Source organism: Silvibacterium sp. (genome assembly GCF_047605705.1).
GTDB lineage: Bacteria > Acidobacteriota > Terriglobia > Terriglobales > Acidobacteriaceae > Silvibacterium.
The window spans coordinates 57,672-113,187 of the sequence record NZ_JASGFD010000009.1; the positions used below are offsets into that span (position 1 = coordinate 57,672).

Sequence of the window (55,516 nt, forward strand, 5' to 3'; positions counted from 1 at the left end):
ACCGTACAGCTCGCTGCGCAGGGCGCGTGACGCCACCAGCGCCAGAGGCACCGTGACGGCAATCGCGATGCCCGCCAGAACCAGCACCTCGCGCAGGATGAGGCCGACGACCGTGGTACGCCGTGCCCCCAGGGCCATGCGGATGCCGATCTCCCGCGTGCGCTGCGCCGTGGTGTAAGCGAGGATGCCGTAGACGCCGATACCCGCCATCACCACAGCAAGGATGCCGAAGGCCGCGGCCAGCAGCGCGATTGCACGCTCGTTCGAGAGGCTGTCATCGATGCGGGTGTCGAGCGTGGCGATGTCCTCGACGATCAGGCGGCTATCGACGCGCCGGACCGCCTCGCGGATCGAGGCGGTCGCGGTGCCGGGGGCCTGCCAGGTGCGGATGTAGACCGTCTGGCTATCCGGCTGGTCGGCCTGCAGGAACGGGCGGTAGGCCGTCACTGTAGCATCATCTCGAACCGTCTGGTGCTTCACATTCCCGACTACGCCTACGATCGTCCATCCAGCGGCCGGATCTTTCGGTTTTCCTGGCCGGGTCATGTGATGGCCCAGGGCGGCCGGCACACTGCCGAAGACTTGTTTCGCAAACTTTTCATTCACGATCACGACATGGTCAGCACTCGCCGTATCTCCGCTGTTGAAGTAACGGCCGGCAAGGAGCGGAACACCCAGTGTCTGCAAATAGGAGTCGCTCACCCAGGGCAGCTCCGCATCGAAACCATCGTTCTTCGGACCGGTGCCCGGCACGGTGACATCCCCGGATGTACCGCTGCCGACCAGATCCGGATCGGCCGTCGCACCGACTGCCTTGACACCCGGCACGGCAGCCAGAGCATCGAGAACCTGCTTTTCGACGATCGGCACCTCCGCCGAGGGATAACCTGCGAATTCCGGTGTCAGGTCGAAGGAAAGCAGGTGGTCGGTTGGGAATCCCGTATTCGTTGCCTTCAGGTTCTGCACCGTACGCACGAACAGGCCCGCTCCGACCAGCAGCAGCAGACTGAAGCCGATCTGCAGCATCACGCAGGTTTTGCGGAAGCGCAGCGCTGCTCCCGTTCCGGTACCAACCTGCTGCTTCAGCGACTCGGCCAGACGCGGGTTCCAGAACTGCAGCGCCGGAGCCAGGCTGAAGGCCAAACCCACCAGGAGGACAGCCGCGCCGGTAAAGCCCATCACCGTCCAGTTCATCTCCGACGTGAACGGCGAGGCCTCCGGCGTCCGTCCCGCCATCCATGCAATCAGCGCGCGCAGCACCTGCGGCGCCAGCAGCAGGCCGACCAGTGCTCCCAGGGCGCTGAGCAGTAATCCTTCGGCCAGCAGCTGCCGCAGCACCTGCACATTGGTTGCGCCCAGCGCGTAGCGCATGGAGAACTCACGCACACGCGTAGCGGCGCGCACCAGCAGCAGGCTGGCCACGTTGATGGCGGCCATCGCTACAACCAGCAGAACCATGGCCATCACAATGGTCAGGGGCGTACGCAGGCTGTCGCGCTGCGGTGAGAAACCTCGCGCCCCGGAATCGACATGCAGGCGGCTCTTCTCGACAAAGCTCTTGCGAGCTGCCGCCGACTGATCGCGGAGATAGCGAAAATCATCAGCACGAATCGCGCGGAAGAGCGGATCCATCGCTGCCTCGGCCTGTGCCGCAGTCACGCCCGGCTTCAGACGGCCGGTCAGGGTCAGCCAATAAGACTTGGGATCGTTCAGCCAGTCATAGTCTGGATCGACCACCTTCTGCATGCTCAACGGCACCCAGATCTCCGGGGTGTCGCCCCAGGTCATGCTGTGGAATCCGGGAGCGGCCACGCCCAGCACCGTGAACGGTTGGCCATTGATCAGCAGGGTCTTGCCAGTTACCGGAGCCTCACCGAGCCGCCGTTTCCAATAATCGAAGCTCAGCACCGCGACCGGATTTGCGCCCGGGGCGGTATCGTCAGCAGGCGCCAGCACCCGTCCCGCGGCAGCCGGTACGCCGAGCATCTGGAAATAGTTTCCGCTCACGATCTCGGCGCGCGCGTTCTCCGCCTGCTCGCCCCACTTGACGCCCAGCGTTAACGGCTCCGCAGCCGCCAGCCCGCTGAGCACCGTGTTCCGGTCGCGCATCTCCTTGTAGTCCGAGTAGGTGAAATAGTGGGTGTGGCCCGGGCTATCACCACCCTCGTTATGCATGTGGCCGTCCACCTCACCGGCGAAGCTCAGGACCACCAGCTTCGATGGCTCCCTGACCGGGAGCGAGCTCAGCAGCGCCTGGTCGAGCAGCGTAAAGATGGCAGTATTGGCGCCGATGGCCAGCCCCAGCGTCAGCACCGCGGTCACGGCAAAGCCGGGAGCCCGGCGAAGCTGGCGCAGCGCAAATCGGATGTCGCTCAGAATGGCGTGCATAGTTCTCCTCAAAACGTGTCGGGAGAGATGTGTGCACCTGTCGTGCCAAACTCCGTCCCTCTAACTCCCTGAAAACACGCGAGGAGGAAACAGATTGCCCGGCGGAGCTGTTCGATTCGCCTGTCCTATGTTCATAACCGGACACTCACGAAACACTCGTAGAGATTGAAAGCTAAACTTCTATTTTTTGCGATAGAATCCAGCCAGAGTCACGAACAATTTTATGGCCGGCAGCCCCGGCGAGGTTCGCATTGCCGCAGCAGCCGGATATCCATGACTGGAAGCCGTCCCATAATCCCTGGGCCGTCGCTCTTACCGTAACGCTCGCCACCTTCATGGAGGTCCTCGACACCTCCATCGCAAACGTCGCCCTCCCGCACATTGCCGGGTCGCTCGGCGCGAGCCAGGAAGAGGCGACCTGGGTTCTGACCAGCTACCTCGTTTCGAGCGCCATCATCCTGCCTATCTCCGGATGGCTGATGGCCAGGTTCGGCCGCAAGCGCTTTTACATGGCGTGCGTGGCGATGTTCACCGTTTGCTCCATGCTGTGTGGGCTAGCGCCGACACTGCCGTTCCTGATCCTCGCCCGCATTCTGCAGGGCGTGGGCGGCGGCGGACTGGCGCCAAGCGAACAGGCGATCCTTGCGGATACCTTCCCTATCGCCAAGCGAGCCCAGGCCTTCGCTGTTTACGGCATGGCAGTCGTCTGCGCCCCGGCCATCGGTCCTACGCTCGGCGGCTACATCACCGACAACTTCAACTGGCACTGGATCTTCTTCATCAACGTGCCGGTCGGCCTGCTCTCGATGTACCTGAGTCATCGCATGGTCGAAGATCCGCCGTACCTCAAGGCCAAGAAGGAGAAGCTTGGCCGCATCGACAGCATGGGTCTTGGCCTGGTCGCGGTCGGCGTCGGCTTCCTCGAGGTCGTGCTCGATAAGGGCCAGGAGAAGGACTGGTTCGGTGATCCGCATATCACGCTCTTCGCGATCCTGGCGGCGGTTACGCTGGTGCTCTTCGTCTGGTGGGAGTGGCGGCATCCCGACCCGATCGTCGACCTGAAGCTGCTCCGCAACCGCAACTTCGGCACGGCTGTCTTCCTGCAATTCGTGCTGGGCATGGTGCTCTTCGGCTCCACGGTTCTGATCCCGCAGTTCCTGCAGGCGCTCATGGGCTACACCGCCGAGCGCGCGGGCATGGCGCTCTCGCCCGGAGCGCTGGTGCTCATGTTCATGATGCCGGTCTCTGGACGCATTGTCGGCAGAGGCAAAATCGATGCCCGCCTGCTCGTCGCTATCGGCTACTTCATCACGGCGGCAGGCCTCTACAACCTCACCCGGCTCGACCTCGATGTCAGCTTCGGCACCATTGTCTTCTGGCGCATGTTGCAGGTGATGGGGCTCTCGTTCGTCTTCATTCCCATCAGCACGCTCAACTACGTGGGTGTGCCGCGAGACAAGAACAACCAGATCTCGAGCCTGTCGAACTTCGCCCGCAACCTTGGCGGATCGGTCGGTACGGCCATGCTCACGACCTTCGTGCAGCGCACGCAGCAGACACACCAGACGAGCCTCATCGCCCGCATCGTCCCCGGCGACCCCGCGTACGCGCATTTCATCGATGCCACAAAGACCGCGCTGATGCACCTGGGGCAAAACGCCGACCAGGCCGCATCGCTGGCAACCGGGCAGGTCTACCAGACTCTCCTGCGGCAGGCCCAGATGCTCAGCTATCAGAATGCCTTCTGGGGACTCAGCATGGCCATCGGCTGCCTGATTCCACTGCCCTTCATCATGCGCAAGCCGCCGAAGCATCCCAGCACGGGCGGTGGAGGCCATTAGGCTGTATCGGCATATTGTGAATGCCTGGATCTTTGGAAGAAGCTTGTCATTCCGACCGAAGCGACCGCAGGGAGCGTAGCGGAGGAACCTGCAGTGAGGCTGCCGGCTTCATAACATCCTCGAACAGGCTGGCCAAAGTGCGGGTTCCTCCACTACGCGAGACAATAAAACTGTCTCGCTTCGGTCGGAATGACAGCTTCGAGGTTAGGAATAGAGGCGCCAAACAACCATGGCGATACCCACTAGCGCTCCAGAAAGATGACTCCCTGCTGATAATCGATCGTGACCCTGGAGAAGCGCGAAAGAAAGTCATTCCCCAGGATTCCGGCCAGGCCTCGGCCCGCTCGCTCCCTTGGCATCCGCCGCGATGGCGGCAGGAACATCGCGAAAGCTCTGGCCGCCGAGGGTGAACTCACTCAGCACGGACGAGGTATAGGTCTGCCTGCCATCGATACCGATCTCGTCCGACGCCTTGGCTGAGATTTCGTCCGGCGATGCGCCAAAGAGATTGGCGTGCCGCTCGACAAACCAGTGATTGACCTCGATTCCGCCGTCGCCGCCTGTATCGATTTCAAATATGCCCTTCGCGGAATGACCATCTTTCGCGATGGTGGCCGATACGAGCGGCAGCTTTTTCTTGTCGAATGCGACCTCCCCGTCTTTTTCCGGAGAGACATGTCCGCATGCTACTTCAAGCGTGTTCGTGCGGTAATCGATCGTCACAACCCTGCCGACGAAAAGCGATGAGCCAATGATGCTGTCGACGGCCATACCGCTTGCCTTCGTGATCCACGAGAGATCGAACACGATCGGCATGCCGGAACTGAGGCTGAGACCTGATGAGCCCATCCCGGATAAAGCAATCACGGCGCCGGGAGCGAAAATTGCCGGCGCTTTCGTGGTGCTGGTCAGCGCGCTGAGTTTCATCTCTCCCTGCTGAAGAGGAAGCGATACCTTCTTCGCAAAGGTTTGATCCACCGCCAGGCCTGTGAAGCCAGTGTCCACGATAAACTGCCCGGCCTGGCCGTTGACCGTGGCCTCGACAACCATCAGCTTGTGCTCGAAGCGAAAAGGAATGCGAATCGGAGCCGGCGCGTTCGGCGTCACCAGTTGCTGGTCACACTGGCTATACGCCTGGCGGCCGAAGCCTCCCAGTATCAGCGAGCACACGAGCGCCCGCAGCATGGCATGCAAACCCGATCTGACCACTGGTCTTCCTTGAATGAGTGAGGGCTTATCCCAGCCGGACAACGCCCTCCGGCGTCACCGCCGTCACCACGACGCCCGAGGTCTCGAGGTGCGTCATCTTATGCCCGTGTATGTGGCCGAGGATGATTGTCTTCTTCAGCATCTGGATCAGCGGCCTCGCCTGATCCTCAAAGAAGCGGTCCACGGCGTGATCCCACTCCGCCGCAACGTTGTAGGTCACATCACACTTGGGACATAAAAGCGGTGGATCGATCCAGCGGTGAAAGGTGCCTCCCGGAAGGCCCCCAACGGGCTCGGTGCCCGAACGTATGGCTGCAAGTTTCAACTTCATCGTTGACAGGCTACCACCCGCGAAGGCCGCCTTCCCTTGCCCGGCCCATCGTGCAGCTTCTCCGATACATTGGTACGCATGGTTTTCCGGCGCCTCTTTGCCCTTGCTGTTCTTTGCCCTGGCCTGATCGCATCTGCTCTTGCCGAACCTGCCCTTGTCGAGCCGACCACATTGACGCAGCCGGCACGCGAGGTGCTGGAGCGCCTGATGCCCGCGCTTGCGCCGCAATTCACGCTGGCGCTCACGCCCGCGCAGCAGGACGGCTTCCACATCACCGGCACCGCGGGGCATATTCGCGTGGAGGCGGCCACCACGCCGACGCTCCTCTATGGCGTGAACTGGTATCTCAAGTACGTCGCACATCTGCAGGTCTCGACCAACGGCCTCCAGCTCGGTGCACCTGGGCTCATTCTTCCCGCGCCGCCCGCGCCGATCGATAAACCTGCGCTCTATCCGTGGCGCTATGCATTAAATGAGAACGTCGACGGCTACTCTGCTCCGTACTGGGATGACGTGCGCTGGCAGCGGGAGATCGACATCCTCGCCATGAGCGGCATCAACGCTGTCCTCATCGAGCGCGGCACCGACCTCGTGCTGTACGAGACATTCCGGGATGCGGGCTATTCGGACGACGAAATCCGCCGCTGGATCACGCAGCCCGCGCACCAAAATTGGCAATTGATGGGCAACATGTGCTGCTTCAACGAGCCGATCTCGCTCGAACTGCTGCACAAGCGTGCCGAATCCGCGAAACACATCATCGCCTCGCTGCGCCGCCTTGGCATCGCCCCGGTGCTGCCCGGCTATTACGGCATCGTGCCTGCGGACTTCGGCACGCGGCATCCGGGCGCGCATGTGATTCCGCAGGGCGAGTGGAATGGATTCACCCGGCCCGGCTGGCTCGATCCTAGAGATTCAGATAAAAAAAATCCGTGGTTCGCCAAGCTGGCGGCCTCGTTCTACCGCCATCAGAGCGAGCTCTTCGGCGCTGCTCCGCTCTACGACATCAACATCTTCCAGGAAGGCGGCACGGCGGGCGACGTTCCTGAAGGCGCGGGCGCAAAGGCAGTGCAGGATGCGCTCGAACGCTCGCATCCGAAGACGAAAACCTACCCCGGCGCAATCTGGTTCATGATGGCCTGGCAGCGCGAACCCTCGGCCGCCTTGCTCTCCGAGCTCGACACGACACGCATCCTCATCGCGGATATCGAACAGGGCCGCACGCCAAGAGAGAATCGCGACGAAGAGTTCCGCCACGCGCCGTGGCTCTTCGGCGGATTGTGGGAATTTGGCGGCCGCACGACGCTTGGCGCGCCGCTCTATGACTACGCGGTGCGGCTGCCCGTGGATGCGGCAAAGCCTGGCAGCGGCATTCGCGGCATCGCCTACTTTACCGAGGGCGTGGACACGAACCCCGCCGCATTCGATCTCTACACGGAGATGGCCTGGCACAAGGAGCCGGTCGACATCGAGCGGTGGTTCGCTGAATACGCGCAGCGGCGATACGGCGCCAATGATCTCCACGCAGTCCGCGCGTGGCAGATCATCCTCCACACCATCTACAGCTATCGCGCCGACGGCGTGAATGGCCAGGGCGAGCGCGACGCCGCTGCCGACTCCATCTTCAACGCGCAGCCTTCGCTCGATGCCCGGCACGCCGCGGGTCCGTCTCCGGAGGAGCTGCGTTATCAGGCCGCCGACCTCACACCCGCGCTTACGGAACTACTGCAGGTCGCGCCGGAACTCCGCTCCACGAGCACCTACCAGTACGATCTTGTGGATATCTCCCGGCAGGTGCTTGTGAACAGCGCTCGCACACTGCTCCCGGAGATCAAGACCGCATATGAGCATAAAGACAAGCCGGCCTTCGACCGCCTTACCGCCGAGTGGCTGCATCGCATGGAGCTCGAAGACGCGCTGCTTGCGACAAACCAGTGGTTCCTCCTCGGACGCTGGCTCTCCTGGGTGCCGCAGTGGGCATCGACACCGGAAGAGCTGGCGCGGCTCCACTTCGATGCGCGGTCGATCCTGACCACCTGGGGCGATCGCAAGGCCAGCGACGAGGGCGGCCTGCACGAGTACGCGGACAAGGATTGGTCCGGGCTCGTCAGCTCTTATTACAGGCCCCGATGGAAGATGTACTTCGACTCACTCGATGCATCGCTCGAAAGCGGCCAGCCTGCAAAGCCGATCGACTGGTTTGCCTTCGGCGAACAATGGAACCACGCGAACGAGTCCTTTCCGGATCAGCCTCATGGCGATGCCTACCAGCAGGCTACGGAAGTGGCACGCACACTGCACCTGCTGCCCTGATTCACTGCCTGTCAGGCGCCTGATACTCTGATTCGCAACAGCTCACGCATCCTCATCAGATCGGATAAAACGACACGCACCCATGGCTACCGTCACCGCTTCTGCTGCCAAGCCGCCCCGCATTGTTTCGATTGACGCTCTTCGCGGACTCACCATCGCCTTCATGATCCTCGTCAACAATAACGGTGACGAAAGCCACGCCTACTGGCCCCTGAAGCACGCCGCATGGAACGGCTTCACCCCGACGGATCTTGTCTTTCCGACATTTCTTTTCCTCGTCGGCGTTTCCACGGTATTCTCCACGCAGGCGCGGCTCGCGCAGGGAGCTTCGCGCGTCTCGCTCTTTTTCCACGCCCTCAAGCGGGCAATCATCCTCTTCGCCTTCGGGCAGGTGGTGAACAACTTTCCGTTCTTCCACCTCGCGACATGGCGCGTGTACGGCGTATTGCCCCGCATTGCCATCTGCTACTTCATCATTTCCGTCTTCTACCTGTTGAGCACGGGCTGGCGCAGCAAGCTGATCACCGCCGTCGGCTGCCTCGTCGGCTACTGGATCCTGATGCGCTTCGTTCCGATACCGGGCTACGGCGTTCCGACGCATGCGATGCCTATCAATGACCCGAACCTGAACCTGGTTGCATGGCTCGACCGCCACATCTTCTCCGCTCCCCATCTTTACGAGCGTGTGCGCGATCCTGAGGGCTTCCTGAGCACGCTGCCTGCCGTGGGCACAGCGCTGATGGGCGTGCTCACCGGCATCTGGCTGCGCACCCATCGCAGCATGGCGGACAAGGCAAAATATATCGGGTACGCAAGCGTAGCCTGCGTCGTCCTTGGATTGCTCTGGAACCCATTCTTCCCCATCAACAAAAAGCTCTGGACCAGCTCCTATGTACTCTTTGCAGGCGGGCTCAGCCTGGCCCTGCTGACGATCAGCATGCTCGTGGTGGAACTGCGGCGTGGGAAGGATGACGCTGCGAACAGGAAGCCGGGGTGGCTGATGCCGTTTCTGGTCTTCGGCAGCAACTCCATCTTTGCGTATGTGCTGTCGGAGCTGCTTGCCGGGGCGATCTACAATCTGCCGCTTCGCCCGGGCGTCACCATCACGGCCATCCCCTACCGGGCGGTGCTGAACGCAATCGGCAATCCGGCATTTGTTTCGCTGCTCTATTCGCTGGCGTTTGTGCTGGTGTGCTGGATTCCGACGTACATCCTTTATCGCCGCCGCATCTTCCTCAAGATCTGAACGGGCTGCAATCCAGTCCTCAAATACAGACCGGCGCGGCCGCTTCCAGCAGCCGCGCCGTTTTCTTTTGCCCGAAAACCTGCCGCTACGCGGTTTCCGGCTTCGATCCAATCTCAAATTCCGGCTCGAACTCCCCTTCTTTTAACCCGGGATCGGCCAGCAGCGCGCGAGCGTCTGCTTCGTCTTCGGCGCTCACCTGCAACTGCAATGGCCCCAGGCCAGGCTCGAGAATGCGGGCATTTTCACCCGAGAGAAAGGTTTCAATCCCGGCTGACTGCAGCCGCAGCCGCGCCATTTCCGCCTCCAGGGGCTCCGTAAAGCTCGCAATTGTAACTACGTCTGACATAAATCTCCCTTCTCAGTTGCTGCCGGTCGAACTGCGCCAAACTCGCGCCTTTCTCTCCCTTGGATGCGCGAACGTTACAATAGAGAGTCCGGCAACATTCCCAAGCCGTAACGGCAACGCTCCCCAGGAGGATTCGCATTGATCGCCCGCTATACCCGGCCCCGCATGGGCCAGATCTGGACCGACGCTAACAAGTACAGCAAGTGGCTCGCAGTAGAGACCACGGCCAGCGAAGTGCTTGCAGAAGCCGGCATCGTTCCGGTAGAAGCCGCCCGCGCCATCCGCGAACGCGGCAGCCAGATTGACCCTGCAAAGCTCGCCGAGCGCGCGCTCGAGATCGAAGCCGAAATCCGCCATGACCTGATCGCCTTCACCACCGCGGTCGCAGAGCACGTAGGCCCCGAGTCGCGCTGGTTCCACTACGGTCTCACGTCGACCGATGTGGTGGACACCGCGCAGGCCCTGCAGCTTAAGGATGCGTCGGCTATCATCCTCGAAGACCTGCACGAGCTGGCCGCCGCGCTCAAGCGGCGCGCCCTCGAGTTCAAGCACACGCCCATCGTCGGACGCACGCACGGCGTTCACGCCGAACCCACGACCTTTGGACTGAAGCTGCTTGGCTGGTATGCCGAGGTCACGCGCAACATCACCCGCTTTGAGGCCGCCGTCGAGCAGATCCGCATCGGCAAGCTCTCGGGCGCGGTAGGCACCTTCGGCCACCTCAAGCCCGAACATGAGGAACGCATCTGCGAACGCCTCGGACTCCAGCCCGCGCCGGTCGCTACGCAGGTGATCCAGCGCGATCGCCATGCGCATTACATCTCGGCGCTCGCCATCATCACCGCGACGCTGGACAAGATCGCCACCGAGGTTCGCCACCTGCAACGCACCGAGGTTCGCGAAGCCGAAGAGTATTTCTCGCCCAAGCAGAAGGGCTCGTCGGCGATGCCGCACAAGCGCAACCCCATCACCTGCGAGCAGATCAGCGGCCTCGCCCGCGTCGTCCGCGCGAACGCGCAGACTGCTTATGAGAACGTGGCCCTGTGGCACGAGCGCGACATCTCGCACTCGTCTGCGGAACGCGTGATCTTCCCCGATTCGACGATCCTGACCGACTACCTGCTGGCCAAGACGACGAACCTCATCGACAAGATGTTCGTGTATCCCGAGCGCATGTTGAAGAACCTCGAATCGACCGGCGGCCTGATCTTCAGCGGTCAGCTGCTGCTCGATCTCGCCGAGTCCGGCATGCTGCGCGAGGATGCGTACCGCCTGGTGCAGAGCCATGCGATGAACGCGTGGCAGAATGACCTGGTATTCAAGGATCTCGTCGCTGCCGATCCGACAATCACCAGCCGCCTCAGCCCTGAGAAGCTGGCTGCGGCCTTCGACTTCAAGCGTCAGCTCTCGAACGTCGATGCGATCTTCGACCGCGTCATCAAGGACTAACCGAGGCCATTCCGCAGCAATAAGAAAAGGCAGCCGACTGGCTGCCTTTTCTTATTGCCCTTCGAGGGAATTGCGCAATCGGAATGCCTTCTCGATCACCTCGACGGTGAAGGAGGCCACGCCTTGCAGCGCGCCACGTGCCGCCCAGCGGACTTCCGCCGCATCGCTGCCCGGCTTCAGCTCTCCACCTGTCACCCGGCAGAGAAAATCGACCAGCACGTAGTGGTATTGAACCTGTCCGGCTGCGTCGTGCGAAATGCGATCGAGCACCTCAACCACGACCAGCGGCTCCACTTCGAGGCCAGTTTCCTCGCGCGCCTCGCGCTGCGCGCCCTGGGCCAGCGTCTCACCTACTTCGAGCGCGCCGCCCGGGAGCGACCACTGCCCCTTCATCGGCTCCTTGGCGCGCCGGATCAATAAGACCCGGTCGCCATCCAGCACCACCGCCCCCACTCCCACGATCGGCGCCTGCGGATATTCCCTGCTCAAATGCCTGACTTCCTCAATCTGCAACCGGAACCGTTACGATCCGAAGTGAAACGGCTTGCCATATTCACCGTCAAAGACCACGCGGCTGCCGTTGAAGCGCCCGCCGTTGAACTTATCGTGGCCACGCAACTTGCCGATGCCCAGCAACGCCACGACGTGGTAGCTGAGCGGCAGCTTCAGCACCTCGATCACCTTCTTCTCTTCGAAGCCTTCCATCGGAGCTGTGTCGTAACCCAGCACTTCGGCGGCCCACATCATCGTGGTAAAGGCCAGCATCACATGCCGCTCCAGCCATGCGATCAGATTCGGGTGCTCGGAGAGATAATTCGGGATATTCTGGCGAGCCTGTTCCGCATAGTTCTCGGTCATCCCACCCTCGCGGCCCAAGCGCAGCATCTCTTCCAGATCGCCATTGCGCCAGCCGTCCGCATCGGCGCAGGCTACGATCACCACCGGCGCCTCTTCGACTTTCGCCTGATTGAAGGCCGCTGCGCGGAGTTTCCGCCGCTGCTCCGGATGACGCACCACGACGAACCGCCACGGCTGCATGTTGTACCCCGAAGGTGCATGCAGGCCCGCATCCAGAATTCGCTGCAGGTCTCCTTCCGGCACCTGCGTGCCGTCAAAACTTGGCGTGGCCCGCCGCTGCGCAACTGCCTGAAAGAAATTCTTCTCCGTCGTCTGGCTCATTCAGCAGGAATTCCTTCCTTCGCTCCCCGGCAGCCAATACTGCCTTTGTTATCGCTTAACCCCGCGATGCGGCGTGTCATACCGCTGGTTAAGATGCAGCAAACGTCTCAGGGGAGGAAACGCTTCCTGTCTTCCTATGAAGTCGCCGCAAGCTTCTGCGGCATCTGCGCTGCCGGTCTATGAAATCTGCTCCATGGGCATCTCGATCGCGAACTGACGCTGCCCTGGAGCCACAGCGTACACCCACAGCCCGTGGAAAGCCTTACGCAACTCCGGATGCACCAGCAGCAGCGCCTTCATCACTTCCAGGATCTCGGTGCGCGTCGCAACCGGATCCGCGACGCTCGCTGCCTTGTAGTTCACCACCAGATCGAGCTGGCCGCTGAAGTTGTCTGTACGAAGCGCGGTGATCTCGAAACTTTTGCCGTCGGCGGCGGCAAGTTTCATCGGGTCCGTACCGGGCAGATCCGCTGGACGGGCCGACTGCGTTTCCTTCTGGAGCTTCTCAAGGTTAGGGCTGGAGATGAAGTCCACCGGAGCCAGCAGGAATGCCGCGGTCTGGTAATAGAAGTACGCAGGCCATTTCTCGCCCTTCTGTCCGTACTGCCGGGCCTGCGTCCAGTACCAGACGCCTTCGCGTCCACCGAGACTCATCGGCCGGACGAAGAAGCCGGCCAGCTTCCAGGCCGACGCGTCCTGCTGCAGAATCATCGAGACCTGCTGCGGATGCTCCACACCCGTGGCGTGCAGCAGTGCGAGCAGGTAGGTTCCTGGCGGAAGCTGTGGGATCGTCACCGTCACCACCAGCGAAGACCCGTTCACCGAGCAGAAGAACTGCGTCTCTTCCTCGCCACCCTTCAGATCCGTGGCATTCAGCAGGTACATGCCGCCGATCGTGAATGCTCCGCCCTGGATCTGCGGACTCAGCGACTCGATACTCTGCCCGATGCCGTCAAAGGATGCCGCGACCGCAGGAATCGTCATCGTCCTGACCGCGGCCGTATTCCCGGCCAGGATAGGCGCCTCGAGCGCGCGCAGGGCCTGCACGTACTGGGCTCTCTGGGCATTGTTCATCTGGCTTTGCGTGGTGCAGCTCACGGCCGAAGCCGGTTTCGCAGCCAACAGCATCACCACCAGAACCAGCAGCCAGCAAGCTGCGCTGGCCACGTGCGGGCATCTCTGCCTCGCTCCCTGCCGCAGAATGGGACAAATCAGGCGCATAATGAATAGGCCCGGTTGGCGACTGTCATGAGCGAACCGGAACCACTGCTAGTCTAGTACAGAGAGGGCCTGGGTGAGTTCGCCTCTGCACGGGTCTCATCCCGCCCGGAAGGCCGGCTAATATTTCCATGATTCGCAAAGACTCCCAGCACCGCCGTCACTCTCCGCGCAAAGCCGCATACCGGCTCGCTCTCGCCTCTGCGCTGCTCCCGGCCAGTGCACTTATGACCCCGCTGCTGCCGGCTCAGGTGATGCAGGCTCCGGGAACCTATCCCCAGCAGGGAGCCATCGCCTTCCGCCAGCAACAGCCTCCAACCCAGCAGGCCTCCCAGCCCGCAGCCTCCGCCACTCCTCAACAGCCCGCGGCCGCCGCGGCGAATGCCACTGCGCCATCGCTCCTGACTCAGCCCTCGCAACCCGCCAAGGTCAACCTGGCCGCCGGCAAGCTGAGTGTCGAGGCAAATAATTCGAGCCTCACCGCCATCCTGCAGCAGGTTGCTTCTTCGAGCGGGATGACCATCAACGGCATGAACAAGGACGAGCGCGTCTTCGGTGTGTACGGTCCGGGCGATCCCCGCGACGTTCTCTCCGAGTTGCTGGAAGGCTCCGGCTACAACATCGTCATGTTCGGCAAGACCTCCGTGGGCACCCCCAGCGAGATCACACTTTCGCCGCGCGGCGCGGCGCCGTCGCCGGCCATGAACGCGCCTCACCCGGTAACAAACGACGCTGCGGACGATGACGACAGCACGCCTCCGCCGCAGCAGGATGACAATCCGCAGCCTCCGCCGCAACCCGCTCCGCAGCAGAACCCCCAGAGCAACGGAAACGGCGCACGCACACCGCAGCAGATGTTCCAGGAGCTGCAGCAGATGCGCCAGCAGCAACAGCAGCAGACGACGACCACCGATCAGCAGCCCCAGTAGCCTGCGCTACGAGGCTTAACGCAAAAAGGGATTGCCTTTCGCTTCGCGCTCGATGGTCGTGGCTCCGCCGTGCCCGGCAATGACTTTCGTCTCCCCTGGCAGCGTCAGGAGGCGATCATGGATCGATGTGAGGATCTGCCTCGTGTTGCCACCAGGCAGGTCTGTCCGCCCGATCGATCCGGCGAAAAGCGTATCTCCCGCAATCAGTAGCTGCTCCGGCACGAAGTGCAGGCAGATTGAGCCCTGCGTATGGCCGGGCGTTGCGATCACCTGCGCCGCGTGGTTGGCGATACCCACAACCATTCCATCTTCCGCACTCACATCCGGCTCGCCGACCTCCGGGGTCTCGACACCCAGCCACGCTGCCTGTTCGTTCATAAAGGCCAGCTGCTCCATGTCGCGCTCATTCATCAGGATCGGCGCGCCAGTCGCACGCTTCAGCTTGATGGCTCCGCCCACGTGATCGATATGGCCGTGCGTCACCACAATCTGCTTGAGGGTGAGGCCGTGATGCGCCAGCCTCGCGAGGATCGTCGGAATATTCTCACCCGGATCGATGACCATCGCCTCACGCGTCGTCTCATCGCCCACGATCGAGCAGTTGCATTGCAGAGGTCCTACCGGAAAGGTCTCGAGAATCATGCCTCCATTCTCACCCATGCCCTTTCCTGTCACCAACATCCGGCTTGCTCGCGGCGGGTTACAATGACACGTCGAACGCATTCGCAAGGAGAGTTTTATGCCCCTCAGAAAAGAATGGACCGAATGGCACCTCACGCCGCGCGGCTGGGAAAGGGGCGCTACGCGCGTCCACGGCCAGGGCAACACATGGGTCGAAGAGCCACTCGACCGGGTGCTGAGTTTCGTCTATCAGGAGCTTGAGACCAGTGACTCACCTGAAGTAAAGAAGTGGAAGGAAGAGACCTGGAGATCGAAGAAAGCGGAAGACGTGACCGCGCTTGAGCAGCAATTCGGGGCCTGCCCGGATTCCCTGTAACGCGAAACGCACTATCGAACCACTGGCCATCCTCTCAGAGGGCCAGCTGCATTCCCCTCGCAGTGTGAAACCTCTGTCGGAGTCGGAACGCATGCATACCCGGTTGCTGCCCTTCACCCTTCTCATTTCCTTTATTGCTGGCCTTTGTCTGCCTGCTGCCGCACTGGCACAGCAATCCTCCTCGGCCTGCTCTCATCTCACCAGCCTGACTCTATCCGGCGCGCAGATCACGGACGCTTCCGTCGTCGCCGCCGGAGCATTTCTTCCTCCGGATCCCACAGGCGCAAAGGTCTCGCCGCAGGATGCAGCCACGTTCAAGGCTGTTCCTTCCTTCTGTCGCGTGCGGATCACCGCCACGCCGACACCCGATTCCGACATCCACATCGAGGTATGGCTGCCCCTCACCCGCTCCGCCTGGAATGGCAAGTTCCGCGGCCAGGGCAACGGAGGCTTTGCAGGGTCGTTCTACTACAGCCTCATGGGACTCTCCGTCGCGCAAGGATACGCCACGGCAGGCACGGATACGGGCCATGCGGCCGAAGGCACCGATGCGTCATGGGCACTTCATCATCCCGAGAAGATTGCAGACTTCGGCTATCGTGCTGTCCACCTCATGACGCTGCGCGCGAAGGATGTCATCGCTGCCTTCTACGGGCAGCAGCCTGCCCATTCCTACTTCGCTTCCTGCTCGGACGGCGGCCGTGAAGCCCTCATGGAGGCCCAGCGCTTCCCTGCCGACTATGACGGCATCCTCGCCGGCGCGCCTGCGTATCTGTGGAGCAATCTCCTGACTGCCGGTATGAGCAAGACGAAGGCGATGCTCCTCGAGCCCGACAGCTACATTCCGCCGGAGAAGATTCCGCTCATCTCCAAGGCAGTCCTGAACGCCTGCGATGCGCACGATGGTCTGAAAGACGGCATACTGAACGACCCTCGCACCTGCCGCTTCGATCCGGAGACGCTGCTGTGTAAAGGGTCTGAAACAAACGCCTGCCTTACCCGGCCACAAGTCTCGGTTCTCAAGACTCTTTATGCACCGACCCTGGATGGCGGAGGAAACCTGATCTATCCGCCGACTATGCCGGGCGGCGAACTCGGCCCCGGCGGCTGGGCCTCATGGATCTACGGCGACAAGCCCGGACACAGCCTCGGCGTCGCCTTCGGCGTGAATTACTTCGCCAACATGGTCTACGACGATCCTCACTGGGACTGGAAGAGCTTCACCCTGGACAAGGCCATCGTCGATGCGACCCGGAAGACAGCTTTAGATCTCAATGCTTCCGATCCCGACCTGCGGCCCTTTGCCGCGCGCGGCGGCAAGCTGATTCTCTATCACGGGTGGAATGACCCGGCGATCTCTCCGCTCAGCACCATCCAGTACTACGAGTCCGTCCGCAAGGTCGATCCGGCCTATGCGTCCTACGTGCGGCTGTTTCTCGTTCCCGGAATGCAGCATTGCATGAACGGTCCGGGACCCAGCAGCTTCGGCCAGTTCGGATGGGCGCCGGGCACCGGCCCGGATGATGCGCAGCACAATCTCTATCGCGCCCTGGAAGACTGGGTGAACCAGGGGCCGGCACCCGATTCGGTCATTGCAGCAAAGATCGATGCCGAAAGCGGCGCAAAGCCCGGCATCACTATGACGCGCCCTCTCTGCGCCTATCCCGAGCAGGCGCATTACAACGGGCACGGAGATCCGGCACAGGCCAGCAGCTTTACCTGCAGGAACCCCGTCTCTCACTGATTCGCACGCAAATGAGATCGGGCCGATGCATGGATTGCATCGGCCCGAGGTCTACATACTGGTTGTTTGTCTTTAGGAAACGGCGCGATTCAGTTTGAGGTTGGCCTCGACAGCGCTCGTCTTGCCATACGGCATGCCTACCCGCGCCAGGAACTTCAGCAACTCCTCCTGAAATGCATCCACACCGAACTTGCAGGCATGAGCGCGCAGTACGGCTGAATCCCAGTTCAGGTGTTCGAAGCGCTCGATGGCGTTCACCAGAGACTCGGAGTCCTGTTCGTCAAAGAAGACGCCGGTGACACCTTCGACGATTGTCTCCAGCGCGCCGCCTGAGCGATAGGCGATGGTCGGGCGTCCGGCCGCCGCAATCTCGAGCGGAGCCATGCCGAAATCCTCTTCGCCGGGGAAGATCAGCGCACGGCAGCGCGAAGCATAGCGTTCCACCTCATCGTCCGGCAGACGGCCGAGAAACTTCACCGTCGGTCCCGCCATCTCTTCGAGACGCTTGCGGTCCGGCCCCTCGCCGATCACCATCAGCTTGCGGCCGAGCTTTGTGCACGCCTCTACGGCGAGATCGATGCGTTTGTAAGAAACCAGTCGCGCCAGGATGAGGTAGTAATCGTCATGCCCGGAGGCCGGCCGGAAGCGGTGGATATCGATGGGCGGATGCAGCACGGCAGCATCGCGGCGATAGATCTTGCGGATCTTGTCGGCGACGTTCTGCGAATTCGCCAGAATGTAAGTCGGCCGCTGCGCAGCTTTGAAATCCCACCAGCGGAGAAGCGAGATTGCGGGCTTGATCAACGCCTGTATCAGCTGGCCATGGCGCTCGCGAGCGGAGTAATTCCCGTATTCCCAGGCCCAGCGCATCGGCGTATGGCAGTAGCACACGTGCACTGCATCCGACCGGAAGTGAACGCCCTTGCCATAGCCCGAGGAGCTCGACACGATCAGGTCATAGTCCTTCAGATCGAGCGATTCGACACCCAGCGGGTAAAAGGCAAAGTACATCCGGTGCAACTGGCGCATAAACGGCAGCCGCTGCATCCATGAGGTAAAAAACTTGCGATTCTTCAGGCGCGGCGGAATTCGCTCTGGCAAGGTCACAGCAGCAAAGACAGGCGCCGAAGGAAAGATACAAGCGATCTCTTCCGCAACGCGCTCGGCGCCACCGGATTGCGTGAAGTAATCGTGAACAACTGCAATTTTCATCGTAAGCTCACCATCGCCAGGAATCTTTGAGCCCGCTTCCACTGCCTGCGGACCGTTCATAGGCGTTTTCCGGCCATACTTGTTTTTTTCGATCACCGGTTTCCTGCATCAGGCGTTAATACTAAGAATCAGGTCACAGCCCCGGAGCAGAAAAGTCCCTTGAAGCTGCGGTGAACAGATCTTTTTCACGTCCTCAAAACTTTTCAGAGAAGGAGAGGCGCTCGCAGCCACGCTACAGAAGATGCCCCTTCCGCCGACGGCACGACACTCACGCCTGCCGGGCAGCGATACCCGTGCGCGGCGATGGCGCATGTCTGGACTGGATAGAGGCGCGCATACCTTTCTGCTCAAAATGCCTGTAGCTACCAAATTCACTCCAACCTGGGACCCTGAGTAATTTGCTTTTCCGACGAATCGGAATTGGAAGGACATCGAATCGGCAGAAACGGGAACGAAGAACAGCTATGCGTTGAAGACTGCACGTGAGTGATAGTTACCGGACAAAGCCCGTTTCGGGAACGAATGGCTTTGCTGCATCTGCGGCGAGCGGATCAAGCTTCTAACTCTGATACGGTTGCACGCTTACTCGGTTGATAGATGAATATCCCGGCTGAGTGAAATGTCGCGTAGGGCCACATTTTCACCATTTGCAAAACCACCACAAACTGTTGTCAGTATAGTCAAAATCCGGAAGTGAGTCGAAACAATTATTTGTCGGCCATAGAGGAATAACGTTGATAAACCGATATATAAGGCCCAATGGTGTCACTCGATCGACGCCGGAAGCGCTTCATCCCGGCTTTGGAATGAAGCGCTTTTGCCAGCTTTATTCCTTGGCCGAAAAGTGCAGGTAACCCCAGCGTTCCGGCACGTGCATGTTGATGACGCCCTGCGGCGACCATACCCAGTTGTCCTCGCGCGGCTTGCCCGGGGTCCATTCAACACGGCTGAAATTGATTCGCCAGGTGGTTCCGGACTGGGGATGCGGCACCGTCTGCCGCGAAGCGAAGGCGCTCAACGGATAGGCAATCTCCACCGTCCAGCCATGATCCTTATCCCGGGAATCGTTCAACGTTCCCTGCACCGCTACGGCCGTCTTCAGGCCTTCGATATCCCAGCTGTTATCCGCACTGCCTCCCTTGTTGTAGGGCTTCGGCAGAAAGAGATCCCACCCGGTATTCAGCGCGTTGATTTCGAATTCGTAGTAGCTTTCGGTCTCAGGCAGCGGCTTCACGAAAACTTCGAAATCGTTGTCGTGAAAAATAACCGAATCGTGCTTGGTGAGAGTCGCCTTTACATCCGGCTCTTCGAGCTCCGCCGCAATGTATAGATACTGATCGTCCCACAGCATCTTCACGCGCGTCCGATACTTCGGCCGAGGCTGCTTGTCGCCTTCAATATCCACGAAGTCCGTCGTCCAGGGCGCCTTCTGCCAGGCAGGATCGTCGAGCTTGCCATCGATATGGATAGGAGACGTTGCCCGCTGGCACTCGTAAGAAAGCGGCGTCTGCGCGTTGCCCGCTATCGAAGACATTGAGACCAGGACAAGGCCCAGCGCACCTGCAAAAAACTTCATCACGAAACCCTCCAGAAAAAAGAATGCCCGTCCCTAATCTACCGGGACGGGCGGAGACAACGTCAAGAATGCCTTAGAAGCTGTACTGCGCAGTCAGCTGCAGAGTGTGAGGATTCCACAGCGAGACATTGCCGTACGTCTTGTTGATGAGCGATCCGAAGTTCGAGTCGGTCACCGTCGAGTCGGGGAAAAGCAGGCTTGTGCTGGAGTGCCACGTGCTGCCGATGTTGAAGTATTCCGCGCGGATCAGCAGGGCCTGACGCTCACCGATGTGGGTCGTCTTGCCGAAGCTGGCGTCGAAGTTGGTGAAGTAAGGCGTCCGTTCCGGGCTCTTGTTGGTATTGCCGTAAGTGCCCAGTTCCGGGGTCGAGTACATCGAGGTGTTGAACTGCTGACCCAGCGTGCTCTTGAAGCTCGACGAGCGAGCATAGGTCGAGTTCGCCAGGAAGCGGCCGGTGTAGGACGACATCTGATCGGAGCTCACGCCGCCGACAATCGAGAACGGGAAGCCGCTCGAAAGCTGATAGATGCCGCTCGTGGTCCAGCCCGCAAACAGCCAGTTCATATGGGCCACGTGAATCAGGTCCTTGGGAACCTCATATGCGTAGGTTGCCACCAGGCGATGCGTTTCATCCGAGCCCGCAAGACCGTACTCCTTGTACGGATGATGCGGGTCCTGAATCTGCGACTCTTCCCCGTTGATCAGGTTAATACCCGAGGTCAGGTCCATCGTCTTCGAGTAGGTGTAGTTCACGTGATAGGTAAGACCGTGAATCATCCGCTCGATGAGCTGCACCTGGAGAGCGTTGTAGGTCGACTGGAAGCCGTTGATGTTCGCATACAGGTACGACGGCATATTGGCATATGGCGTACGCGTATCCTGCGGCTGGAAATTCGGATCGCTGAGGCAGTATGCATCGGTGCCCGTCGCGAGCGACTTGTCATAGAGCGAGTTGCACGAGTCGCCGGCAACCGTCGGCGGCGTGGCAGCGCCGATTACGTCCTGGCTCGGCTGGCGCAGGCCATGATCGCCCACGTAACCGATATCGAGCATCAGCGAAGGAGTGAGCTGGTACTCAGTGTCGAACGACCACTGCTCATCGTACGGAGTGTGGTTCTTCGGCCAGTTGACCTGATTGAACGGGAACTCGTAGGCCGCAGTCTGGAAAAGCTCATCGGCATTGAGAGGAGCCGACCAGAGGTTCTTGACCACCGCAGTCGACTCAGTCTCTGCACCGGTAGGAGTGGTGTAGGTTGCAGCCGCTTCGTTATAGAGCTGATCCTTGTCGTACTGCGAACCGTCGTAGTAGCGGTTATAGGTACCGTAGAAGATACCGAAGCCGCCACGGACCACCAGCTTGTCGTTTACGCCGTCCGGGCGGTAAGAGAAGCCGATACGCGGAGCAAAGTCCTTGTTATCGACCGGGACGAGCGTATTGCTTGCGCCGCATTGCAGGTAGTTCGAGTTGCCCCCCGCAGCAAGAATCGGCGCGGTGAAAGCGCAGTTGGCCCACTGGAACTGGCCACCATTCCCCGGAAGGAAGGCAAAGCCGTCATTGTGTGCTGTGTGCAGGTTCGCCGGACGCTCCCAACGCAGACCGGCATTGATCGTCAGACGATCGCTCACACGCCAGTCATCCTGGAAGAAGGTGTTCCAGTTGTTGCCCCACAGGATGTAATCATCGGTAGCAATCGGCGGAGGTCCGCCGGCAGAGCTGGTATCGCCGAGCAGCATGTCCGCCAGCGCGTTGCCCTGATAGGCTGCCGTCGAGGAGTAGGCTCCATTGCTCGAAAGCGCCGAGCCTGCATAACCCGGAACGGCTGAGGTGAACTCGCCGTTGAAGGTCAGCGAACCGGTGCCGTCGTAGTTGTCGAACTCATAGAGCTGGACACGGCGATAATCGACACCGAAGTTGAAGGTGTGCTTGCCGTGCAGCCACGTGACTGTGTCTACACCCTGGTAGATGTTGTCGGCATAGGTCGTCGGCTCGCCGCCGCCAAACCCCTGGTAATTGAACACCGTGATCGTCGGCAGATCATACGTCGCCGGGTTTGCTACCGTGTTCGCGAGACCTGCTTCCTCGGAGAGGTTCGGGCCGTAAGCCGTGTTCGGACCGCTCAGGAAGTGGTCACGGCTATAGCCGAGCGTCGCCTGATTCATCAGGTTTGGGTTGAAGGTATGATTCCAAGTTCCGCCGAAGAGCTTGGGACGCGTATACACCTGTCCGCCCTGACCGAAACGGATGGCGGTCGACGTCTGCGAAAGATTGCCTACGTTCGCTGTCAGGAAAACGTGGTCGTCCGCCCCGATGTATTGATCGATACGCGCCGTGCCTACACCGGTGTTCTTGGTGGTCTTGGTATTTGCCGAGTAGTTATCGCAACCGCCAAGAATATGGGAAGCCTCGTTACAGGAGGAGATGTTCGCCGCGTCGAAGTATTTGGCGATGTTCGCCGCGACCGCATCGATACGGTTTGCCGGAATCTGGTTGTTCGCAAATTGCGTACGGATAACCGGCGAGTTCGTCGGGCTCTGTGCGTTGTTGGAGTTATATGCCGCGTTCGCAACGGTCGTTTCTGGATCGTAGATGGGGAACGGGTAGGCGCTAAAGTCACCGCCCAATTCCGCTGCCGTCGGTACGAAATCCGTCGAAGGGCTGTTGACCTTCGTGTAGAGCCCCTGATCATAGCTGCCAAACCAGAATGTCTTGTTCCGGCCGTCATACACGTGCGGGATCACCAGCGGGCCGCTCAGCATACCCCCGAACTGGTGCTGATGGAAGTCCGGGCTGGTAGAGGTGTCGGAGCCCGTCGCTACATTCTCTGCTGCCTGGTACTGATTGTCCGGCTCCAGCCAGTTCGCTTCGAGGGCCTCGTACGCCGCGCCGTGCAGCTGGTTCGTACCCGACTTGATAGCCACGTTGACCTGTGACACGCCCGAGCCGTACTGCGCGCCGTACATGCCGTTCATCATCTTGAATTCCTGAACGGAAAGCTCGTTCGGAATGTTGATGGGCACGCTGAAGAAGAAGTCCGCGTCGTAGATACCATCGACGCTGTAGCTGGTGGTCTGGGCCTGCGCGCCATCCGCGCTGACTTCCATGTAGGTGTTGTTCAGACCATGGAAGGACCAGTCCGTACCCGAGCCGCCGGGAGTGATGTTCGTGCCCACGTTGGTCAGCATAAGGTTAGTGAAGTCGCGGCCGTTCACCGGCAGCGCCTGGATCAGCTTGTCATCCATCACCTGGCCGATCGTCGTGTCGTCGGTGTGGAGCATCTGCGTATCCGCCGAAACCGTCACCGTCGATGCGGCTGAGCCCACGGAAAGCTTGAAGTCCTGACGAAGCTTCTGGTCGACTTCGAGGGTCAGCTGCGACGAACTCTCCGTCGAAAATCCCGGAGCCGTAACGGTGATCTGGTAGGGTCCCGGGTTGAGCTGCGGCGCCACATAGTCACCGCTGCCGTTGGTCGGCAGAACCACCTTCACATTCGTGCCCAGATTGGTAATTGTCACCTGGGCGCCGGGAATCACTGCTCCCGTGCTGTCCACCACGTGACCGAGGATAGATCCCTGCGCGTTCTGGGCATACGCCACCATGCCGATACGGAACGGCACCACCGTCGATCCCAGCAGAGCCGTGGCAAAGAGCGCTAGACGGAGCGCCCGCGAGGTCGTCCTCCGCTGCGGGCTACACCCACCAGCCTCAAATTTTCGAAACATACAGCCTCCACAAAGTCGGATATGAAAACCCGATGAATGGCAATGTATTGATCCAATCAGCAAATTGCAATCATATTGTTGATCGTTTTTGACTATTTCAATCAAATTGAAGCGCAAGCGCTCACATCTCGCTGAAAACGAGTGGAAGGGCAACGCTGGCTAACACTCAGCCATTGCAATGTCTAGAGCTTGTTATGCTTCTTCGCGCGGTCGTCGCTGAGAGTCAATTTTTCTCAGATCGCGGCACTCATCCAGCGCGAGCGCTTCATTCCCCCACTGGATCAGAGAACGATAGGTCGATGACACTGGCGTTCCCTGCAGAGCGATCATCGCGGCAATATGAATTCCCGTTTGCCGTCACGCGCATTCCGTTTTCAGAACTTTTCACAATTTCGATTGGGAGCGCTCACTTTATACATGGACACCGCCTGCCTGCCCGTATTACCTTGAAGTGCTCCCTTGTCTACGACGTGTTTCCCAGAGATGGAAATATGCGGCAGGAGGAGCGTTTCAGGTAGGGCCATTATTTCGCTCACCCGTCCGGGTTCAGCCCGAAGGGACGCGCTGGTTGTTCGCAGGTAGAGAAAAAGGAGAGTTCATGAAACGCATCTGTATGCTGGCACTCGCGTGTCTTGCGATGTGCCTGTTTGCATCCGCATCTCTTGCCCAAACGGTCAATCAGAGCATTACCGGACAGGTAACAGACCCCAGCGGCGCCGTCATCCCCGGGGCTCAGGTCATCGCACACAACATCGATACCGGCGTCGACACGCCGACAAAGACGAACGAGAGCGGCTTCTACCGCGCCGACTACCTTGCAATCGGCCATTACTCGGTCTCTATCACCGCAAATGGCTTCCAGAAGGCAGAGATTCCCGCCTTCTCTCTTGAAATTCACCAGATTGCCAACTTCAATGTGAAACTCGAGTTGGGTTCTGCCGCCACCACGGTCAACGTGAGCGCCGCGGCACCAATTCTGGATACCAACGACGCAACCCTGAGCAGCACCTTTACCAGCAACATCATCGGCAACTTCCCGCTCAATGGCCAGGATTTCTCGGCCATCACGCTCTACATGCCGGGCTCGATCGATACGGCCGGAACCTCGGGCACGACAGGCATCGAACGCAGCACCCAGTACACCGACACTCCCAGCATGAACGGTAACCGCGCGCAGGCGAACAACTACACGCTCGACGGTATCGACATGAATGAGACCTTCAACAACCTGATCTCCTACAGCCCTGCCCCGCAGGCGCTCGAACAGATTCAGGTGATGACCGCGAACGCGCCCGCTGCATACGGCAACGTGAACGGCGGCGACGTGGTGAGCGTGCTCAAGAGCGGCACCAACCAGTTCCACGGCTCTGTCTACGGCCTGGTGCAGGATTACCGGCTGAATGCCAACTCGTGGCAGAACGACTATCTCGGCAACCCGATCAATCCTTTCTCCCAGGCACAGTTCGGTGCCACCTTCGGCGGTCCGATCATCCGCGACAAGCTCTTTTTCTTCGTCGACTATCTGGGATCGCGCCACCACTCGGGCGGTGTCGGCACAGCCAGCGTATTCACCGCGGCAGAGCGCACGGGCGATTTCTCCGACGTGCTTTCGCAGTACGGCGTGCAGCTCTACAACCCGGAAAACAACTTCGCGCCTTACGCCAATAACCAGATCACGATCAACAATCCGGTCGCGAAGTTTCTGTTCGCCAATCCGAGCATCTATCCGGCGCCGAACCGCGAGGTAAACGGCAACCCGATCCTCGACAACTACACCGCGCCTACGCGCAGCTACAGCGCCAACAACCAGGGCGACATCAAGATCGAATACGATCCATCTGCAACGGACAAGATCACCGGCTTCTACTCGATGTCGACCGCCTATGACGGCTCGGTACCGGTGCTGGCGATTTCGTTCCCGGGTGTGGACATTTATCCCACGAAGCTCTTCGGCGCGAACTGGGTTCACACCTTCTCCCCGGCGCTGATCAACTCCGCGCATATCGGCTTCACCCGCACCATCTGGGACCAGGCCCTCCCGGTCGATACCACCGGCAAGTTCGGTACGAACGGTGACAGCGTCGTCGGCATTTCCTTCGCAAACCAGCAGTACGACGGCTTCACCTACCAGGGGATTTCGAGCGGCACCATCACTGGCATGGGTAACGAGGCCTTCGACCAAGGCCTGACCGACAACACCTATAGCTACATCGATGACGTGACCTGGCAGCGCGGCCTGCACACCATTGCCATGGGCATCCAGGCAGTGCGCTACCAGAACAACTACCCCACCTCGAACAACAACGGCTACCTCGGCAGCCTCTCCTACAGCGGCGCTTATACAAACAACCTCTCGGAGACGGATGGCAAGGGCTGGGGCCCGGCGGACTTCGTGCTGGACCGTGTCAACTCCGCAGCTGTCACGCTCGCCAGCAACAACGTCGGTCAGCGCCAGTGGCGCATTGCCGGCTATGTGCAGGACGACTACAAGGCGACGCCGAAGCTGACGCTGAACATCGGTGTGCGCTGGGAGTTCGATCAGCCGTGGGTGGAACAGAACAATAAGACCGGCAACATCGATCTGGCCACGGGACAGGTGCAGTACGAGAAGGTGGTTCCGGTTGGCGCGCCTGCCGGATCGGGCATCTGCGCGCACTCGGGATGCTATGAGGGCAACTATCGCCAGTGGCAGCCGCGCCTGGGCTTTTCGTGGCAGGCGACGGACCGCTTCGTGGTGCGAGGCGGTTACGGCGCAACCAGCTTCTATGAGGGCAACTCCTCCAACCAGCGCCTAACCTCGATCACGCCGTTCATCCAGGCGGTCAACGTAACCACGGTCGCGCCGACCGCCGGCAACCCTGGCGAAGCGCCGCGCACCGCGGAACAAGGCTTCTCGGGCGGCACGACCAGCTACGGCGGCACCTACAACGTCTATCCGCAGGATATTCAGCCGGCGTACATCCAGGAGTGGAACCTCACCACTGAATACGCGCTGACACACACTCTCTCCCTGCAGGTTGGCTACATCGGCGAACAGGGCCAGCACATTGAGGACTACGGCAACGTCAATCAGTACCTCGTCAACGGCGATCCGACCTCTGCGCCCTACTACAACAACCAGTACATCGGTGTAAACGCGCCTGATCCTTCGGAATCGATTGGATCGAATCCCCTGCTCATCACCGAATCCCGCGCCATGATGAACTACAACGCGCTGCAGTCGGTGCTGCGCCAGCGTTTGAGCCATGGGCTGGAATTCACGGTGAACTACACCTACGGCAAGGCCATGACGAACAGCCTGGGTAACTACTCCCTGGGCGTCAACGGCTACAGCGGCGCGTTCCAGAACTACTACAACAGCGGTGCGGATTACGGTCCGGCCGGCTACGACGCAACTCATAACCTGTCCTTCACGCCCGTTTACGCATTGCCGGTTGGCCGCGGCCAGGAGTTCGGTCGCAACGTCAATCGCTGGCTCGATGAAGTCATCGGCGGATGGAAGCTTTCCGCTGCGGGTGTCATCTGGTCGGGCTTCCCTGAGACGGCCACCGGTCCGGGCAATAACTCCCAGAGCTATGGCGAGTCGCGTCCGAACCAGTACCGCAAGATCAAGGTCGTCAACCGCAGCATTGAGCACTGGTACGGCACCGATCCTTCCGCTACCGACGTCTGCCCTGCGGGCGTGGATGACGGTATCTGCGCCTTCGGTCTGCCGGCTTCCAATTCCACCGGCGGCACCGCATTCGGCACGGCGAGAAACGGATCCCTCCGCGCACCGGATTACAAGAACGTGGACATGTCGGCCTTCAAGGATTTCCACACGTTCAAGGAGCAGCTGATCGGCTTCCGCTTCGATGCCTTCAACGCCTTTAACCTGGTGAGCTACGGCAATCCGCAGACCGGCGTCAACTCCGCCACCTTCGGGCAGATCGCACAGCAACAGTCGATCCGCTCCACTGAACGCCGCCTGCAGTTCTCCGCGCACTACAACTTCTAACTGCAACCTGTTCCAGGCAGAAGCGGGCCATCTCAGACGAGATTGCCCGCTTCTCGTTTACGCGCTTATTTCGCGGGCAGCGCGACTCGCGTCACCATCTCGTCGAGCAGCGTACTGGCATCCCGCAAGGCGCTCCTCGAGCCTTCGAGACGGCTGATCATCAGCGCGCCCTCCAGTGTCGCGATGATGGTGTTCGCCAGCGCCCGCGGCTCGATGTCCGGGCGAATCTCTCTTCGCGCAATGCCTTCCTGCACAATGCCGGAGATGCGGGAACGCCAGTCCTTCAGTCCCTCCTGCGCCAGTTTGCGCAGCACCGGGTTGCCATCGTCCGCATCGATCGCTGTATTCAGGATGGGGCAGCCACCCGGCACCGCAGATGGCTTCTCGACAAACTGAGCGATCACCTCACGCAGCCGCGCGACTGTGTTCATCGATGCGTCCCCGTGAGGGATCCGTATCTTTACTGCCTGGGATAACGCGTAGCGAAAGGCCTCCTCGGCGAGCTCTTCCTTGCTGCTGAAGTGGCGATAGATTCCGCCCTTCCGCAACCCTGTCGCATCAAGGATGTCCTGCATGGAGCATCCGGCAAAGCCTCGCTGGTTGAACAGCGGCGCTGCCATTTCGATGATTCTCTGCCGAGTCACCTCACCTTTGCTCATCTCACGCATTCGCCCCTCCGCTAAAAAAAGACGCATCGGTCTCAAATCTGATGAATCAGATGCACATACGGGACCGTTCGGTCTCAATTTTAGTCCTCGAGGTTTTCCTTGGCTACAGCCGCCGCCACCGCCCGCTCGCCGCAGGCATCCCCTGCGTCCCGAGCCCCGGTCAATCCCTGGGTCATCGCATTGACCGTTACGCTGGCGACCTTCATGGAGCTGCTGGACACCTCGATCGCAAATGTATCGCTTCCCTATATCGCCGGTGGCCTGGGTCGATCCTACGACGAAGTCACCTGGATCCTGACCACGTACCTCGTCGCCAACGCAGTTGTTCTCCCCTTGTCGGCCTGGCTTTCACGCGTTCTGGGCAGACGCAATTACTACCTGCTTTGCGTCGCTCTCTTCACGGTAACGTCCTTCCTCTGCGGCATCGCTCCGAGTCTTGGCATCATGCTGCTGGCCCGCGTTCTTCAAGGGATTGGAGGCGGCGGTCTTGCTCCGGTCGAGCAGGCGATTCTGGTGGATACTTTTCCAGCCAATAAACGCGCCGCGGCCTTCGCCCTTTACACCATGGCGATTGTTACGGCTCCTGCCATCGGCCCGGTGCTCGGTGGGTGGATTACCGACAACTACAACTGGCGCTGGGTCTTCTTCATCAACATTCCCGTCGGCATACTCTCTATGGTGCTGACGAGCCGCTTCGTTCACGACCCGCCCGGCTTTGCGGAAGAGCGCAAGACCGTGCGAACGGCTGCCGGAAAACTCAAGATCGATGGATTGGGAATCGCCCTCATCGGGTTCGGATCGGGCGCGCTCGAAGTGGTGCTCGATCGGGGAGAGATCGATGACTGGTTCGGATCCCCTTTTATTCTCTGGACCTGCGTGCTGGCAATCGTATGCCTGTTGACCGCAGTGGTCTGGGAATTAAAGCAGGATGATCCCGTGATTGAGTTCCGGCTGCTGCGTACGCCGAACTTCGCGATCGCCAATCTGTTTTACTTCATCTTCGGCTTCGGACTCTTTGCTTCGACGACGATGATCCCGCAGATTCTGCAGACGCTTTACGGGTATCGCGCGATCGATGCAGGCCTGGTGCTCGGTCCCGGTGCATTTGTCATTACCATGCTCGCGCCCGTGGGGGCGCAGATCGTACAACGTGGCTTCATCCAACCGCGCTATATGCTCTTCGGAGCAGTACTGATTGTCGGCATCTCATTCCTGCATTACAGCCGCTTCAATCTCGACACGGATTACGCGCATTACGCATGGGCTCGCGCGTTGCAGGGGCTCGGCTACGCCTTCTTCTTTGTTCCTTTAACCATGATTGCGTACTCCCAGCTCAAGCCAAACCAGAACAACAAGGCCTCCTCTCTTACCAATTTCTTCCGCAACTGGGGCGGCAGCTTCGGGATCGCCTTCATCAACACGGTGTCAGACCGCCGCATGGAGTTTCATCAGTCCGTAGTCGGCGCAAACCTCTCCGCGCCGACACCTCAGGTGCAGCAGCAGATCACTCAGGTCACACACTACCTCGGCGCCCACGGCATGTCTCCAACCGATGCGGGGCGCGCCGCCTACAACTACATCTATTCCCGGTTGCAGGCGCAGGCGCATTTTCTCGGCTTCATGGATTGCTTCCTGATTGTCGGCGTGCTCACGCTCGCAGCCGCTCCGATCGTGCTGCTCACACGTCCGTTTGCCGTCGGAGGCAAGAGCACGGCTGCGCATTAAGGCTTATCGCTGTCCGGAGCGTGACTTCCTCCGATCACGAGCCGAAGCTTTATCCTGAGAGTGTATGGGTACAGCAAAGGTCTGGATTTTGCAGGTGCGGATCCAGTGATCATCCGTAATTTCGAATATCTTCTCGCGCTCGCGAAGGAGCGTCACTTCTCTAGAGCAGCTGCGGCGTGCAGCGTCTCGCAGCCCACACTCTCCGGCGGCATCAAGCAGCTGGAAGAGGACATGGACGTGCGCATCGTGAAGCGTGGGCGCACCTTTGAGGGCTTTACACTCGAGGGCGAGCGCGTTCTTGCATGGGCGCAGCAGATGATGGACGACTGCCTTCGCCTGAAGCAGGAACTGCAGAGCTTTCGAGACAACGGTATGCAGGGCGATTTCCGCATCGGCGTGCTGCCCGCGACCGTGCCTCTCGGCTCGGTGCTCACCGTTCCTTTCAGCGAACTCGCTCCGGCATTGAACCTCTCGATCCGTACCGCGAGCTCGCCCGAGCTTCTCAACCTGCTCCGCGCCCGCGAGCTCGATATCGTACTCACCTACATCGATGACTCCGTAAGTGAATCCTTCGCTACGCATCTGCTCTACAGTGAACGCATTCTGTACTTCACCTCGGCACCGCAATCGCAGGCCGCGCCGTTCAAGTGGGAAGATGTGCTCGCACGCCCTCTGTGCCTGCTGACATCGGGGTTGCCGGCGGCCCTGAACGATCATTTGGCAGGCGCATCAAAGGTGCTCTACACGGATTCGCCCGCAGTGCTGGCTGCGCATGTGCGTTCCGGCTCATGGTCCACGCTCCTGCCGCAATCACTTGCCGGAGCACTCTCGCCATCGCCGGATCTGCGCGCGGTGCCCTTGCGGAGAAGCGCCGCAGTCCAGGCCAACGTCGGTTTCGTAACAGCGCGCCTCAATCCCCTGCCTGCCTCGGTGCATTCGTTCATGGAACTGGCGCATTCGCCGAGGGTCGTCGCAGCGATTCGAGAGATGCTGGATGCGCACAGGCAGTTTCTTGCGCCCAGGGCAAAAAAGCTCAGCTCATTAGTCTCAGATCAATAGGAAATCCCGATGAACCATCCGGATTTCCTGTTGGATTCTGCGTTCGTCCCGATGCCATGCTCGCTGTGTGACCTCTGTAGCCGAACCCCGCGTTGAGCCTCGTTCCCTCATCCTCGAAGAACTGCACAGCTGCATCAGCGCTGTTCCGGAATCCCAGCTCCTCGCCGCCCGGCATGCTCTTCTGAGCGCGCAACGCGTCTTCACCGTAGGTGCAGGCCGCAGCGGCCTCGCTCTGAAGATGGCAGCGATGCGGTGGATGCACCTCGGCCTCGAGGTGCACGTTGCAGGTGAGGTAACCACGCCTGCCATTCTCTCCGGCGATCTGCTGGTTGTGGCCTCCGGTTCGGGCAGCACGTCCGGAGCGGTGCAGGCCGCGCAGGTTGCGAAGAACGCCGGTGCGAAGCTGCTGGCCATTACCACCGCCCCCGCATCTCCGCTCAGTCTGCTCGCGGACTGGCAAATTGTTATCCCCGCAGTGACAAAACAGGACCACGACGGGAGCATCTCGCAGCAGTACGCCGGTTCCCTCTTCGAGCAAAGCGTGCTGCTGCTCACCGACGCGATTTTCTTCCAACTGTGGCGCGAGCGCGGCGAATCGGCCGCGGACCTATGGAAGCGCCACGCCAACCTTGAATAATTCCCAAGTACGGAGTCGTAAATGAAACTGCAAGTTGCTATTGATCTTCTTTCCACCGCCGACGCCCTTTCGCTGCTGCACAAGGTTGCAGAGCACGTCGACGTCATCGAGCTGGGCACCCCGCTTATCAAGCAGCAGGGACTCAGCGTCGTCTCGAATGTGAAGGCCGCATATCCTGACAAGCTGGTCTTCGCCGACATGAAGACGATGGATGCGGGCGAACTGGAAGCGGAGCTTGCCTTCAAGGCGGGAGCCGACATCATGACGGTGCTCGCCTCCGCGGCCGACAGCACCATCGCAGGAGCCGTGAAGGCCGGCAAGGCACACGGCAAGCACGTGGTTGCAGATATGATCGGCGTGGCCGACAAGCCGAAGCGCCTGAAGGAGCTCAAGGATCTGGGCGTGAGCTGGGTGGAGCTGCATGCGGGCCTCGACGAGCAGGCGCAGGCCGGCTACTCGATCGAAAATCTGCTGGAAGCCGGACGCAATGCCGATGTGCCGTTCTCGGTTGCCGGCGGCGTGAACACCGAACGCATCGGCGCAGTGGAAGCCGCAGGCGCGACAATTGCGGTTGCCGGCGCGGCCATCTACGGAGCAAAGGATCCCGCCGAAGCCGCGAAGACGCTACGCAGCAAGATTCAAAAGCTTGGGTAGCGACTACCTTGATCCGCTGAATGAGAGGACAGGAGCGTATACCGCTCCTGCCCTCTCATTTGTATTCACGCACTAAGAATTTCCACCTCTGCCTGTTCACTCGAAGCAGGCACTTGAAAGCGCGCAATGCCTGTTTCCGGCGAGAGCTCGATGCTCTGCCCGCCACAGCGCACGCGATAGTTTCCAGCGGGCAGTCCCGCGATCCGAAGCGTCATTTCACCGGTTGCATTTGGATCCGTTTCGACGTGAAACAGGAACCGCATCTTTCCCTTAGAGGATGTGATCGGCCGCTCCTTCGCAAACCTTGCACCGCCAATCTCGAGATCGATTTGTTGGCTCGATGTCCGCAGATGCAGCCTGCGGCGCAGGCCGTCGCGAGGCACAATCTCCAGCGAAGATCCACGGTCGCGCATTTCGCCACCGAAGCAGAACAGGCCGAAGACCGGATCGTCTGCAACGATCGTCGCCGCGGTACGCACGGCGCCGCAGTATCCAAGATCTGACTCGGACGAGTAGTACCAGGGACCGCGATGATGCGGCTGTCCCAGCCAGGTCATTCCATACGCCGCGGGCTCGAAGCCTCCGCCCGAGCCGCCATCGCTTTCTTCACCCGGGAACCAATAGCCGTAACCTGTTTCGGCCGTTCCGGTATTCATCAGGGCAAATGCGCTGAGGTAGCTTGCGTACCCAAGCCGCACGGTTGCATCCGGCACGCGGCGCTCATACAGCGCGTGATCGAGTACGGCCCAGCCTCCTAGTTGCGACATATAGGTCAGCGTAAAGCTGTCGCCAGCTCCTCCGCGATAGTCGCTGCCGTAGTAGTAATAGGCCTTCTCGACAACGCCCCGGCAGAAGAGGTTCGCCTGCATCTGCGTGAGAGCGAATTTCTTCGTTGCCTCTGCTGTAATCCCGGGCGTCTGCGGATGCGCAAGCGCGTATCGGGCAATCGCCTGCGTCGACTCGAAGCCAGTGGAGTCGAAGGCATACTCGGAGCCGAACAGATCCGGCTGGCCGCTGATGAAGAATGCAACTTTCTTTTCCCAGTGCGCGCGCAACGCAGCAGCCTCGTCATGCCTGCCATTTTCATCGAGCTCGTCGATCAGCTGCGGAATCACCAGTTCGTTATAGAAGCCTGTTTCATACGCCGACCACTGCGTCACTTCCATCGGCACCGTGAACATGGCCAGCGCCGTTCCGTAAGCGCGCTCCAGATACACGGACTTATCCAGCTTCATCGTGATGCCGGGATAGCCGCGCGCAATTTTGTACATGCTGAAGTACATCACCACGATGTGCGAGTAATCGTACGGCCGCCAGATATGAAGCTTGCCCTTCGGTCCCGGGTCCGAGCTATCCCGATTCTGCTTCCAGTCGAGAATTCCGTAGATGCCGTAGCTGTACTTCTCATCGGTTGTGCGCTGCAGTCCGCCCCATACAAAGCGATCGATATAGTGGTCGAGCGCTTCGACCTGCGCTGGATCGGGAAACTCAGCATTCTTGCTCGCGAGGAACGCAGGCTTGCTCAGCCCCGGATCGTCGCAGGTCACCTCGTATACACGCCAGCCCTTGATGCGGTCATAGTTCTCCGGGCCGAGCTGCACATGCGTATCCATCGCCCATTCGCACAGAAGACCGTCATACCACTTGCTCGCGTCACGCACCTGGTGCCTGGCAATAAACGCGGCTCGCTTGTGAAGCAGCGTCTCCACGGGCTCACACGCGAAGAACTCCAACCTCGTCTCACGTCCGTCCCGCTGACGCACGGTGAGCATGTTCTCACCCAGCGCTGCAAAGCTCACACGATACAGCTGCCGCCCATTGCGCTCCCCCAGCGGCTCAATCTTCGTTCGCTCCGGATGCTCGGCTTCAAGCGCCTGCACGCCGTCCTTCGAACGAATGGCTACACAGGTAGAGAGGTCACTCGGCACCGTCATGCCCGGTGCGACCTCCACATCCGGAAGGCCTGCGTCGACGATCCTCTCTCGCACTCCGGCGTAGTCGGATGCCCATGCAAGCTGAAAGGCATACGTCCGCACAGATCCTTTGGCACCTGCCGGAGGGAGTGTCTCACCGGTATGCGGCTGCCGCCATCGGCCTCCTCGCTGCGCAATCTCTTCGGCCGCAGCCACAGAATGCATATATGCCCGAAACACTGGCCGCTGCGCCCGGCCGTCAGCGGGTGCCGGCGTTTGTTGGCTTCCTTGCTCCGGCCGGCGATGAGCTGGCGTGTGATCCCAGTACTCGAGATGGGTACCGTGCTCCGGCGTCATCACCAGGTAGGGCCCTACGCTGTTCTTGCGCATCCAGAAGAGGTACGATCCATCACCTGAGATGAAATGATGCTTCAGCACCGACGCAGTCGGAGGTTCTTTCGCCGCGAAGCTCGAGTGCATCGGCAAAGGCACTGCGAGGTCACCAATCTCGAGCGGTTGTGAGCCCAGATTTTCGAGCGTGATCGTCCACTGCAAGAGCTGCCCTTGCGGTTCAAGCCGCGATGTCACCCGCAGCGCATCTCCCGACTCACCCTTTGCGCGATACTCGGCCGCAGTGCCTCCGCCCTCGGCAGGAAGCACCTTCGCCTCGATCCCCTTCTCGCTCGTTTGAAGCTGCTGCCACGCGCCGCTTCCGTTGCGCCAGCTAATGTCGATATGCCCCAGCGCCTGCCCGCTTGCCACATAGTTGGTTGGGAAGGCGTCGCCCGCAAAGCGAAGGCTCGTCAGCACACCGCCGCCTGACTCCAGGAGAAACGGTGACGCATTCAGCGATGCCGCGCGCGCCAGTGACGAAAGAGGCGCACTTGCCGCTACAGCCGCGGCTCCCAGCAGAAACTCCCTACGACTCGCGCCCATCGGCACCCCGCTCACTCCCAGATCAAAAGAACAGCAATAAGAACCAGACATCACGAAGGGATGCCTGGGCCAGCACAAGACCTGTCACGCCCACCATTTGCAGGCGAGACATGGTAGTGACACAGTGACGTGTGCGATTGATCTTATTCCATCAGCCTCTGTCGATCGATCTTTCAGCCGGCGAAGGAGAGAGACAGATCCGTCCGGTACTCCGTAGGCGTGACGCCGACAATGCGCTTGAAGGCTTTGATGAACGCACTCACGTTGTTATAGCCAACGGCAAAGCACGTCTCGGTGACGGACATTCCCTTCGAGAGTCTCTCGATCGCCACCAGGATTCGGAACTGCTGGCGCCATTGGCCGATGGTCATGCCTGTTTCGCGGTGAAATTCTCTCTGCAGGGAGCGCTCCGACATGCCGAGTTGCCGCGCCCATTCCTGCAGCGGCCGATCCTGCTCTGGGTTCTTGCTGATCTCGTCCACCAGACGGCTCAGGCGCGGATCCTGCGGCACCGGCAGATGCAGCGGCTGCTCCTGTGCCATTCTGATCTCGTCGACTAGGACCTCGAGAAAGCTCTTTCTGGCACGCTCAGAGGGTGGAGCATCCTTCCACGTCGCAACTCGCTGGACGAGATGCTCCAACAACGGGGACAGTGAGAGCACCATCGGGATTTTAGGCAGCGCCTCACACAGCAGCGGAGCGAGATACAGAGACCATCCACTGATCTGCCCGCCCGAACGCACCGAATGAGGATGCCCGGCAGGAATCCAGCCACATCTTCGGGGTGGGAAAAGCCATGAACCAGCTGTGGTTTCGACGATACAAAGACCGCTCTTGAGTGAAAACAGCTGTCCCTGGTCGTGCGCGTGAGCTTCCGTACTTCTGTGCTCCGTAAGATCGACGCGATATACGGACGCGTCTTCCACCACAACTCCGCGGATGGTCTTCGGTTTCGGCGCCTGGACAATTGGCATTTTCGGAATACTCTATGGCGCTTCCGGACGAGCGGGCCGCCTCCCAACAGCCTACCCTAAATAAGACCTGGCAAGTCGCATATTGAGCGAAGGCTTTGGCCCGGATGCATAAGGAGCCCTCAACCTCAGCCGACGGGGACAGGTTGGATATTCCGATGACGATTCCACCGAGTTCGGAGATGACTGCTTTGGAAGAAGAGATCCATTGGCTTGAGGCGCAGGTCGGAAGCCTTCGCCAGCTGCTCGCCGAGCTGCTGATACGCAATCAGCTTCTTCGCGAGGCGCTGGCGCTGCGCAAGACTTCAGCAGAGATTATCGCTCAATAATTCCTATCAAACTTTGGCCTGCGCCGGTGTGCATGCCGCTTTTTATCGACCGCGCACACGCTTTGCTGCAATCTCCGTGTAGGCAGAATTGCCCTGCAGGTTCCGCGTCGAGAGCAGCAGTTCGAAGGGTGGGATACTGCCGTCCGGGGCGGCGATTGACTCCAGCCAGTCGGAAAAGCGCCGGTCCTCGAGCACAAACTTTCCCGCCGACTGCGTGCCGGACATCCACAGGCCGCAAAGCACCAGCACCATGCCCTGCCCGCCTGGATTCGGGAGGTAGGCGATGTCTCCGTAGACGTTTGCCGCGCCGAGGTTGCCGTCGTCGTCGCGAGGGGTATAGGCCTGCAGTTCGCCGGGCTTCGGTGACCGATTCACGAAGAAAAAGTTTTTGCTGTTCCGCTTGGTCAGCACGAAGTTCATGGCAGGTTCGACCAACGACACCCAGGGGTTCGCTTCGCGTGAGCCGATGAGAATCAGATTGGCAGCCGCCGCATCTGCGGGTCGCAGGTCGCGCGCGAAGATCGTCGACGCATGATCGTGGTTCCACTCCGGCAGATGCGAGAGCTGCTCGGAGATCCCCTGGTCGATCACGCTCGTGTATCGGCGCGAGGCCAGATCCAGCGTAAGATCGCCCGATGCAGACGAGTGGATTCCCCTGGCGCGTGTGAAATCGCGATAATCCCCGCTCACATAGTCGGCGAGAGTCAGCTCCTGCTGGGTCAGCGTCTCGTAGAGCACCAGACCGCTGTCGCCGGTCACGATGAGCGTCTTTCCCGATTTTGGAAACAGGCTCTCCCAGAATCGCCGCTCCACTGCGGTCTGCCCGTCCGGCGCTGTAGCGCGATTCGCAACCGCTGCATCGTGGCGAAGATGGAGCACGACGGCGATCAGCAGGATGGCGGCGACAACACCGGCCACGAAGCCGGGTATCCATCTTTGCCAGGCCCAATGTTTTTCAGAAGAGAGAGCCAGCTCTGCTTCCGCGGCCGAAGAGTCGGCTTCCGTAGCGGCCTCGCCCGCTGCTACCGCCAAGGGCAATTCGGCCGGCTGCTCCACCGAATAGAAGCGTGGAATGTAGCTGCCTCGCGGAATTTCTAGCCGCAGCGTCTCCTCCGCGCCTTCGGTGCGGAAGTAGCGTTCCAGGCGCTGCCGCAGGCGTGTCGCGTGGGAGCGAACGATGCCGTCAACGGCGGAGTCATAGTTGCGGGCACGTCCGAAGACCTCCACGCCGATACGCTGCTCGTTGATCGCCTCCACCGGCTCGGTGATGGCCATCCGGCATACATAAAGGAGCAGCTTGGGCAGTTGTTCGGAGCGTGCGAAGGTTGCAGACTCGGCGATTCTCTTCGCAAGCGCCCAGCGCGGGTCGATCTGAGAAGGCTCGGCGATGTCTTCCTGAATGGAACTGGGGGACGTCACAGGTGTGTCCTTAGTAAAGAGCAATCGTGTGAATGCTGTATGAAACACGTGGCCTGCAACGGTTGCGAGGAAGCTCGTTGAACAACAGGTAAATCTCTTACGGGATAGAGCTTAGACACGCCACATCCCCTTTCACGGTGAAACAGCGAGGCGGCTACGTCGATACGCGCCCTAGAGTCAATCTGGCCTCACCCCCAAACCGCAAAGCGATAACCCACGAGGTGGAAGCCTGCCCAAAGGCGGGCTCCACACGAGACTTCCCTCTTACTTTTAAGGAGACAGTTCGATGCAACCCAGGAACCTGCGACGGTTCTTACCCCTGGCTCTGTCTGCCGTGTTGATCGCCGGCCATGGAGCGTTCGCCCAGACCACCGGCGGCAGCCTTACCGGAACCGTCCATGACTCCTCTGGCGGCGTGCTGAACGGCGCGGCGCTGACGGCGACGGAGACCTCCACCAATGCCCATCATCAGGCTGTGACCAATGAGCGCGGCGAGTACCAGTTCCTCGACCTGCCAACTGGCACCTATACCCTGCATGTCGAAGTCTCCGGCTTCGGCAGCTATGACCAGGCCGGTATCCGTCTTGAACTGAACCAGAACGCCACGCAGGATGTGACCCTCTCCGTGGGGCAGGTTCAGCAGAGTGTCAGCGTAAGTTCCGACGTCTCCGACCTCGACACGGTCTCATCCACGGTCAGCGCCGAGGTCAACGGAACATCCATCGCCAACCTGCCGCTGAACACCCGCGAATCCTACTCTCTGCTCGAACTCGTGCCCGGTTACACCGGGTCCATCGGGAATGACTATAACGCTGTCAGCTATTCGATCGACGGCGGCGACAACGAGTACGGCGACATCCTCGTCGACGGAACGCCCGCCGGGTTCCCTACCGTGAATGGCTATCAGGGCGTCGGCATCTTTCCCTCGGTGGACGCGATCGGCCAATTCCGCCTGCTCGCCCAGAACTATCCGGCGGAATATGGCCGCACGCTGGATGGCATTCTGAACGTGGTCTACAAATCCGGCACCAACCAGTTCCACGGAACGGCCTTCGAGTTCCTGCGGAACTCGGACATGGATGCCAACACTTTCTTTTCCAACCGCAACAACACCCCACTGCCTGCTTTCCATCGCAACCAGTTCGGCGGCATTCTCGATGGTCCGATCTTCCATGACAAGACGTTCTTCCTGGCCTCGACCGAGCTGCTTTTCCAGAACCAGTTCCAGTCACTGACGGCAACCGTGCCGACACTGGCGCAGCGGCAGGGGGACTTCTCCTCGACTTACGCCTCGAACGGGCAGCTCATCACGATCTACAACCCTTTCACTACCCGCCTGAACGCGGCAGGAACCGGGTACACGCGCGACGCTTTCGCTGGGAACATCATCCCGGCGAACATGATGAGCCAGGTAGCTCTGAAGGCCTTGAACTACTATCCGCTGCCCAATGTGACCGGCAACAGCACGACCAACGCCAACAACTATTACGCAACCGGAGCAACCGACACCGAGACGCTTGCCTGGGACGTCCGCATCGACCACACGCTGAACGATCGTGAGAAGATTTTCGGCCGCTACTCCAACCGCTACTACGATTCCGACCCCAGACCGCTCTTTCCCCAGGCCGACGCCGTGGCGGAAGGCCTCATCGATGGGCAGGACTTTTCGCGCGGCCTGACGTTGGGCTACACGGCCACACCCAATGCCCGGACGATCTTCGACGCCCGGCTGGGGTTCGCCCGCACCTTATATGAGTATGCGAATACCAGCCTCGGCTTCGATGAGACCAGCCTGGGCCTGCCATCTACGATCGATGCAGCCAGCGGCGTATCGCTCTTCCCGGTCTTCTCTCCCTCCGGCTATCAGGGCCTGGGCAATAACGGCTACCGCCATAACGCCTTCATGACGTACAGCCTGCTCTCTTCGCTGACCCTCGTCCGTGGCGAGCACGTCTTCAAGTTCGGCTTCGATGGCCGCATCATCCGCGTCAACGACAACGAGAGCGCGGACAGCTCGGGCAACTTCAGCTTCCCCACCAGCTGGACCCAGGGACCGGATCCGAACTCGGCCAGCGCCAACACGGGCAACGGCCTCGCCTCGATGCTGCTCGGTACAGGCACCGGCGACATGATCCAGGACTATAAGGACGTCGCTACGCAGAGTTTCTACTATGCCGGCTATGCACAGGACGACTGGCACATTCTGCCGAAACTTACTTTGAATTACGGTGTCCGCTACGACATCGACATGCCTCGCACCGAACGTTACAACCGCATGAACTACTTCGATCCGAGTGTGGCCTCGCCTCTGGCCAGCGCACTGCCCGGACTCACCGGCGGCCTTGTTTTTGTCGGCGTCGATGGCCGCAGCCGCTACCAGTACCACGTGGATGGAAACAACTTTGCTCCCCGCTTCGGCTTTGCGTGGTCTCCTCGCGAGACGACAGTCGTGCATGGCGGCGCAGGCATCGTCTATGGAGCTTCGAACCAGGCAGCAGCCGGCACCGTAGGTCCATACGGATGGCGCGTGCAAAATACCTGGGTCAGTTCGCTCGACGGCATCACTCCGTACAACACGCTCGATAACCCCTTCCCAGGCGGCTTCACCACTCCGCCCGGTGCTGCCGATGGCCTGTCTACCGGCGCGGGCGGTGCGATTGAAGGCGTCTATCAGAACTCGCCGTCGCCTTACACCGTGCAGTATGGCCTCGACATTCAGCAGTCGCTTCCCGGACAGATGACCTTCGACATCGCCTACGTGGGCAATCGGGGACGCAAGCTGCTGCAGAGCTACGAAGGCGGCATGGACTTCGATCAGCTTCCGACAGCGGATCTCTCCCTGGGTTCGGCATTGGACGATACCGTCGCCAATCCTTTCTACGGCACAATCACCAGCAACACCTTATCCGCATCGACCACCACGCGCGGTCAGCTGCTGAAGAAGTTTCCGCAGTTCACCAGCATGGAGCCGCTGCGCTACACCGGCGGCAACTCGCAGTATGACGGTCTGCAGGCCACGCTGAACAAGCGTCTCTCGAACGGCCTCCAGATTCAGGCCTCCTACGCATGGTCGAAGAACTACGCCAACGGCAGCGATCACCAGGACAGCTTCCACCCGATGGCCGACTACGCGATCGCATCACAGGATATTCGCCAGCGCTTCGTCGTCAGCTACATCTATCAGCTGCCGTTCGGACGCGGAAGGATGTTCGGCAGTGGCATTTCGCGCTGGGAAGATACGCTCTTCGGCGGATGGCAGGTTAACGGCATTACTACCGTCCAGGGCGGCAATCCTCTCTCGATCAGCGCCAGCAATACGCTCTCGAGCTTCAACTTCCAGACGCTGCGCGCGAATACAAACTTCCGCAATGCCAGCTTGTCCGGCTCGGTGAAGAACCGCCTCAACCGATACTTCAACACGGAAGACTTCAGCCAGCCCTCGGCCTTCACTCTCGGGGATGGACCGGCGTACTACGACAACCTGCGCTCGCCGGGGCTCAACAGCACGGACCTCTCACTCTTCAAAGAATTCCATGCCTACGAACGCCTCAAGGTGCAGTTCCGCGCCGAAGCCTTCAACGTGCTTAACCAGGTGCAGTTCAGCGGCCCGGACACAGGCGTGACAGACACAACCTTCGGCGAGATTACCTCGCAGGCCAACACGCCGCGCGAGATCCAGCTGGCTCTCAAGCTTCTCTTCTAACTTTTTACCTGCGCTTGGAGACGGAAGGCGGCCAGCTTTCCGTCTCATTTTTTTGTGCCGGAACTTCATCTTTTTTTGTGGCTATCGCGTCACGCGGAAGTGCGTTGCCAGCTCTGCTGTTGAGCTTCCACCGATGTACACCGTGTATTCGGTATCGCTTTCTACAACCTGCTGTGACTTCACGTTGTAGAAGGAGAGTTCCTCGAAGCCGAGAGGAAAGCGAACCGTACGCGTTTCACCGGGCTTGAGTGTGACTCGTGCGAATCCCTTCAGCGTTCGCACGGGCTGTTCCGTGCTTGCGCCGCGAACGTTGATGTAGCACTGCACAACCTCTGTGCCTTCGCGGCTGCCGGTATTCGTCACCTTCGCTGTTGCGATTATCGGCTGTGACTTTCGATCTGCCTCCAGAGCGTCCGCACTCAGCGTGTCATGCGAGATAGAGATATCGGCATAGCGGAACGTGGTATAGGTGAGACCGTGGCCGAAGGGAAAGAGCGCGTCATTCGGGACGTCCAGATACTTCGACACGTACTTGGTCTCGACATAGGCATTCGGATGGGCAGGATCGAACTTCTGTACCGGGCGGCCGGTGGGAAGCTGGTTATAGTAGAGAGGCTCCTGTCCTACGGCACGCGGGAAACTCATCGTCAGCTTGCCACTCGGCGCGGTCACTCCATAAAGAACATCGGCAATGGCAGGGCCGGTTTCCATGCCGGGGAACCACACCTCCATGATCGCGGGCACATGCGCCGCAGCCCAGTCGAGCACGAGCGGACGTCCAGAGAAAATAAGCAGGACGATCGGTTTTCCGGTAGCCTGCACGGCTTCGAGCAACTGCTGCTGATTGCCCGGCAGATCGAGATAGGCCCTCGAGCCAGCTTCGCCGCTCATGTCGCTCGATTCCCCCAGAGCCATCACCACCAGGTCTGCGCTCTGCGCCGCACTCACCGCTTCCGCGAACCCTGAGGTCGAGGTCCCGGTAATGTCCGTTCCCTTCGCGTAGAGAATCGAATTCCCATGCTCGCTCGCACGCTGGGTCAGCGTCTCCCGCAGTGTTCTCACATCGTCGAAGTTGTTGGCTCCGGACCATGCCCCGACCATGTCCTTCGAGTCATCCGCGAGAGGCCCGATCAGGGCCAGCTTTCGCGCCTGCGCGGCGAGCGGAAGAAGTGGCTGGCCATTTACCGGCTGGTTCTGCAGCAGGACAAAGGATTCTTCGGCCGCACGCCGCGCCAGAGCCCTGTGCTCCGGCACAGCCTTTGTCACTTCAGGACCTTCCGTGAACGGATGATCGAACAAACCCAGCGCGAACTTCACACGAAGCACCCGCCGCACCGCTTCATCCACGACCGACATCGGCACCTTGCCGGATGAAATCAGTGCAGGCAGTTCGACGTCATAGAAGTGCGCGTTCATGTCGATGTCCACGCCTGCGGTGAACGCCTTCTCGGTTGCAGAGGCCGCATCGAGGGCAATGCCGTGATGCGTCAGCTCCATGACCGCGGTGTAGTCGGAAACGACCGGGCCATCGAAGCCCCATTCGTCACGGAGGATGGTCTGCAACAGATAGGGATTGGCACTCGCAGGCACGCCATTGAGCGAGTTGAAGGCAGACATGATCGTTGCCGAGCCGGCTTCCACCGCTGCGTGGTATGGCTGGAGATAGACCTGACGCAACAGGAGATCGCTCATGTCCGTTGTGTTGTACTCGCGTCCCGCTTCGGCAGCTCCGTAAGCGGCAAAATGCTTAACCGAGGCAGCGACCGAGGAGGGGTCGGAGAGGCTGGCTCCCTGATAGCCGTGGATGTACGCCCGGGCGATAGCCGACCCCAGATACGGATCTTCGCCCGCGCCTTCGGTGCAGCGGCCCCATCGTGCATCCCGCGCGATATCGACCATCGGAGAGTAGACCCAGTTCACGCCCGCGGTACGCGCCTCTACCGCAGCCATGTGGGCGAGCTCGGTAATCATCTCGGGATCCCAGCTGGACGCTGTTCCAAGCGGAACGGGAAAGATGGTGCGAAAGCCGTGGATGACATCGGCTCCGAAGAGCAGCGGAATGTGAAGCCGGGTGTTGTCGACGGCGGCATGCTGGAAGTGGTTGGTGAGGCCCTGCCCCACGGTATTCAGCATGGAGCCCAGCTCACCTTTCTGCGCGAGCTCGTAGCTGTCGACACCTCCAGGACCCGGCGGATTCACATTCAGCGCAGCGGTGCCAGGCCCCACGCTCTTGTCCGGGTGGGCCTCGGTCGCGCTGTACTGGACGAGCTGACCGATCTTTTCCTGAAGCGTCATGCGTGCCAGGAGCGCATTGACCTTGCGCTCGATCTCCGGGCTCGCGAGCTGCGCGTTCGATGGCGCAGGTGAAGCCGTCTGCGCAAAAGTCCATCCACCTGCCAGCAACGTGCCACATAGAAAAGCCGTTCGCAACCGCGTCATGTCCAAGAACTCCTTCCGTGAGGGACCACTCCCTCTCTCTGATGCTGCTTCCCTCAGCAGCCAGCGATGTAATCCCCTTCCATGTTCAGATGATTTTGCTTCGCATGCAATCGGACGAGCAGGGAGGCTGGAGCACCTCGAACGGCCTCTTTTTGAGGGACTCTTGCAAACCGGGAGGGCAGCTGTCGACTTCTATGTGCAAGGCGGATGGCAGTACTCCTTGAAGCATATCCGCCAGATTTCACCCACGATGCAGTATTCTTTCGGCATGCAGTGAGAAATGGTCTGCCGATCTCTGCGGGATCTGCTGCCCTTTCCACTGAACGATCTCAATCCACGCCGCATCTCGCAGGCCCCGATACCGGGGTGAACGACACGACCTTCGGCCAGATCACCAACTTCGCGCAGACCAACATCCCGAGAAACATTCAGCTGTCGCTGCGCTTCCATTTCTGAGGCGCAGCACCACCCCCGAAAAGATGAGAACTGATGTTTGAGATGAAGAATCGACTGGTCGTCCCTGCAGCCCTTTGCCTTCTGCTTCCAATCGCCGCGCACGCTGTACCTGCACAGCCCGCGCGGCCCTTCGCCCTGGAGTGCGACAATCTCGCAACGCCGCTCGGAGACGATAACGCCGCACCGCGCCTGAGCTGGAAGCTTGCCGACAGCCGCTCCGGCGCGGTGCAGACAGCGTATCGCATCGTGGTCGCCACGAAGCCGGCACTGCTTGCCTCTACCCATGCGGATGTGTGGAACAGCGGAAAGATTTCTTCTTCCGAATCTGTGAATGTTGCCTACGCCGGTCCGGCTCTCAAGCCGGAGACACGCTATTACTGGCGCGTGGAAGTATGGGACCAGCATGGCAAGGCATACCCTGCGAGTGAAGTCAGCTGGTGGGAGACGGGCCTGATGAAGCAGGACTGGACGGGCCAGTGGATCGGCTATGAAGACCGCGAGCAGCATGCGATTCGCGAAGCGCACGCCGATTGGGTGACGAATCCCAACATTGAAGACTCTAAGAAGCAGCAGCCACCGATCAAGGGGCCCGTGCGTCATGAGCTGAGATTCGGCTTCGATCTGACTGCGAGAGTGAAGAAGGCGACGCTCTACGCTACCGGCGAAGACACGCCATCGGCCTGGGTGAACGGCACTCAGGTCATTACGCCCTGGGCTCCCGCGCCGTGGGGCCGTCTGCCATGGCGCACCTATCGCCACGTGGATGTAACCGATCGCCTGAGCGCCGGCCACAACCTGCTTGCTGTCGAGGTTACACACTTCGGCGACGGTGGCGCGATCACACCGATGAACGCGATTCTCTATGTCGAAGGCACCGATGGCAGTGTTCACACGTATGCCACGGGCAAGAGCGACTGGAAGTCCAGCCTTCAGGCTCCCGATGGCTGGCAGCAACCGAATTTTGACGATCAAAGCTGGAAGCCCGCGGTTGTGTATCCCATGGTGCACGATGCCTTCGGCGCGACGGAAAGACTTGGCCTTCCGCTGCCTACACAGGCGGTGGCGAGTCTGCGCCACGGCTTTGTGCTGGATAAGCCCATCGCCGAAGCGCGCCTCTATGCGACCGCGCTTGGCGCGTATCAGTTCGACATCAACGGACAGCGCGTGAGCGATGACTTCCTCGCGCCGGGCTGGACCGACTTCCGCCAGCGCGCTTATTACCAGACTTACGATGTGACTCGCCTGCTGACGCATGGCAGCAACGCCATCGGCGCCCTGCTTGCCCCGGGATGGTATTCGACGCCGCTGGAATGGGTAGGACAGGGCAATAATTACGGATGGACGCAGGCCGCGCTTCGCGCACAGCTGAGAATTACGTATCGCGACGGCTCGACACAGTGGATCTCGACTGGACCGGACTGGAAGGCCGACACCTCCTCGATCAAGTTCGCAGAGATTTACGATGGCGAAACCGAGGATGCACGCGATGCGCAGCCGGGCTGGGATAAGCCTGCGTTCAAGGATGCAGACTGGCACGAGGCCATGCTCGTAGAGCCGGAGAACGATCCGAAGCTCGAGTGGCAGTCTTTCCAGCCGATCCGCGCGGAGCGCTCGATGGAGCCCATCGCGGTCACGCATCCGAAGCCGGGTGTGACCATTTATGACTTTGGCCAGAACATGGCCGCGGTGCCGCGCATCACCGTTGCGGGCAAGAACGGCGAGACGATGCAGTTACGCTTCGCCGAACTGCTGAATCCAGATGGCACGCTGTATGTCGCCAACCTGCGCAATGCCAAGGCTACCGATCGATACACCTTCGCCTCGTCCGCGACGGTAACGTTTGAGCCACGCTTCACCTTCCATGGCTTCCGCTACATGGAGATCACAGGCGTTCCTGCGCCGAGCGCACCGCACGCAGTTCAGGCGATTGTTCTCCACACCGACGCGCCTTTCGACGTTACATTCAGCACCGGCAATGCGATGCTCAACCAGCTCTGGCATAACATCCAGTGGGGTCAGCGCTCAAACTTTGTCGGCACGCCCACTGACTGCCCGCAGCGCGATGAACGCCTGGGTTGGTCGGCGGATGCGCAGGTCTTCTGGCGCACGGCATCTTATGACATGGACCTAGCTGCATTCTCGCGCAAATATTCTGGGGACCTTGATGGCTCGCTCGGCAAAGCAGGCATGTTCGGCATCTATGCGCCGGGCACAACGAAAGTGAACACCGGCTATGGTCCGGGATGGAGCGATGCCGGCGTCATCGTCCCGTGGACCTCGTGGCTGCAGAACCGCGATACGGAGATCCTGAAGCAGGCATGGCCCGCCATGACACGCTACATGGATACCATCGCAGCCTCGAACCCCGATTTTCTCTTCCACAAAAACATGGGCATCGAGTTCGGGGACTGGCTGTCACCGGAAGGCTCGACCACTGAACCACTGCTGGCGACGGCCTACTGGGCTTATGACGCACAGCTGATGGCGGAGATGGCGCATGCCCTCGGCAACGATGCCGACGAGCAGAAGTATCGCGACCTGTTCGAGAAGGTTCGCTCGGCGTTCCAGAAGGCATACGTGCATGAGGACGGCGTTGTGGGCTGGAAGCCGGATCAGCCTCCCGCTGCCGGAAAGCCTGCCTTGGTACAGACACAGACGGGCTATGCTCTCGCGCTCTACATGAACCTTATGCCGGAAGAGATGCGGGCGCAGGCGGCGCAGCACCTTGTCGACCGCATTGCTGCGAATCACTGGCTCATCGGCACCGGCTTTCTGGGCACGCCGTATCTGCTCGAGGTGCTGAGCCAGACCGGGCACAGCGATGTAGCCTACCGCATGCTGCTCAACACCGAATATCCGTCATGGGGTTACATGGTGGAGCACGGCGCAACGACAATGTGGGAGCGGTGGAACGGGGACAAGATGCTCGGCGACCCCGGCATGAATTCCTTCAACCACTATGCCTACGGCGCGGTGGCGGAGTGGCTCTATCGCTACGCGGCCGGCGTGGATGCGACGCCGCTCGATGCGGGCTACCACACCATCGTGTTGCATCCGCAGTTCGACACTCGCATCGGCCATCTCGACTTCGAGTACAAGTCTGCGTATGGAGCTATCCGCTCCAGCTGGGTCGCGAAGGATAGCGGAACGAACTGGACTGTGACTATTCCGCCGAACACTTCCGCGAAGCTCGAGATGGGCGGTGCGGCGAAAGACAGCCTGCTGAAGCAGGGCGCACAGGCGGACAATGCCTCCTGCGATGCAGCTGGTGCCTGCCAGCTCATACTGCCGGCAGGTACTTATCATGTTAACCTTCCAGCGAAATAAGTATCGTCTCCATGAATCCTACCTCGCGGCGAAGAACCCGGTTCTTCGCCGCGATTTCTTTTGTTCACAGAATTTTTATCCACCGGACGAAGATGAAGCTGGTTGCCATGGCCTGATACAGGCCGCTCTTGACAACCCTGGCCTGTTGCAATGAGCCTGTTTACGGCCTACTTACGGGGGATATTTCTGATCACGACACGTTCATCCCATCGATCTGCAGGAGTGGGGAAACTCGTCCTTGCATGCCTGAGCACAGCGCTCTTTTTACCAGCCGCCATTGCGCAACAGACTCCCAACTTTCGTAATCCTTCCCTCACTCCTGACGCTCGCATCCAGGACCTTCTCTCGCGCATGACGCTCGAGGAGAAGATCGATTGCCTCAGCACCAACACGGCGATACCTCGTCTTGGGGTGAAGAGCTTTGGCAGCTCCGAGGGAATTCATGGTGTCGTACAGCGCGGCAATGAAGAGCACCACCGGGAGCCTATTTATACCACGCAGTTTCCGCAGCCGCCCGGCATGGGCGAGACTTGGGATCCCGATCTGGTGCGCCAGGCCGCGGCCGTCGAAGGATCGGAAGCCCGGTATATCTCCGAACAGCCACGCTACGACCATCCCATCTATATGCTGTGGGGGCCGCAGGCGGACCTGGCACGCGACCCGCGCTGGGGCCGTAGTGAAGAAGTCTATGGAGAAGACCCCTTCTTCAACGGCACCATGGTAGTCAACTTCGTTCATGGTCTGCAGGGCGACGATCCGAATCACTGGCAGGCCGCGGCGCTTCTGAAACACTTCCTTGCGAACTCGAACGAAGACCTGCGCACGAAATCAGACTCGGTGTTCGATGCGCGCCTGTTCTGGGAGTATTATTCTGTTCCCTTCCGCATGGGCTTTGTGGATGGCGGCGCGCGCGGCGTGATGGCGAGCTACAACGCATGGAACAGCACACCGATGGCTGTGAATCCTATTCTTAAATCCATCGTGGAAGATCAGTGGGGCGTCGACGTCCTTTCTTCGGACGGCGGCGCGGTCAAATTGCTCTGGACCGACCACAAACGTTTTCCGGACCAGAAGGCAGCAGTGATTGCCTGTCTGCACGCGGGTATCAACCAGTTTCTCGACACCTATAAAGACGAAACCATGGCCGCAGTGAAAGAGGGCTCCGTAACTGAGGCGGAGATCGATGGACTGCTGCGGCGCAAGTTCGTGATCTCACTCAAGCTCGGCCTGCTCAATCCCGGCCAGGAATTTAAGCCTGCCTTAAACACCGCCAGTAGTGATGCGCAACCGCCAGCGGGTGTGCCTGCATCCGCAAACCAGCAGCAGGCATCTGCGGAACAGACATCTCCCGAGCCATGGAACAGCGATGAGCATCATGCTGTTTCCCAGAAGATGGCGCTTGAGTCCGTGGTGCTCCTGAAGAACGAAAACAATGCTCTGCCTCTCGACAAGAAGGCGATCAAGTCGATTGCCGTGATCGGTCCGCTCGCCGATTCTGTGCATTGGGACTGGTACGGCGGCTATCCGCCCTATGCGGTCACACCGCTCGATGGCATCAAGGCGGCTGTCGGTCCATATGTGCGCGTGAACTATGCAGCCAGCGAAGCAAATCAGGCTGCTATCGACGCTGCACGCCAATCCGATGTCGCCATTGTTGTCGTCGGCAACGATCCCACCTGCGGACCGGATATGGCGCGCGACTGGCATGCCACCGTCGATGGCGGCGGTACCCTACCGTGCACCGTACCATCCGATGGCCGCGAGGGGCGGGACCGGGAGACGCTCACGCTGGAGCAGGAGCAGCTGGTCAAGCAGGTCTACGCGGTGAATCCTCACACGGTGATGGTGCTGATCTCAAGCTTCCCGTACACCATCAACTGGAGCGAGCAGTATCTGCCGGCGATCCTGCATATGACGCATGCCTCACAGGACGAGGGCACAGCGCTGGCCAAGGTTCTGTTTGGAGATTACAACCCTGCCGGACGATTGGTAACTACGTGGCCATCATCGCTCGATCAGCTTCCTCCGATGATGGACTACAACATTCGCGATGGCCGCACCTATATGTACTTCAAGGATAAGCCGCTCTACCCTTTCGGCTATGGCCTCAGCTACACCACATTTCGCTATAGCAACCTGCGCCTGAGCAAGGCATCGCTCCATGGCGGCGAGGAGCTTACTGCCACTGTGGATGTTACAAATACCGGATCACGCGATGGAGATGAAGTCGTACAACTCTATATCTCCCACCTGAACTCCAAGGTGCCGCGCGCGAAGGAAGAGCTCAAAGGCTTTCGTCGCGTGCCCGTGCCTGCAGGACAGACGGTCTCCGTACAGATCGCATTGAAGGCCAGCGACCTCGCTTACTGGAACGAGAAGGAGAATCAGTGGGCGCTCGAAGGTGACCGTGTCGATATACGCATCGGCGCTTCTTCCGCGGATATCCGGCTGCACCAGGAGATTCCTGTGCAGCCGTGATATCGCGGGCACGCTTTACTCCGGCAGCGTAACGGTGCCGTGGACCACGAATGATCCGCTGAGGGTCGGTGCTCCGTTATTCGGCTGACCTCCGCCGACTGACACTGCGTACTTGCCCTCGGCGATGATCGGTTCACCCGCCTCTGTCACCATGCTCAGATCACGCGGTCTGAGTTGGAAGTGTACTGTCTTCGATTCGCCGGGCTCCAGATGCACACGCTCAAAGCCTCGGAGCGCGCGCAGTGGAGCTCCCGGAACATTCGGGAAGGTGAGATAGAGCTGCGAGACTTCATCGCCCGGCAGCTTGCCGGTATTCGTCACCGTTGCCTCAGCGGAGATTGCCTGGCCTGCTTCCACCGTACCGGAGGGTAGCTTGAGATCCCGATAGGCGAAGGTTGTGTAGCTAAGCCCGTAGCCGAATGGGTACAACGGCGTGCCTGTGAAATAGCGGTAGGTGCGCCCTTTCATTCCATAGTCTTCAAACGGCGGGAGCTGATCGACTCCGGTGTAGAACGTAACCGGCAAACGCCCAGCGGGGTTGTTTTTCCCCGAAAGCGTTTCGGCCACAGCAGTACCGCCTTCTTCGCCGGCATACCAGGAATCGATGATGGCGTTGACGTGCTTGCTGGCCCAGTTGACCGCTAGCGCGCTGCCGTTCGTAAGGACGAGGACGACAGGCTTGCCTGTACTCACCAATTGCTCGAGCAGCTCCTGCTCCGGCGCCGGTAGCTCGATGCTGGTGCGATCGCCACCTTTAAAGCCCGGCTCACTCACCTGCATCTCTTCTCCTTCGAGCTCACTGCTGATGCCCAGTACCGCGATCACTACATTCGCCTGCTTTGCTGCCTCAATGGCCGCAGGCTGCGGTTTGAGATCCACCTTCGCCCATACCAGCTGCGCGACGGCCTTTCCGGTGGCAGGAGGTGTGTATTCCACGTGAAGCGCAGCGGGCTTGCCTGCTTCAAGATGCACACGCCCCAGCTTGGCCTGGTTCGGATCGCCTTCGTAGGATGAAGTGACACTCTTTCCGTCCACGCGGATGCGGAAGAAGCCGCTCGCCTTCAGCCCAAGGTTGTAATCTCCGGTCTCCGGCGCGGTGAGCGTGCCGTCCCAACTGACAGCGAGTGGATGCACATCGGCAACTTCGGTAGGAAGCGGCTCGGCGCCTATCTCGAGGCTGGAGACAATTCGCGTCACCAACGGTTTCGTCGACGCAAGACTATTGATGTCACTCATGTCCAAACTGGAGTAACTCACTCGAATGCCGGGTTTACCGTCGACCACGAGCGCGGAGACAGGAACCGGCTCGGCCGCATGACTGAGGAATTGCGTGCCGGGTTCGTATTGAATCGTGGCTCCGGCGAATTCCTTGCGGATGCCTTCCAGGATAGAAACCGTGTGAGTCGGAGTTCCGTTGTAATTGCCGAGCAGAACCTTTGTTTGTTCCGCCAGCGGGCCAACTACGGCCAGCTTTACGCCGGAGCTCTTCAACGGAAGTGTGCCGTCATTCTTCAGCAGGACCATGGACTCGTCAGCGATCCTGCGTGCGAGATCCCGATGTGCAGAGCTGTTCAACTCGGCCTCATCGATTTTTGTATATGGCACCATGGACGGCGGATCGAACATGCCGAGCTGAATGCGCGCGGTGAATAGCCGGATCAGCGCGGTGTCGATATCGCTTTCCTTCAAATATCCCTGCTTCACAGCATCGAGATAGGGCTTGTAGTCGTGGTCATCCTTGACCTTGAAGGTGAAGTCGACGCACTCGTTATCCATCCCTCGCTTCAGGCTTGTTGCAGAGGCCTCCGGCTGCGAAGCGTCGAAATGATGATTGCGGTAGATATCGACGACCGCGCCGCAATCCGAGACGACGTAGCCTTTGAAACCCCACTTGCCGCGCAGCTGATCTTCGAGCAGGAACTCATTCGCGCATGCAGGCTGGCCATTGATGCTGTTATATGCGCACATCACCGAACCAGCCTTTGCTTCTGTTACCGTGGCGCGGAAGGCCGGAAGATACGTATCGATCTCGTCATGCTTACTCACCGTTACATCGGCGGTGTGCCGCGTCGACTCCGGTCCGGAATGGACAGCGTAGTGCTTCGGGGTGGAAATCACGCGATAGTAGCGAGGGTCTTCGCCCTGCATTCCGGTGACAAAGGCCACGCCCATGCGTGCGGTGAGATATGGATCCTCACCGTAGGTCTCCTGCCCGCGCCCCCAACGGGGGTCGCGAAAGATGTTGATGTTTGGAGCCCAGAAATCGAGCCCCTCAAAGATGTCGCTGTGTCCTCCATTCTTACGGACTGCCTGTTCGTGCTTGATACGGCCTTCGGTTGCGATGACCACGGCCATGCGATGAATCGCATCGGTATCGAAGGTCGCGGCCAATCCGACCGGCTCCGGAAACTCGGTGGTGCCATCACGAGCGACTCCGTGCAGCGATTCGCTCCACCAGTCATAGGAGGGGATGCTGAGGCGAGGAATGGCCCTGGCCTGATTCACAAGCTGTGAGGCCTTTTCCTCAAGTGTCAAGCGATGTACGAGGTCCGCGGCACGCTCCGCGGCGGGAAGCTTCGTATCCAGATAGGGTGCATTTTGAGCATGCGCATGGGTGGCAGCTGCGGAGAGACCGAGCAGAAGGCAGGAAAAAGGAAGAACCGCAAACCAGGATCTCCTAAGCAGAGTGAAGATTGGACGGGCGAAGCGGATTCGAAAGTTTCTATCAATTAAATCGATTTTGTACGACACGCGAACTCTCCATTCTCCAATGATCCGATTGGCTACGACTAAGGCTCTTTGTACGGAAGTCGACGCCGGTTGCACCGCCGCCCGATTGCGTTGAGAAGTATAGCTCCCGAAGAGCAAGCCAGGACAACTCCAAATCTCCTGTCAGATTCCGCACGACAGCTGCGTTGCAAGACAGTAGACTCTCGGGGATGAATTCTTTGCCAAGGAATGCTTCCCCTATCACCGCAATGCGCCTGCGCATGGGAAGTTTACGGAGGTTTCGACCGCTGCTTTGCTTGCTTCTGTTGCACTGCTACGTTTCTACAGGGCATGCTCGACAGATCCCGGCTCAGGCTGTCGACAAGGCGCTGGCGGCGGAAGCTACGGCACATATGAATGCCGGCCAGTTCTCCGATGCGGAAGCTCTCTGGAGACAGCTCACCCAGGCCGAGCCACGCAATGCAGCGGCGCATGCGAGTCTCGCGTTGTCTCTCGCACACCAGGACAAGCTTGCTGACGCCGTCGTGGAATATCATCGCTCGCTCGCACTCGTTCCTCATCAGCCGATTGTCAGCATGGACCTCGGTCTGGCGGAGTTCAAGCTTGGACATTTCGACAAGGCTCTCGCCGCCTTCCAGTCGCCCGGAACTGTACAGCAGGGCGATCCCCGTATTCCTGTGCTGCTCGGCATGTCGTACTTCGGTCTCCATCACTACCCTGAGGCCATTGGCTATCTCCGGAAGGCGGTCGACGCGGATACGAACAATACTGAACTGCGCGGCGTGCTTGCCAAGAGCTGCTTGTGGAGCAAGCAGTACGATTGCGCGCTGGCCGAATTTCAGCAGATTCTGCGCATCAATCCAGATGCCGTCCAGGCGCATATGATGCTGGCCGAAGCATATGATGCGATGGAGAAAAAGCCTGAAGCCATTGCCGAGTTGCAGACCGCGGAACGTACTTCGCCCGGCGAGCCGCTGTTGCACTTTGAGCTGGGATACCTCTATTACACCGGGCATGATTACGACAGAGCCTCTGACGAGCTTCAAGCTGAACTTCATAACAATCCACAATCTGCGTTGGCGAACGCTTACCTCGGAGATATCGCGTTGCACAACAACGACGATGCCGCGGCCGAACAATATCTGAACGCTGCACTCCGTTACGACCCAAGCCTGCGCCTGGTTTATTTCGATCTCGGTTGTGTCTATGCCGACCGGCAACAGAATCAGCAGGCGCTCAATGCTTTTCTCCATGCCGAACAGATGGACCCGACGCAGCCCGACGCGCACTACCGTCTTGCCCGTGTATATAAGGCTCTCGGCCAACAGGACAAAGCGAATGCCGAGTTTGCAAAGACGCGTACATTGCATGCGAAAGACGATGAATCTCTGATTGAGCGAGTGTCAGGCAAGGGCAGCTCCAATCAGTGAGAGAACAGGCGCCTGAAGTTTAGGATTCAAGCGCCCGCAAGGAAATACAGCGGACTCGATCAGAACTTGATCTTCGCCCCGAGCTGCAGCGTGCGTGCGTCGTAAGAACCTGTCACCTGTCCGAAATTCGAGTCGGCCGTATTCGCATCTATTGCATTGAACTCTGTGTGGTTGAAGGTATTGAAAGACTCGAAGCGGATTTCCAGCGTCGCACCTTCATTCGGCGCCAGCGGGAAACTCTTAAACAGCGAGAGATTCGTGTTAAAGAGACCCGGCAACACCACTGCATCCTTACCTGCGTTGCCGAAGCCCTGATTGCCTCCACCGTTCCACGGCGCTACAGGATTAGCGAAGGAGCTGGTCGAGAACCATTCCAGACGCTTCTTGGGATAGCTCACCCCAGCTACCTTGTCCGGGCGATTCGTTGTGCCTCCCCCCAGACCCAGTGTGTCCGATCCGGTGTATGTCAGCGGTTGCGGAGAGCCTGACTCAACCACGGTCACACCTGAAATCTGCCAACCTCCGAGAACCGTCTTCTCCAGCAGGTTTCCACTCGAGGTGAAGAATGGCAGGCTGTAAATATAGTTCGCGTTGAAGATGTGGCGGCGATCGAGCGAGCCAGAGCCACGATCGTAAGCGGCATTGAAGGGATTGGAGAGTCCGGTGAGATCGCTGCTAACTTCGTCGATCTCATGCGAGAACGTATATGCGAGCTGCAAGGTTACGCCATGCTTGTTTTCGATTCTCACTCCTGCCTGCAAGGAGTGGTAGCTGAAGTTTGTGCTGTTCTCCTCCTGCGTGATCGTGCTGTAGCCCGGATAGATGCGATAGAGGTTGGCGTTGAGCGTGCCGTTGGCCACCCCCTCCCTGTCCGTAAGGTCTCCGAGGGGCAGCGTGTTGATCGAGCGGTCGAGCTCTTCGGCGCCGGCAGCCTGGACGCGCGCCA

General features: G+C 60.0%; 35 protein-coding genes and 1 pseudogene (1 of these 36 running past the window's edge). 18 read left to right on the forward strand and 18 right to left on the reverse strand.

Annotated features, from left to right (window positions below):
• On the reverse strand, positions 1-2,388 hold the 5' portion of the coding sequence (locus QM649_RS05135; RefSeq protein ID WP_415197944.1) for an ABC transporter permease. Its footprint begins 132 nt before the window's first position; only the first 2,388 of its 2,520 coding nucleotides appear in the window; it begins with the start codon at positions 2,386-2,388; its stop codon lies beyond the left edge, outside the window.
• Positions 2,389-2,639: 251 nt separating this feature from the next.
• Between QM649_RS05135 and QM649_RS05140 the strand changes: the two genes are divergently transcribed.
• Positions 2,640-4,229, forward strand: a complete 1,590-nt coding sequence (locus tag QM649_RS05140; RefSeq protein WP_415197945.1) for a DHA2 family efflux MFS transporter permease subunit — start codon at positions 2,640-2,642, stop codon at positions 4,227-4,229.
• A gap of 309 nt (positions 4,230-4,538) precedes the next feature.
• Here QM649_RS05140 and QM649_RS05145 read toward each other — a convergent pair whose 3' ends face one another.
• Together QM649_RS05145 and QM649_RS05150 are read right to left on the reverse strand one after the other, a co-directional pair.
• Positions 4,539-5,438: an aspartyl protease family protein gene (locus QM649_RS05145; protein WP_415197946.1), complete on the reverse strand. Its 900-nt coding sequence runs from the start codon at positions 5,436-5,438 to the stop codon at positions 4,539-4,541.
• Positions 5,439-5,463: 25 nt separating this feature from the next.
• Positions 5,464-5,769, reverse strand: coding sequence for a hypothetical protein (locus QM649_RS05150; protein ID WP_415197947.1), 306 nt, complete (start codon positions 5,767-5,769; stop codon positions 5,464-5,466).
• 78 nt (positions 5,770-5,847) lie between these two features.
• On the opposite strand from QM649_RS05150, the gene QM649_RS05155 reads away from it, so the two are divergent.
• Together QM649_RS05155 and QM649_RS05160 are read left to right on the forward strand one after the other, a co-directional pair.
• Positions 5,848-8,082, forward strand: a complete 2,235-nt coding sequence (locus tag QM649_RS05155; RefSeq protein ID WP_415197948.1) for an alpha-N-acetylglucosaminidase — start codon at positions 5,848-5,850, stop codon at positions 8,080-8,082.
• An 82-nt stretch (positions 8,083-8,164) separates the two neighbouring features.
• Complete coding sequence (locus QM649_RS05160) at positions 8,165-9,328, forward strand: acyltransferase family protein (protein WP_415197949.1); 1,164 nt, start codon at positions 8,165-8,167, stop codon at positions 9,326-9,328.
• Positions 9,329-9,413: 85 nt separating this feature from the next.
• Here QM649_RS05160 and QM649_RS05165 read toward each other — a convergent pair whose 3' ends face one another.
• Positions 9,414-9,674 carry a DUF2007 domain-containing protein gene (locus QM649_RS05165; RefSeq protein ID WP_415197950.1) on the reverse strand — a complete coding sequence of 87 codons (261 nt, stop codon included), beginning with the start codon at positions 9,672-9,674 and terminating at the stop codon, positions 9,414-9,416.
• A gap of 138 nt (positions 9,675-9,812) precedes the next feature.
• Here QM649_RS05165 and purB point away from each other — a divergent pair, with 138 nt between their 5' ends.
• Complete coding sequence (gene purB / locus QM649_RS05170) at positions 9,813-11,123, forward strand: adenylosuccinate lyase (RefSeq protein WP_415197951.1); 1,311 nt, start codon at positions 9,813-9,815, stop codon at positions 11,121-11,123.
• A gap of 51 nt (positions 11,124-11,174) precedes the next feature.
• Here purB and QM649_RS05175 read toward each other — a convergent pair whose 3' ends face one another.
• From QM649_RS05175 to QM649_RS05185, 3 genes are all read right to left on the reverse strand, one after another.
• Positions 11,175-11,612, reverse strand: coding sequence for an NUDIX hydrolase (locus tag QM649_RS05175; RefSeq protein WP_415197952.1), 438 nt, complete (start codon positions 11,610-11,612; stop codon positions 11,175-11,177).
• A 33-nt stretch (positions 11,613-11,645) separates the two neighbouring features.
• Entirely contained in the window at positions 11,646-12,302 is a 657-nt protein-coding gene (locus QM649_RS05180; protein WP_415197953.1) for a nitroreductase family protein, read from the reverse strand.
• Positions 12,303-12,479: 177 nt separating this feature from the next.
• Positions 12,480-13,469, reverse strand: coding sequence for a hypothetical protein (locus tag QM649_RS05185; protein ID WP_415197954.1), 990 nt, complete (start codon positions 13,467-13,469; stop codon positions 12,480-12,482).
• Positions 13,470-13,651: 182 nt separating this feature from the next.
• Here QM649_RS05185 and QM649_RS05190 point away from each other — a divergent pair, with 182 nt between their 5' ends.
• A complete protein-coding gene (locus tag QM649_RS05190; protein ID WP_415197955.1) occupies positions 13,652-14,449 on the forward strand; it encodes a hypothetical protein in 798 nt (265 codons plus the stop codon).
• A 15-nt stretch (positions 14,450-14,464) separates the two neighbouring features.
• On the opposite strand, the gene QM649_RS05195 is transcribed toward QM649_RS05190, so the two are convergent.
• Positions 14,465-15,109 carry an MBL fold metallo-hydrolase gene (locus QM649_RS05195; protein WP_415197956.1) on the reverse strand — a complete coding sequence of 215 codons (645 nt, stop codon included), beginning with the start codon at positions 15,107-15,109 and terminating at the stop codon, positions 14,465-14,467.
• Positions 15,110-15,188: 79 nt separating this feature from the next.
• Here QM649_RS05195 and QM649_RS05200 point away from each other — a divergent pair, with 79 nt between their 5' ends.
• Both QM649_RS05200 and QM649_RS05205 read left to right on the forward strand, forming a co-directional pair.
• Entirely contained in the window at positions 15,189-15,446 is a 258-nt protein-coding gene (locus QM649_RS05200) for a hypothetical protein (protein ID WP_415197957.1), read from the forward strand.
• A gap of 91 nt (positions 15,447-15,537) precedes the next feature.
• Entirely contained in the window at positions 15,538-17,190 is a 1,653-nt protein-coding gene (locus tag QM649_RS05205; RefSeq protein WP_415197958.1) for a tannase/feruloyl esterase family alpha/beta hydrolase, read from the forward strand.
• Between the two features lie 72 nt (positions 17,191-17,262).
• Here the strand turns inward: QM649_RS05205 and QM649_RS05210 are convergent, their stop codons facing one another.
• From QM649_RS05210 to QM649_RS05220, 3 genes are all read right to left on the reverse strand, one after another.
• Positions 17,263-18,402 (reverse strand): glycosyltransferase, encoded by a 1,140-nt coding sequence (locus tag QM649_RS05210; protein WP_415197959.1) that lies wholly within the window; start codon positions 18,400-18,402, stop codon positions 17,263-17,265.
• A gap of 826 nt (positions 18,403-19,228) precedes the next feature.
• A complete protein-coding gene (locus tag QM649_RS05215; RefSeq protein ID WP_415197978.1) occupies positions 19,229-19,978 on the reverse strand; it encodes a carbohydrate-binding family 9-like protein in 750 nt (249 codons plus the stop codon).
• 73 nt (positions 19,979-20,051) lie between these two features.
• A complete protein-coding gene (locus QM649_RS05220; RefSeq protein ID WP_415197960.1) occupies positions 20,052-23,699 on the reverse strand; it encodes a carboxypeptidase-like regulatory domain-containing protein in 3,648 nt (1,215 codons plus the stop codon).
• Between the two features lie 598 nt (positions 23,700-24,297).
• On the opposite strand from QM649_RS05220, the gene QM649_RS05225 reads away from it, so the two are divergent.
• Positions 24,298-27,696: a carboxypeptidase regulatory-like domain-containing protein gene (locus QM649_RS05225; protein WP_415197961.1), complete on the forward strand. Its 3,399-nt coding sequence runs from the start codon at positions 24,298-24,300 to the stop codon at positions 27,694-27,696.
• Positions 27,697-27,761: 65 nt separating this feature from the next.
• Here QM649_RS05225 and QM649_RS05230 read toward each other — a convergent pair whose 3' ends face one another.
• Positions 27,762-28,316 carry a TetR/AcrR family transcriptional regulator gene (locus QM649_RS05230; RefSeq protein WP_415197962.1) on the reverse strand — a complete coding sequence of 185 codons (555 nt, stop codon included), beginning with the start codon at positions 28,314-28,316 and terminating at the stop codon, positions 27,762-27,764.
• A gap of 147 nt (positions 28,317-28,463) precedes the next feature.
• Here QM649_RS05230 and QM649_RS05235 point away from each other — a divergent pair, with 147 nt between their 5' ends.
• From QM649_RS05235 to hxlA, 4 genes are all read left to right on the forward strand, one after another.
• A complete protein-coding gene (locus tag QM649_RS05235) occupies positions 28,464-30,089 on the forward strand; it encodes a DHA2 family efflux MFS transporter permease subunit (protein WP_415197963.1) in 1,626 nt (541 codons plus the stop codon).
• Positions 30,090-30,194: 105 nt separating this feature from the next.
• On the forward strand, positions 30,195-31,148 hold the full coding sequence (locus tag QM649_RS05240; RefSeq protein WP_415197964.1) for a LysR family transcriptional regulator: 954 nt from the start codon (positions 30,195-30,197) through the stop codon (positions 31,146-31,148).
• Positions 31,149-31,215: 67 nt separating this feature from the next.
• Positions 31,216-31,785, forward strand: a complete 570-nt coding sequence (gene hxlB, locus QM649_RS05245) for a 6-phospho-3-hexuloisomerase (RefSeq protein ID WP_415197965.1) — start codon at positions 31,216-31,218, stop codon at positions 31,783-31,785.
• Positions 31,786-31,806: 21 nt separating this feature from the next.
• Positions 31,807-32,439 (forward strand): 3-hexulose-6-phosphate synthase, encoded by a 633-nt coding sequence (gene hxlA, locus QM649_RS05250; protein WP_415197966.1) that lies wholly within the window; start codon positions 31,807-31,809, stop codon positions 32,437-32,439.
• Positions 32,440-32,504: 65 nt separating this feature from the next.
• On the opposite strand, the gene QM649_RS05255 is transcribed toward hxlA, so the two are convergent.
• Positions 32,505-35,288: a DUF5695 domain-containing protein gene (locus QM649_RS05255; RefSeq protein ID WP_415197967.1), complete on the reverse strand. Its 2,784-nt coding sequence runs from the start codon at positions 35,286-35,288 to the stop codon at positions 32,505-32,507.
• A gap of 173 nt (positions 35,289-35,461) precedes the next feature.
• Positions 35,462-35,830, reverse strand: a complete 369-nt coding sequence (locus tag QM649_RS05260; protein WP_415197968.1) for a helix-turn-helix domain-containing protein — start codon at positions 35,828-35,830, stop codon at positions 35,462-35,464.
• Between the two features lie 587 nt (positions 35,831-36,417).
• On the opposite strand from QM649_RS05260, the gene QM649_RS05265 reads away from it, so the two are divergent.
• The gene (locus QM649_RS05265) at positions 36,418-36,588 is read left to right on the forward strand and encodes a hypothetical protein (protein ID WP_415197969.1); all 171 of its coding nucleotides are present in this window, start codon (positions 36,418-36,420) and stop codon (positions 36,586-36,588) included.
• A 42-nt stretch (positions 36,589-36,630) separates the two neighbouring features.
• Here QM649_RS05265 and QM649_RS05270 read toward each other — a convergent pair whose 3' ends face one another.
• Entirely contained in the window at positions 36,631-38,007 is a 1,377-nt protein-coding gene (locus QM649_RS05270; RefSeq protein ID WP_415197970.1) for a hypothetical protein, read from the reverse strand.
• Positions 38,008-38,293: 286 nt separating this feature from the next.
• Between QM649_RS05270 and QM649_RS05275 the strand changes: the two genes are divergently transcribed.
• Positions 38,294-41,710, forward strand: a complete 3,417-nt coding sequence (locus QM649_RS05275) for a carboxypeptidase regulatory-like domain-containing protein (RefSeq protein ID WP_415197971.1) — start codon at positions 38,294-38,296, stop codon at positions 41,708-41,710.
• 81 nt (positions 41,711-41,791) lie between these two features.
• Here the strand turns inward: QM649_RS05275 and QM649_RS05280 are convergent, their stop codons facing one another.
• On the reverse strand, positions 41,792-44,149 hold the full coding sequence (locus QM649_RS05280) for a glycoside hydrolase family 3 N-terminal domain-containing protein (RefSeq protein WP_415197972.1): 2,358 nt from the start codon (positions 44,147-44,149) through the stop codon (positions 41,792-41,794).
• 207 nt (positions 44,150-44,356) lie between these two features.
• Between QM649_RS05280 and QM649_RS05285 the strand changes: the two genes are divergently transcribed.
• From QM649_RS05285 to QM649_RS05295, 3 genes are all read left to right on the forward strand, one after another.
• Positions 44,357-44,605, forward strand: coding sequence for a hypothetical protein (locus tag QM649_RS05285; protein ID WP_415197973.1), 249 nt, complete (start codon positions 44,357-44,359; stop codon positions 44,603-44,605).
• 42 nt (positions 44,606-44,647) lie between these two features.
• Positions 44,648-47,932: a family 78 glycoside hydrolase catalytic domain gene (locus tag QM649_RS05290; RefSeq protein WP_415197974.1), complete on the forward strand. Its 3,285-nt coding sequence runs from the start codon at positions 44,648-44,650 to the stop codon at positions 47,930-47,932.
• A gap of 351 nt (positions 47,933-48,283) precedes the next feature.
• Positions 48,284-50,410 (forward strand): glycoside hydrolase family 3 C-terminal domain-containing protein, encoded by a 2,127-nt coding sequence (locus QM649_RS05295; protein WP_415197975.1) that lies wholly within the window; start codon positions 48,284-48,286, stop codon positions 50,408-50,410.
• 15 nt (positions 50,411-50,425) lie between these two features.
• Here QM649_RS05295 and QM649_RS05300 read toward each other — a convergent pair whose 3' ends face one another.
• The gene (locus QM649_RS05300; RefSeq protein ID WP_415197976.1) at positions 50,426-52,915 is read right to left on the reverse strand and encodes a glycoside hydrolase family 3 C-terminal domain-containing protein; all 2,490 of its coding nucleotides are present in this window, start codon (positions 52,913-52,915) and stop codon (positions 50,426-50,428) included.
• A 485-nt stretch (positions 52,916-53,400) separates the two neighbouring features.
• Between QM649_RS05300 and QM649_RS05305 the strand changes: the two genes are divergently transcribed.
• On the forward strand, positions 53,401-54,570 hold the full coding sequence (locus tag QM649_RS05305) for a tetratricopeptide repeat protein (protein WP_415197977.1): 1,170 nt from the start codon (positions 53,401-53,403) through the stop codon (positions 54,568-54,570).
• Positions 54,571-54,629: 59 nt separating this feature from the next.
• Here the strand turns inward: QM649_RS05305 and QM649_RS05310 are convergent.
• Positions 54,630-55,516: pseudogene (locus tag QM649_RS05310) on the reverse strand (hypothetical protein); the annotation flags it as partial.

What these genes read in the sequence shown, in the direction of transcription:
- QM649_RS05150 (WP_415197947.1), bottom strand. Translation starts at nt 5,769, where the DNA reads ATGAAGTTGAAACTTGCAGCCATACGTTCGGGCACCGAGCCCGTTGGG.
- QM649_RS05155 (WP_415197948.1), top strand. Translation starts at nt 5,848, where the DNA reads ATGGTTTTCCGGCGCCTCTTTGCCCTTGCTGTTCTTTGCCCTGGCCTG.
- QM649_RS05160 (WP_415197949.1), top strand. Translation starts at nt 8,165, where the DNA reads ATGGCTACCGTCACCGCTTCTGCTGCCAAGCCGCCCCGCATTGTTTCG.
- QM649_RS05165 (WP_415197950.1), bottom strand. Translation starts at nt 9,674, where the DNA reads ATGTCAGACGTAGTTACAATTGCGAGCTTTACGGAGCCCCTGGAGGCG.
- QM649_RS05180 (WP_415197953.1), bottom strand. Translation starts at nt 12,302, where the DNA reads ATGAGCCAGACGACGGAGAAGAATTTCTTTCAGGCAGTTGCGCAGCGG.
- QM649_RS05190 (WP_415197955.1), top strand. Translation starts at nt 13,652, where the DNA reads ATGATTCGCAAAGACTCCCAGCACCGCCGTCACTCTCCGCGCAAAGCC.
- QM649_RS05195 (WP_415197956.1), bottom strand. Translation starts at nt 15,109, where the DNA reads ATGGGTGAGAATGGAGGCATGATTCTCGAGACCTTTCCGGTAGGACCT.
- QM649_RS05200 (WP_415197957.1), top strand. Translation starts at nt 15,189, where the DNA reads ATGCCCCTCAGAAAAGAATGGACCGAATGGCACCTCACGCCGCGCGGC.
- QM649_RS05205 (WP_415197958.1), top strand. Translation starts at nt 15,538, where the DNA reads ATGCATACCCGGTTGCTGCCCTTCACCCTTCTCATTTCCTTTATTGCT.
- QM649_RS05210 (WP_415197959.1), bottom strand. Translation starts at nt 18,402, where the DNA reads ATGAAAATTGCAGTTGTTCACGATTACTTCACGCAATCCGGTGGCGCC.
- QM649_RS05215 (WP_415197978.1), bottom strand. Translation starts at nt 19,978, where the DNA reads ATGAAGTTTTTTGCAGGTGCGCTGGGCCTTGTCCTGGTCTCAATGTCT.
- QM649_RS05220 (WP_415197960.1), bottom strand. Translation starts at nt 23,699, where the DNA reads ATGTTTCGAAAATTTGAGGCTGGTGGGTGTAGCCCGCAGCGGAGGACG.
- QM649_RS05225 (WP_415197961.1), top strand. Translation starts at nt 24,298, where the DNA reads ATGAAACGCATCTGTATGCTGGCACTCGCGTGTCTTGCGATGTGCCTG.
- QM649_RS05230 (WP_415197962.1), bottom strand. Translation starts at nt 28,316, where the DNA reads ATGGCAGCGCCGCTGTTCAACCAGCGAGGCTTTGCCGGATGCTCCATG.
- hxlA (WP_415197966.1), top strand. Translation starts at nt 31,807, where the DNA reads ATGAAACTGCAAGTTGCTATTGATCTTCTTTCCACCGCCGACGCCCTT.
- QM649_RS05255 (WP_415197967.1), bottom strand. Translation starts at nt 35,288, where the DNA reads ATGGGCGCGAGTCGTAGGGAGTTTCTGCTGGGAGCCGCGGCTGTAGCG.
- QM649_RS05260 (WP_415197968.1), bottom strand. Translation starts at nt 35,830, where the DNA reads ATGGCACAGGAGCAGCCGCTGCATCTGCCGGTGCCGCAGGATCCGCGC.
- QM649_RS05265 (WP_415197969.1), top strand. Translation starts at nt 36,418, where the DNA reads ATGACGATTCCACCGAGTTCGGAGATGACTGCTTTGGAAGAAGAGATC.
- QM649_RS05275 (WP_415197971.1), top strand. Translation starts at nt 38,294, where the DNA reads ATGCAACCCAGGAACCTGCGACGGTTCTTACCCCTGGCTCTGTCTGCC.
- QM649_RS05280 (WP_415197972.1), bottom strand. Translation starts at nt 44,149, where the DNA reads ATGACGCGGTTGCGAACGGCTTTTCTATGTGGCACGTTGCTGGCAGGT.
- QM649_RS05285 (WP_415197973.1), top strand. Translation starts at nt 44,357, where the DNA reads ATGGCAGTACTCCTTGAAGCATATCCGCCAGATTTCACCCACGATGCA.
- QM649_RS05290 (WP_415197974.1), top strand. Translation starts at nt 44,648, where the DNA reads ATGAAGAATCGACTGGTCGTCCCTGCAGCCCTTTGCCTTCTGCTTCCA.
- QM649_RS05295 (WP_415197975.1), top strand. Translation starts at nt 48,284, where the DNA reads ATGACGCTCGAGGAGAAGATCGATTGCCTCAGCACCAACACGGCGATA.
- QM649_RS05305 (WP_415197977.1), top strand. Translation starts at nt 53,401, where the DNA reads ATGGGAAGTTTACGGAGGTTTCGACCGCTGCTTTGCTTGCTTCTGTTG.